We start from the raw sequence: 44,958 nt of genomic DNA on the forward strand, positions 1-44,958 counted from the left end.
GGGGCGGCGGCCGGAGCCGGGGCGGCGGCCGGGGGAGCGGGCTGGGCGTAGGGGTTCGGGGCGTCCGCGGGCGGGGCGCCGTACGGGCCGCCCTGGCCCGCGCCTGCGCCGCCGTACGGCCCCGGCGCCTGCTGTCCCGGCTGCCCGGGCGCGGCGAACGGCTGACCGCCCTGCTGGGGCGGCGGCGGTGCGTACCAGCCGGGCTGGCCCTGGCCCGGGACCGGCAGGGGCGGCTGCGCGCCGGGCGGCAGCGGCTGCATCAGCCCGGCCTTCTGGTCGATGGTGGAGCGGTAGTCGACGGCTCCCTGCGTCATCCGCATGTACGCCTCCTCCAGCGAGGCCTGGTGCGGCGACAGCTCCCACAGGCGTACGTCCGCCTGGTGCGCGAGGTCGCTGATGCGGGGCAGCGGCAGCCCCGTCACCCGCAGCGCCCCGTCCTGCTCGGGCAGCACGTGCCCGCCCGCCTCGGTCAGCGCGGCGGTGAGCTTCTCGCGCAGCTGCGGCTCGGTGTCGGGGGTGCGGACGCGGGCGAAGTCCGCGGAGTTCGCGGAGATGAAGTCCTTCACGCTCATGTCGGCGAGCAGCTGGCCCCGCCCGATGACGATGAGGTGGTCCGCGGTCAGCGCCATCTCGCTCATGAGGTGGCTGGAGACGAACACGGTCCGGCCCTCGGCGGCCAGTGACTTCATCAGATTGCGCACCCAGAGGATGCCCTCGGGGTCGAGACCGTTCACCGGCTCGTCGAACAGCAGCACCTGCGGGTCGCCCAGCAGTGCGGCGGCGATGCCGAGCCGCTGGCCCATGCCGAGCGAGAAGCCCTTGGAGCGCTTCTTCGCCACGTCCTGCAGACCGACGACCCCGAGCACCTCGTCCACCCGGCGGGCCGGGATGCCCGACAGCTGGGCCAGGCTCAGCAGGTGGCTGCGGGCGGACCGGCCGCCGTGCACGGCCTTGGCGTCCAGCAGGGCCCCCACCTGGCGGGGCGCGTTGGGCAGCCTGCGGTACGGATAGCCGCCGATGGTCACCGTCCCCGCGGTCGGGTTGTCCAGACCGAGGATCATCCGCATGGTCGTCGACTTGCCCGACCCGTTGGGCCCGAGGAAGCCGGTGACGGCGCCCGGCCGCACCTGGAAGGAGAGGTTGTACACGGCGGTCTTGTCGCCATAGCGCTTGGTCAGGCCGACTGCCTCGATCATGCTCCGCACCCATCGAAAGGTTCAGGTCAGCGGGGCACACGCCCCCGTAAGGGTTAGGAGGATATCCGGGCGCTGACGGTTCCGCCCAAGAGAGGGTAAAAACGCGAGGGGATCACGGGACGGCCGTTTCCGGTCGCGTCCGGTCGCTTCCGAGCCGGTTGCCAAGCCCGTCCGGCCGCGCCCGGACCTATGGGCCCGGACCTACGCGCCTGGACCTATGCGTCCCGCCGGCGCAGCAGCGCATAGCCGCCGGCCAGCGCCGCGATCACCCACAGCACCATGATGCCCAGGCCGCCCCACGGGCCGTACGGGGTGTCGTCGCCCACGCGGGGCACCACCTGCATGATCCGGCTGCCGGCCTGGTCGGGCAGGAACCGGCCGGCCTTCTTGGTCGCCGACACATTGCCGAGGATGTTGGAGACCAGGAAGAAGAACGGCATCAGGATCCCCAGCGACAGCATGGGCGAGCGCAGCATCACGGCGACGCCCATCGAGAACATCGCGATCAGCGTCATGTACAGGCCGCCGCCGAGCACCGCGCGCAGCACGCCCGGCGCGCCGATCGTCGTGCCGAGCGGGCCGAGCATCGCCTGGCCGAGGAAGAACGCGGCGAAGCTCGTCGCCACGCCGACCACCAGGGCGAGCCCGGTCGCCACGGCCACCTTGCCGGCCAGGAAGGCGCCGCGCCGCGGCACGGCCGCCAGCGAGGTGCGGATCATGCCGGTGCTGTACTCGTTGGACACCACCAGCACACCGAAGACGATCATCGCCAGCTGGCCGAGGGTCGTGCCCGCGAAGCTGACGAAGGTCGGGTCGAAGGAGATCCGCTCGCGCGCGGGCATGTCGCCGAACTCGCTCCGCGACAGCGCGGAGATCAGCATGCCGAGGGCGACGGTGACGACCACGGCCAGCGACAGCGTCCACACCGTGGACGCGACCGACCGGATCTTGGTCCACTCCGACCTGACGACCTGGGTCAACGTCATGCCTCAGCGCTCCTTCTTCCAGTCGGCGCCCCACGGCCGGACGGGTGCCTGCCCCGGCCGTGCGGGCCCGGGGCCGGCGGGTCCGGTGCGCCCGGGACCGGTGGGCGCGGGGCCGGCGTCCGCGGGACCGGTGGGCAAGGAACCGGGATCCGCGGTTCCGGCCTGCGGGGTATCGGCCGGCGGACCGGCCTGCGGGAAATCGCCCGGCGGACCGGCGTGCGCCGGGTCGGCGTGGGCGTGGTACTCCACCGACTCCGCCGTCAGCCGCATGAACGCCTCCTCCAGCGACGACTGCCGGGTGCTCAGTTCGTGCAGCACCACCCCGTGCTGCGCGGCCAGCTCCCCGATGCGCTCGGCCTTCCCGCCGTCCACCTCCAGCAGCCCGCCGCCGCGCTCGACGGCCGTGATCCCGGCCCGGTGCAGCGCGTCCAGCAGCCGCTCCCGGTCGGGGGTGCGGATACGGACCCAGGAGCGGGAGTTGCGCTCGATGAAGTCGCTCATGGACGTGTCGGCCAGCAGCCGGCCCTGGCCGATGACGACGAGGTGCTCGGCGGTCAGGGCCATCTCGCTCATCAGATGGGAGGAGACGAAGACCGTACGGCCCTCGGCGGCCAGCGAGCGCATCAGGCCGCGGATCCAGTGGATGCCCTCGGGGTCCAGGCCGTTGACCGGCTCGTCGAACATCAGGATCCGCGGGTCGCCCAGCAGCGCGCCGGCGATGCCGAGCCGCTGGCTCATACCGAGCGAGAAGCCCTTGGCCTTCTTGCGTGCCACCGCGGTCAGACCCACGATGTCCAGCACCTCGTCCACCCGCGCGGCCGGGATGCCGTTGCTGTGCGCCAGGCACAGCAGATGGTTGCGGGCGCTGCGCCCGCCGTGCACGGCCCCCGCGTCCAGCAGGGCGCCGATGTACGTCAGCGGGTCCTTCAGCTCGTGGTAGTGCCGGCCGTCGATCAGCACATCGCCCGCGGTCGGGTGATCGAGACCGAGGATCATCCGCATGGTGGTCGACTTCCCGGCGCCGTTGGGTCCGAGGAAGCCCGTGACGGTGCCCGGTCCGACGGTGAGGGTGAGGTCGTCCACCGCCAGTTTCCCGCCGTACCGCTTGGTCAGCCCCGCGAGCTCGATCATGCGGCCACGCTAGGACGGCACAGGGCCCCCCGCCACTTCAGTGGCGGGGGGCCCTGTGCGACGCTCAGCCGCGCACGGTCCCGCGGCAGGCGATCACCGGGTCCGGGTCACCGGGTCTGCTGGGCGGGGACCCCGCGGGAGATCGGCTCGTCCTCGGTGGCGGGCGCGCCGGTGGCGGCCACCGCGGCACCCGTGAGGGTCGCCAGCATCTCGCGCACGTTCGTCAGCTGGGCGTTGATCGAGTCGCGGCGGTTGGTCAGGGCCGCCAGCTCGCGCTCGGACTCCGAACGGATGCGGTCCGCCTTGGCGTTGGCGTCGGCCACGATGTCCTCGGCCTGGCGCTGGGCCGTCTCCACCGTCTGGCGGGCGCGGCGCTCGGCGTCGGTGCGCAGCTTCTCGGCCTCCAGGCGCAGCTGCTCGGCGCGGTGCTCGATCTCGGCGAGCCGCTTCTCGGCCTTGGCCTGACGCGAGGCCAGGTCGCGCTCGGACTGCTCGCGGCGCTTGGCGAGGTTCGTCTCGAAGTCGGCGGCGGCCTGGGCGGCCTTGGCGCGCGTCTCCTCGAAGAGGGCGTCCGCCTCCTCGCGCTTGGACTGCGCGTCCTTCTGCGCCTCGGCGCGCAGCTGCGAGGCGTCGCTCTTGGCCTTCTCGACGATCCGGATGCCCTCGTCCTCGGCCTTGGCCTTGCGCTCCGCGGCGAACGACTCCGCGTCGTTGCGGACCTGCTGGGCCGCCGACTCGGCGAGCTCGCGGTGCTGTTCGGCCGCGCGCCGGGCCTCCTCCCGCAGATCCTTGGCCTCTTCCTCGGCGAGGCGCAGGATCTTCTCGACGCGCGCGCCGAGACCCGCGTACGACGGCTCCGCGTCGTTCACCTGGGCCTGGGCGTTCTGCGTCTCGAGGTGGAGTTCCTCGATGCGCTTCTCCAGAGCGGTGATGCGGGCGAGAGCGCTGTCACGGTCGGAGACGAGCTTGGAGATCCGTTCGTCCACCTGAGCGCGGTCGTACCCACGCCGCACAAGCTCGAAGCCGTAGGGGGAAGTGTCGCTCATGGGGTTCCTGTCGAATGAGACCGGTGAGGTGATAGGTGGAATCCTAGGGGCCGAAGCGGTGTGTCATCGAGCGGATACGTGTTTGATCTGGAGAATGACACCTCTTTTGAGTGGCTGACCGCCGGAGAGCTTGCCAAGGACTGGGGCAAAGCCCCCACAAGACCCGGTAACGCCCCCTCACGCTACCCCTCCGACGCCTTTCCACCCGACCGGGGCGCCCCCACCGTCGCGCCGGCCTTGACGCCGCCGTCCTTCGCGGACGACGGGGCCTCGAAGGATTCCAACGCCTCGAGGACGTCCTGGACACGGGAGATCTCGGCATTGATGTCCTCGCGCCGGCGCACCAGGATCTCCAGCTCCCGCTTGCCCTCCTCGACCGTGGCCCGGGCCTCGCGCACCGCCTCGGCCCTGAGCTCCTCGGCCTCCTTCACCAGGGCGGCCTTCTTCTGCTCGGCCTCCTTCAGCAGCCCCTCGGCCTTCTTCACCGCGGCGATGCGCACCTTGCCCGCCTCGGAGTTGGCCTCGGAGACGATCTCCTTCGCCTTGGCCTGGGCCTTGGCCAGCTGCTCCTCGGCCGCCTTGATCAGCGCGTCGCAGCGGTCGCCCGTCGACTTCATGGTCTCGGCTGCCTCGCGGCGGGCCCGCTCGTGCAGCTCCTCGATCTCGGCCGTCAGCCGGTCGCGCAGCTCCTCGGCGCGCTCCCGGATCCGGGTGGCGTCCAGCCGGGCGCCCACCAGCAGCTCGTCGGCGTCCGTACGGGCCTTCTCCACCGCGGAGTTGCCCTCGACCCTGGCCTCGGACAGGATCCGGTCGGCCTCCTTGCGGGCCGCGCCGACCATGGTGTCGGCCTGCGACTCGGCGTCCGCCTTGGTCTTGACGGCGGTCTCCTGCGCCTCGGTGAGCAGCTTGTCGGCCTCCGCCGTGGTCTCGGTGATGAGCTTGTCGACCTGCTCGGCCGCCTCCGAGCGCCGCTTGTTGGCGTCCCGGCGGGCCTCGTCCAGCGTCCGCTCCGCCTCCTCGCGGGCGGCGGCCAGGGTGCGCTCGGCCTCGGCCTGCGCGTCCGCCCTGAGCCGCTCGGACTCGGCACGGACGCGCTCGGCGTGCTGCCGCGCGGAGCCGACCGCCTCGGCGGCCTCGGCGCGCAGCCGCTCCGCGTCGCCGGTGGCGTCGGAGATGAGCCTCTCCGCGGTGGCGACGGACTCGGCGCGCAGCCGGTCGGCCTCGTCGACGGTCTCCGTCTGCAGCCGCTCGGCCTCGGAGCGCGCCTCGCTGATGAGGGCGTCCGCCTGGGCCGCCGCGTCCGACCGGATCCGGTTGGCGTCCTCGCGGGCCTCCGCCCGGGTGCGGGCGGCGTCCTGGTCGGCCTGCGCGATCGTGTCGGAGGCCTCCGTGCGCACCCGCTGGGCGTGCTCGGCGGCGTCCGCGCGGACCCGCTCGGCCTCGCCGATCGCCTCGGAGACCGTGCGCTCGGCGAGCACCTTGGCCGCCTCGGCCTCGTCCTGGGCCTCGCGCCGCAGCCGGGAGGCGTCCTCGCTGGCCCGCTCCCGCTCGGCGTAGGCGTCGGCGCGGACCCGGTCCGCCTCCTCCTCGGCCTCCCGGCGGGTACGGTCCGCCGCGTGCTCGGCGGCCGAGCGCAGCCCGGTGATCTCCTCCTGGGCCTGCTCGTGCAGCCCGGCGACGGAGTCGCGCACCTGCTGGGCGTGCTGCTCGGCGGCGGACACCATCTCGGTGGCGCGCCGGTCGGCCTCCTCCACCAGCCGGGTGGCCTCGGCCTGCGCCTCCTCCACCCGGTTGCGCGCCGAGGCCAGCAGCTCCTCGCTCTGCTCGCGGGCCCGCTCGCGCTCCTGGTCGGCCTCGGTGCGCGCGGCGCCGAGGAGCTCCTCGGCCTCGCGGCGGCGCCGGGCGGCCTCCTCCTGGGCGGCGGCCAGCGTCTCGGTCGCCTCGGCGCCCAGCCGCTCGGCGGCGGCCTGCGCCTCCGCGCGGACCCGGTCGGCGGTGTCCTGCGCCTCCGCCTTCAGCCGCTCGGCCTCGGCGGCGGCCTCCGACCGCAGCCGTACGGCGACGGCCTCGCCCTCGGCCCGGGAGGCGGACGCGTCGGCGGCGGCCTCGTCGCGCAGCCGCTCCGCCTCGGCCTCCGCCTGCTGCTGGAGCGTGCGGATGCGCTCGGCGGCCTCGGCGCGCAGCCGCTCGGTCTCCTCGGCGGCCTCGCGGCGGATCCGCGCGGCCTCCTCGCGGGCGTCGGCCAGCGCCTGCTCGGCGGCGGCGAGCCGCTGCTCGGCCTCGGTGTGCAGCCGGGTGAGCTCCTCGGCGGCCTCGGCATGCCGGGCCTCGACGGCCCGCTCGGTCTCCTCGCGCAGCTCGCGCGCGGCCCGCTCGGCGTCCGCCCGGACCGACTCGGCCTGCTCCTCGGCCTCCGCGCGGTGCCGCTCGGCCTCCTTGCGGGTGCGCTCCAGGGTCTCCTCGGCCTGCCGGCGCAGGGTGGTGGCCCGCTCGATGGCCTCGGTGCGGACCTTCTCGCTGTCGGTCTGCGCGGTGGAGCGCAGCTCGTCGGCGTCGGCCTTGGCCTTGGACAGCAGCTCCTCGGCGGTCCTGGCCGCCTCCTCGATCTGCTGCACGGCCTCGCGCCGGGCCTCGGCGCGGATCTTCTCGCCCTCGGCGACCGCGTCGGCGCGCAGCTGCTCGGCCTCGCCGCGCAGCCGGCGGGCCTCCTCCTGCAGCTCGACGGTCTTGGCGCGGTACTCCTTGGTGTCGTCCTTCGCCGCGCCCTTGAGCTGGGCGGCGATGTCGTGCGCCTCGGCGCGCAGCCGGTCCGCCTCGGCCTCGGCCTCGCGGCGGATGCGCTCGGCCTCCTCGGCCGCGGCCTTGGTGGTGTTCCTGGCGTCCTCGGCCGCCTTGTTCAGCACGTCCTCGGCGGTCTTGGCCGCCTTGGAGAGCTGGGTCGCGCTCTCCTCGGCGGTGATCGTACGGGCCTTCTCGGCGGCCTCCGCGACGATCTTCTCCGCCTCGGCGCGGGCGTCCGCGACCAGCTGCTCGGCCTCGGACTTGGTGGTCTCGGCCTCCTTGGTGGCCTCCTCGACCAGCCGGGCGACCTGCTCCTTGGCCGTACGGGTGCGCTGCTCGTTGGCCGACTCCGCGCTCGCCAGCGCCTTGGCCGCGGCCTCCTTGGCCTCGGCGACCACCTTCTCGGCCTCGGACTGGGCCTTGCGCAGCGCCTCCTCGGCCTCGGCCATGCGCTGCTCGGCGGCGCGGCTCAGCTCGGCGGCCTGCCGGCGGGCGGCGTCCGACTCGGTGACGGTGGAGGTGCGCAGCTGCTCGGCGTGGTCGGTGGCCTCCTGCGCCTGGGTGGAGGCGGCGTTCAGCAGCCGTTCGGCGTCGGTGCGGGCGCGGCGCAGGATCTGCTCGGCCTCCGCGCGGGCGGACTCGGCCTCGCTCTGCAGCCGCTGCCGGGCCTCGGCGGTCAGCCGCTCGGCCTCGGCGCGGGCGGCGGCCATGGCCTGCTCGGCCTCGGCCCTGGACTCGTCGAGCAGCCGCCGGGCCTGCTGCTCGGTGCGGGCGCGCAGCTGCTCGGCCCACGCCACGTTCTCGTTGACGTGCGACTCGACGGTCTGCCGGCGCTCGGCGAGCTCCTGGTCGAGCTGCTGGCGGCGGGTGACCGCCTCCTGGTGCAGCTCGGCCTGGAGCCGCGCGGCCTGCTCGGCGTGCTCCTGGAGGATCCGCTGGGTCTGCGCCCGGGCCTGGCTCAGCTCGCGCTCGGCGTCGGCGCGGATCTGGTCGGCCTGCATCTGCGCGTTGCGCAGCAGCTGCTCGGCCTGGTAGCCGATGTCGGCGCTGTCGTAGGCGGGCCGGGACATGATGGTGCGCCGCGCCTCGTGCAGCTTGGCGCGCAGCACCTCGACCTGGTAGCCGAGGTCCTCGGCGTGCTGGATCGCCTTTTCCCGCTCGGTCTTCAGCCGATCCATCTCGGCCTCGAACCGAGAGAGGTGGTCGACGTCAGCCGCCGGCTCTCGCTCCTGGCGTTCGTAGCCCCGCACTGCGCGGTCCCATCCGTCCCCTGGTCGCAAGCCTGTCCAAACGAGCTCCGTCCATCCGCCGAACGGGGCCCCCGGGGAATGGTGTCAGATCAACGGCGGAGCATGGGCTGCTGCCCCGGCGCTCGTCCCCCGAAACCCGGACCCCGGACGGGTCCGGCCGAAGGACGGCAGGACCCGGCCGCCCCCGCTTCGGGGACGACCGCCCCCAACCCTACCGGCCCATATGTACGTGGGTCAGTGCTCGGACGACTCAACGGGCGCCGATGTGACCAGTTCTGTCAGGACGCCGTGACAATCCTTGGGGTGCAGGAAGGTGATCCGTGACCCCATGGAGCCGCGTCGCGGCTCCTCGTACAGAACGCGTACGCCCTTGCCGCGGATGTCCGCGGCGTCGGCGTCGACGTCCGCCGTACCGAAGGCGATGTGGTGGACGCCCTCGCCGTTCTTGGCGAGCCACTTGGCGACGGTGGAGTCCTCCCGGGTGGGCTCCAGAAGCTGCAGGTAGGAGGCGCCTCCGTCGGACGTCTCGTTGATCTTGAGCATGGCCTCGCGCACGCCCTGCTCCTCGTTGACCTCGGTGTGGAACACCTCGAAGCCGTAGGTGGCCCGGTAGAACTCGACGGTCGCGTCGAGGTCGTGGCAGGCGATCCCGATGTGGTCGATTCGCGTCAGCATGGATTCAGTGCAGCGCTACCTGAGTGGTTACGCAACGTGCGCGCGATCACACCGACGGCCCGATGACGGGGTGGTCCGCCCCTCAGTACATTCGAAGTAAACCCTCGTTCACTCCTCGGCCCGTGCAGGCCGGTAAGGGGATCGCAGCTGATGTCTTCGTCAACGAACAGCTCGGTGATCGTCGCGGGCGCCCGTACGCCCATGGGACGGCTGCTGGGCTCGCTGAAGTCCTTCTCCGGAGCCGACCTCGGCGGTTTCGCGATCAAGGCCGCCCTCGACCGTGCGGGGATCGGCGGCGACCAGGTGCAGTACGTGATCATGGGCCAGGTGCTGCAGGCCGGGGCGGGGCAGATCCCGGCGCGCCAGGCCGCGGTCAAGGCCGGTATCCCGATGAGCGTCCCGGCGCTCACGATCAACAAGGTGTGCCTGTCGGGCCTCGACGCGATCGCGCTGGCCGACCAGCTGATCCGCGCGGGTGAGTTCGACGTGGTCGTCGCGGGCGGCCAGGAGTCCATGACCAACGCCCCCCACCTGCTGCCCAAGTCCCGCGAGGGCTTCAAGTACGGCGCGGTGCAGATGCTCGACGCGATGGCCCACGACGGCCTGACCGACTCCTTCGAGAACATCGCCATGGGCGAGTCCACCGAGAAGCACAACACCCGCCTGGGCATCGGCCGCGCCGAGCAGGACGAGATCGCCGCCCTGTCCCACCAGCGGGCCGCCGCCGCGCAGAAGAACGGCGTCTTCGAGGCGGAGATCACCCCGGTGGAGATCCCGCAGCGCAAGGGCGACCCGGTCCTGTTCAGCAAGGACGAGGGCATCCGCGGGGACACCACGGCCGAGTCGCTGGGCAAGCTCCGGCCGGCCTTCGCCAAGGACGGCACCATCACCGCCGGCACCTCCTCGCAGATCTCCGACGGCGCCGCGGCCGTGGTCGTGATGAGCAAGGCCAAGGCCCAGGAGCTGGGCCTGGACTGGATCGCCGAGATCGGCGCCCACGGCAACGTGGCCGGGCCGGACAACTCGCTGCAGTCCCAGCCGTCCAACGCGATCCTGCACGCCCTGAAGAAGGAGGGCCTGGAGGTCTCCGACCTCGACCTCATCGAGATCAACGAGGCCTTCGCCGCGGTCGCCGTGCAGTCAATGAAGGACCTCGGGGTGTCCACGGAAAAGGTGAACGTGAACGGCGGCGCCATCGCCCTGGGTCACCCGATCGGGATGTCCGGCGCCCGTCTGGTGCTCCACCTGGCCCTGGAGCTCAAGCGCCGCGGCGGCGGCGTGGGCGCGGCGGCGCTGTGCGGTGGCGGCGGCCAGGGTGACGCCCTGATCGTCCGGGTACCGAAGGCGTAACCGGCCTCGCCGGCCCGGCTGTCCCAACGGCCCATCTGTCCCTACGACCCACCGCGCGGCGCGACCCGCCGGCGCGGACCTTGTGAACGGAGCTGTGATGCAGGACGTCTCCTCTCTGGTGGCCCAGGCCAGGGAAGGCCGGCCGCGGGCCGTGGCCCGGCTGATCTCCCTGGTGGAGGGGGCGTCCCCGCAGTTGCGGGAGGTCATGGAGGCGCTGGCCCCGCTGACGGGCAACGCGTACGTCGTCGGGCTGACCGGGTCCCCGGGCGTGGGCAAGTCGACGTCCACGTCGGCGCTGGTGACGGCGTACCGCAAGCAGGGCAGGCGGGTCGGTGTGCTGGCCGTGGACCCGTCCTCGCCGTTCTCCGGCGGGGCCCTGCTCGGCGACCGTGTCCGGATGTCGGAGCACGCCTCCGACCCGGGCGTCTACATCCGCTCCATGGCCACCCGCGGCCACCTCGGCGGGCTGGCCTGGGCCGCGCCGCAGGCGATCCGGGTGCTGGACGCGGCCGGCTGCGACGTGATCCTGGTGGAGACCGTCGGCGTGGGCCAGTCGGAGGTGGAGATCGCCTCCCAGGCGGACACCTCGGTCGTCCTGCTGGCCCCCGGCATGGGCGACGGCATCCAGGCGGCCAAGGCGGGCATCCTGGAGATCGGCGACGTCTACGTGGTCAACAAGGCCGACCGCGACGGCGCGGACGCCACCGCCCGGGAGCTGAACCACATGCTGGGCCTGGGCGAGTCCCGCGCCCCCGGCGACTGGCGCCCGCCCATCGTCAAGACGGTGGCGGCCCGGGCGGAGGGCGTGGACGAGGTCGTCGAGGCCCTGGAGAAGCACCGGGCCTGGATGGAGGAGCGGGGCGTGCTCGCCGAGCGCCGGCTGGCCCGGGCCTCGCGCGAGGTGGAGACGATCGCCGTCACGGCCCTGCGCGAGCGCATCGGCGACCTGCACGGCGACCGGCGCCTGAGCGCCCTCGCCGAGCGCATCGTGGCGGGTGAACTGGACCCCTACCGCGCGGCCGACGAACTGGTGGCGGGCCTCACCCAGTCCTGACCTGGGCCTGACCCGGACCCGACCTGGCCTGTCCCGGGCGGGACCTGGGCCTCACCCAAGCCTGAGCTGGGCCTGTCCCGGGCGGGACCTGGGCCCGACCCAAGCCTGAGCTGAACCCGTCCCGGGCCCGACCCGGGTCATGGCGACGGGCGGGGACCTCTCACGCGAGAGGTCCCCGCCCGTCGCCGTGCGTGCCGGTGTCAGCGCCCGGGAGCGGGCCCGGGCGGGCGGCGCCTCAGGGCCGGCCCCGCTGCCCCCGCAGATGCTCGGCGATCGGCTTCAGCGCCTTGTCCAGCTCGGCCAGGGCCTCGGGGTCCAGCAGGTCGATGAAGTGCCTGCGCACGGACGCCACGTGGTGCGGCGCCACCTTCTGCATGGTCTCCATGCCGTGCTCGGTGAGGACGGCGTACAGCCCTCTGCGGTCGGACTCGCAGTTCTCGCGGCGGACCAGGTTCGCGTTCTCCATCCTGGTGATCTGGTGCGAGAGGCGGCTCTTGGACTGGAGGGTGGCGGCCGCGAGGTCGCTCATCCGCATCCGCACGTCCTCCGACTCGGAGAGGTTCACCAGGATCTCGTAGTCGTTCATTGTCAGGCCGAACGGCTGCAGGTCCTTCTCGAGCTGGTACGTCAACAGCCTGTTGACCTCCAGGTGGGTGCGCCAGGCGCACTGCTCCGCATCGGTCAGCCAGCGCGTGGCCGTCTCGGTCTCCATGAATGAAGTCTACCTAAAATGTTGAAAGGCGAACTACTAACGGTGGTGTGACTGTGCGCACGCGTTCGATGTCACACTCCGCAGACTACCGCTCACAGCCCGAAGCGACGCTGGAGGTCCCCCAGCTGTCCGGGAAGGCGCGGTGCGCCGGCTTGCCCTCCGTGGCTTCCGGCCACCCCGCCGCCGCCCGGCACTCCGGGCTCGTGCGGCACCGCCCCCGTGGCCTGCTCCGCCATCAGTGTCTCGCTCGACTGGAGCAGGACGGTACCCGCCCCCACGAACTCGAACTGGTGCTCCTCGCCGGAGGCCCCGCCCAGCCCCGTCATCGCACGTAGACCGCCCATTACCCCGGTCATGTACCCGTGGTCGTAGTGGTGGCACGGGGAGGGGCAGTCGGCCCACCCCACGAGCGCCTGCGGGTCCACCCGGATCGGGGGTTCCATGAACACCACCGGTCCGTTGGACGCGGCCACGAACTTGCCGGTTCCGATCAGGGTCAGAAAGCCCGGCACGATCGACTGTTTGAGTGCCAGACTTGGCTGAAAAGCGAGCAGGTTGCCCGAGCGAATGGTCAGATTGCCGTCGTCCAGGTCATAGGAATTGACATCGAAGGCCCGGTCGGCGAGCAGCATCTTGCCCGAGCCCTCCGCCACGACCCAGTCGCTCGCGTGCAGAGGCGAATGGAACGAGGTGCGCACCAGCCGGTCCAGCCGGCCGTGCCCGACACCGTTGAACTCGATCGCCCCGTAGTAGGCGATCATCTTCCCCTTCTGCAGGAACCACTGGCTCCCCTTGAGCTCCACGCAGAAGGTGTAGCTGTTGACGTTGTCGTCGGCCGGCAGGGTCATCGGGTCGTGCACCACGGGCCCGGCACCGGGCGCTCCGTACGCGTTCACAGCTTCTCCTCCGAGGCCTGGACGTAGACCGCGCCGCTGCCGCTCAGCTCCAGCTGGAAGGCCTCACCGGAGCCGCGCCCCACCATGTCGCGCCAGCCCAGGGCGGCGGACAGCTTGTTGCGGACGTCGCCGTGGTGGGCGACGTAGGCCTGCGGGTCGACGTGGACGGGCCGCTGCGGGGTGATCGGGACCTCGAAGACACCGCCGTGCGCCATCACGGCCACGGATCCGTGGCCCTTGAGGGTGGTCGTGAACAGTCCCTGCCCGGTGACCTGCCCGCGCACCATGCCCATGACCCCGCCCTGCGAGCCCATGAACATCGTGCCCTGCTGGAGGGTGCCCTCGAAGGCCAGCAGCCGGTCGGCCTCGACGTAGAGGGTGTCGCCCGTCAGGTTGATCACCTGCACATGGTGGCCGCCGTGCCCGAAGAACACGGTGCCGCTGCCCTCCACCGACATCAGGGGCGTCGCCTCCCCGGCGACCCGCCGCCCGATCATGGACATCAGCCCGCCCTGGCCGCCCTGCGTGCTGGGGGTGAAGGAGACCTCGCCCTTGTAGGCGAGCATGGCGCCGCGCTGGCTGAACAGCCGCTGCCCCGGCACCACCGTCGCCTCGATCATCTTCGAGTTGATCTCACGAAACGCCATGTCACACATCCCCCGCGATGGTGTTCCGCTCGCTCGGCTGCACGTACACCAGCCCGTCCCCCTCGAACCGGATCTGGAAGGCCTCCCCGCCGCCCTCCCCGAGGAACGTGCGGAAGGTCACCCCGGACTGGAAGGACTGCCGCACATTGCCCTGGTGGGCGATGTACGCCCCCGGGTCGACGATCAGCGGGTACTGCGGGCTGACCCTGAGCACCACGGCCGGCCCGTCCGAGAGGAGGGCCGCCTGCCCGTGCCCCTCGACGGTGGTGGTGAACAGCCCGTTGCCCTGCGAGGCGCCGCGCAGCCCGGTGAACGTCGTCCCCGTCCGCAGCCCGGCGTCCGCCGCCAGCAGATTGCTCGACTCCACGAAGAGCTTCTCGCCCTGGAGCCGTACCAGGTTGATCTCACTGGCGCGGTCGGCGAACCAGCAGGTCCCCTGCCCGCGCACCTCCATCACGGTCATCTGCTCACCGGTGAGCCGCCGGGTCACCATCCCCCGGAGACCCTCACCGCCACCGGTCAGCTTCTTGAAGGCCATCTGCCCGTCGTACGCGACCATCGAGCCGTTCTTCGCCTTGACGGCGTCCCCGGTCATGTCGACGGCGAGCACCTTGCTTCCCTGAAGTCGGAACATCGCCACGCAGCGAAAGGTAGCGGGGTGGAGGCGGCGCCGACAGGTCCCACGGGTGGAGAAACACCCCGACCGCACCCCGAGAAGGGCGACCCGCGGTCCACCCCCCACCGGGTCACGGCCGCGGGTTTGCCACAATGGAGCCGACGTTTGTGCCCGCATTCACAAGCAGCCGGCGCCCGCCGGAACCTCCCCGACCCGAAGGTGACCCGTGGACATCAAGACCGCCACCGCACTCCGCCGCCTCCGCCTGGTCTCCGCCCCCGAGGCGGTGTCCTTCATCCTCCTGCTGGTCTGCTCGGTCCTGAAGCGGACCACGGACTTCAACGCGGTGCCGGTGATGGGCTCGATCCACGGCCTCCTGTTCGTCCTGTACGTCCTCTTCTGGGCCGACGCCTGGAACCGCACGAAGTGGCCGCTGAAGACCGCCGCGCTGTACTTCGTCCTCTCGGTCCTGCCCACCGGCGGCTTCTTCGCCGAGCGCAGGCTCAAGCGGGAGGCCGAGGACGCGGTGATCGCCTCCCGCGCCCGCCGCGAGGGGGTCGTGAACGCATGATCGTCGCCTTCTCCGTGACGCCGCTCGGCGTCGGCGAGGACGTGGGGGAGTACGTCGCCGACGCGGTCCGTGTCGTACGGGACTCCGGCCTGCCCCACCGCACCGACGCGATGTTCACCTCCGTCGAGGGGGAGTGGGACGAGGTCATGGACGTGGTCAGGCGCGCCGTGGCCGCGGTGGAGGCCCGTGCGCCGCGCGTCTCCCTGGTCCTCAAGGCGGACATCCGCCCCGGCGTGACGGACGGTCTCACCTCCAAGGTGGAGACGGTCGAGAGGTACCTGGCCCAGCGGGGGGAGTAGGCATGCGGGGGCGCCTCGCGCCCGCCCCCGCACCCGCCCTCGCGTCCACCCTCCGGACCGAAGGGCGAGACGGGGCTGACCACGATATGACCGACCGGTAGGGTCTGGTGCCGTGCCGAAGCCCCTCAGTCTCCCCTTCGACCCCATCGCCCGTGCCGACGAGCTCTGGAAGCAGCGCTGGGGCAGCGTGCCGTCCATGGCGGCCATCACCTCGATCATGCGCGCCCACCAGATCCTCCTGGCCGAGGTGGACGCGGTGGTCAAGCCGTACGGACTGACGTTCGCGCGCTACGAGGCGCTGGTGCTGCTGACCTTCTCCAAGGCCGGCGAGCTGCCGATGTCCAAGATCGGCGAGCGGCTGATGGTGCACCCCACCTCCGTGACCAACACGGTGGACCGCCTGGTCAAATCGGGCCTGGTGGCCAAGCGGCCCAACCCCAACGACGGGCGCGGAACACTCGCCGTCATCACCGACAAGGGCCGCGAGGTCGTCGACGCGGCCACCCGCGACCTGATGGCCATGGACTTCGGCCTGAGCGCCTACGACGCCGAGGAGTGCGGGGAGATCTTCGCCATGCTCCGCCCGCTGCGCATCGCCGCCCACGACTTCGAAGAGGACTGAGGACCCGCGGGCGACCCGGGACAAGATCTCCCGGAACGGGCGGTTACGCTCGACGGCATGAAGAAGAGCGTGCTGACCCGCTACCGCGTCATGGCCTACGTCACCGGTGTGCTGCTGGTCCTGCTGACCCTCGGCGTGATCGCCAAGTACGTGCTCGACATCGACGGCGCGGCGGACTTCACGCGCGTCGTGGGCATCGCGCACGGCTGGCTCTACGTGATCTACCTGGTCTTCGCCTTCGACCTGGGCTCCAAGGCCAAGTGGCCGGTCGGCAAGCAGCTGTGGGTGCTGCTGGCGGGAACCATTCCGACCGCCGCCTTCTTCGTGGAGCGCAAGGTCTCGCACGAGCTCGGGGCCAGGGTCCAGGACGCCTCGCCCGCGGTCGCCGAGGCCTGACGGCCGCGCGGCGGCCCCGCGCGGCGGCCCCGCGCGGCGGCCCCGCGCGGCGGCCCCGCGCGGCGGCCCCGCGCGGCGCGCGCGAGGGCTTGTGACCTTCACCGCCGCGGGAGGGCCCGCGGCGGTCAGCCGTCGACAATTACTTGGACGTCCTAGTAAATTCGAAGCATGGACGCTGACGCCATCGAGGAGGGCCGCCGTCGCTGGCAGGCCCGGTACGACGCCGCGCGCAAGCGCGACGCAGACTTCACCACGCTCTCCGGCGACCCCGTGGAGCCGGTGTACGGCCCCCGGCCGGGCGACGCCTACGAGGGGTTCGAACGGATCGGCTGGCCGGGGGAGTACCCCTTCACCCGCGGCCTGTACCCGACCGGCTACCGAGGGCGCACCTGGACCATCCGGCAGTTCGCCGGGTTCGGCAACGCCGAGCAGACCAACGAGCGCTACAAGATGATCCTCCGCAACGGCGGAGGCGGGCTCTCGGTCGCCTTCGACATGCCCACACTGATGGGCCGGGACTCCGACGACCCGCGGTCGCTGGGCGAGGTCGGGCACTGCGGGGTGGCGATCGACTCGGCGGCGGACATGGAGGTCCTGTTCAAGGACATCCCGCTCGGTGACGTCACCACGTCCATGACCATCAGCGGGCCGGCCGTCCCGGCGTTCTGCATGTACCTGGTGGCCGCGGAGCGGCAGGGCGTGGACCCCGCCGTGCTGAACGGCACGCTCCAGACGGACATCTTCAAGGAGTACATCGCCCAGAAGGAGTGGCTCTTCCAGCCCGAGCCGCACCTGCGCCTGATCGGCGACCTGATGGAGCACTGCGCGGCGCGCATCCCCGCGTACAAGCCGCTGTCGGTGTCCGGCTACCACATCCGCGAGGCCGGGGCCACGGCCGCGCAGGAGCTGGCGTACACGCTCGCCGACGGCTTCGGCTACGTGGAGCTCGGGCTCAGCCGCGGACTGGACGTGGACGTGTTCGCGCCCGGCCTGTCCTTCTTCTTCGACGCGCACGTCGACTTCTTCGAGGAGATCGCCAAGTTCCGCGCGGCACGCCGGATCTGGGCCCGCTGGATGCGCGACGTCTACGGCGCGACGTCGGACAAGGCGCAGTGGCTGCGCTTCCACACCCAGACGGCCGGCGTCTCGCTCACCGCGCAGCAGCCGTACAACAACGTCGTGCGCACGGCCGTCGAGGCGCTCGCGGCGGTGCTCGGCGGCACCAACTCGCTGCACACCAACGCCCTCGACGAGACCCTGGCGCTCCCCAGCGAGCAGGCCGCGGAGATCGCGCTGCGCACGCAGCAGGTGCTGATGGAGGAGACCGGGGTCGCCAACGTCGCCGACCCGCTGGGCGGTTCGTGGTACGTCGAGCAGCTGACGGACCGGATCGAGGCGGACGCGGAGAAGATCTTCGAGCAGATCAAGGAGCGGGGGCTGCGGGCCCACCCGGACGGACGTCACCCGATCGGGCCGATCACCTCCGGGATCCTGCGCGGGATCGAGGACGGCTGGTTCACCGGCGAGATCGCGGAGTCGGCGTTCCGCTACCAGCAGGCGCTGGAGAAGGGCGACAAGAAGGTCGTCGGCGTCAACGTCCACACCGGGTCGGTGACCGGCGACCTGGAGATCCTGCGGGTCAGCCACGAGGTGGAGCGGGAGCAGGTGCGGGAGCTCTCCCGGCGCCGGGCCGGACGCGACGAGCGCCTGGTACGGACCGCCCTGGACGCCATGCTGGCGGCCGCGCGGGACGGCTCCAACATGATCGAGCCGATGCTCGATGCCGTCCGGGCGGAAGCCACGCTGGGCGAGATCTGCGGGGCGCTGCGGGACGAGTGGGGTGTGTACACCGAACCCGCGGGATTCTGAACCCCGAAAGCGGGCCCCGGCCCGATCGGCCCCGGCCCGCCCCACCCACAGACTGCCGCCGTCCGCCGTCCGCCGTCCGCCGTCCGGCTGCCGCCACCGGCCGTCGCCGGTGGCTTCCCGGCCGTCCGCCGGTAGCGGGTCGCTGTCTGGCTGTTGCCGTCCGCCGGCGGCTGTCGGCTGTTGCCGGTGGCTTCCCGGCCGTCCGGCTGTCGCCTCGCGGCTCTCGCCCGGGCCGGCCCTCCGCCGGTTGCCTGCGGCTGTTCGCCGGTGGCCCCGGCCGCCCCGGGCCGCTGGCCGCGCTCCTGCCGCCCCCGGGCCGGGCGTCCCTCCCGGCGGATGTCCTCCCGTGCGGCCGACCTGCCCGGCCAGACGGCCCTCCCGGCCAGACGGCCTTCCTGTGCGGCCGACCTCCCGGGCCGGGCGGCCCTCCCGGGCGGATGTCCTCCTGTCGGGGTCCCGTCCGGGGCTGGGTGGGCCGGGTCTCAGGGGTTGGCCGAGTCGCTCGCGGACAGGCCGTTCAGCAGGACGCGGGTGAAGGCGCGTACCCAGTCCTCGTCCGCCGGTTCCGCGCTGACCAGCGTGCGGTGCACCACCGCGCCCGCCACCACGTCGAAGATCAGGTCGACCGTGCGGGCGGCCTCCCCGGGGTCCGGCAGCGGGGGGAGCTCGCCGCGGGCCTCGGCGCGGGCGCGGCCCTGGAGGACCAGCCGCTTCTGGCGGTCCACGATCGAGGTGCGGATACGTTCCCGCAGCGCCTCGTCGCGGGTCGACTCCGCGACCACCGCCATCAGCCCGCTCCTGGCCTCGGGGCGGGCGAGGATCGCCGCGAACTGCAGCACCACGCCCTCGATGTCCGCGGCCAGGCTGCCGCGGTCGGGAAGCGTGAGCTCGTCGAAGAGCTCGGCCACCGCGTCCACCACCAGCTCGTTCTTGCCCGCCCAGCGGCGGTACAGCGTGGTCTTCGCGACCCCGGCCCGGGTGGCCACGTCCCCGAGGGTGAGCTTGGACCAGCCCAGCTCCACCAGCGCCGCCCGGGTGGCGGCCAGGATCGCCGCGTCCGCGGCGGCGCTGCGCGGCCGGCCGGCGCGCGCGGGTGCGGTGCGGCTCTGCATTCCCCGACCATAACCGGCCGTTCTGTGAAGTCGTGAGGGAGATCACCGGGTTGTGGTTTCGCCGGGGCACCCGGTGCCATTACGCTACGGGTCGTAGCGAAAGCGCGGGCGATCCGGCCCGCGCCCGAGCGATGACCACACAGCAACACGCGAACGGCATGACGGGGCGCCCGGTGGGGACCCGGCGCCCACTGCCGGCGGCCCGGCCCACGACACGGCCCGGACGTCCGGCTTTCAAGCGGTTTTCACATGCGCGCGCAGAACGGGGGAGGATAGACGCATGCAGCCACGGAACATGTCCATGAGCGGTGTCGTCGACCTCGCCGCGGTGAAGGCGGCCCAGGAGGCCAAGGCCAAGGCGGAACAGGCGCGCGCCCAAGCGGCCCGGGAGGGCGGAGCGGGGGCGATCTCCCCGGCGGATCTCGTCATCGACGTCGACGAGGCCGGATTCGAGCGGGACGTCCTGCAGCGGTCCGCCGAAGTCCCCGTCGTCATCGACTTCTGGGCCGAGTGGTGTCAGCCCTGCAAACAGCTGAGCCCGGTCCTGGAGCGGCTGGCCGTCGAGTACAACGGGCGCTTCCTCCTCGCCAAGATCGACGTGGACGCCAACCAGCTGCTGATGCAGCAGTTCGGGATCCAGGGGATCCCGGCCGTCTTCGCGGTCGTCGCGGGCCAGGCGCTGCCCCTGTTCCAGGGCGCGGCCGGCGAGACGCAGATCCGCCAGACGCTGGATCAGCTCGTGCAGGTGGCCGAGCAGCGCTTCGGCCTGACCGGTCTGACCGTCGACCCGGAGGCGGAGCCGGGCGGCCGCCCGGCCGCCGGCCCGCAGGCCCCCGAGGGCCCCTACGACGCGCTGCTGAACGCCGCCGCGCAGGCGCTGGACGCCGGCGACCTGCCCGGCGCGGTCCAGGCGTACAAGAACGTCCTCGCCGAGGACCCGGCCCACCCCGAGGCCAAGCTGGGCCTCGCCCAGGCCGAACTGCTCCAGCGGGTACGGGAGATGGACCCCCAGCAGGTGCGCGAGCGGGCGGCCGCGGACCCGGCCGACGTGACGGCGCAGATCGCGGCCGCCGACCTGGACCTGGTGGGCGGGCACGTGGAGGACGCCTTCGGCCGGCTGATCGACACGGTGCGGCGCACCGCCGGCGACGACCGCGAGGCGGCGCGCCTGCGGCTGCTGGAGCTGTTCGAGGTCGTCGGGGCGGAGGACCCCAGGGTGGCCACGGCGCGCAGAGCGCTGGCGCGCGCGCTGTTCTGAGCCGGGCGCGAGCCCGTCTGCTGACCAGTCGCTAAACGTCGGGCGGTGTGATGCCCGAGTGAAACATTGGCCGACGAGACGTCGAGGCGGCCGCGCTTTGCCAAATCTTGGTAATCGCGGCCGCTGTTACTGGGAGTAAGTCGGGGCCCTTCTTCTGCCCGTTTCCGTCCAAGGATCAACGGGTTTGTCCTCCCCCCGGCTGCCACCGAGCGTCGCCGTTCGAGACCGGCGAGTCGTATCACGGTTATCCGGCCGTTACTAGCGAGTAACGAACCCCCTTGTGCGGGCGGCGAGAATGCACCACGATCGGCCACGCTCGGTCCATTCCCGTAGCTCGACAGCCGGTTGGGCCGCGGGGTGTCTGGGTCCCCACCGAGCAGGGCCGGCGGCAGTGGCGCCGGCTCTTGGGCAGGGGGGTCTTCGCCGCACGGCGAAGCCTGTCCAGCAGGGTTGTGCGTGATGCGTGTCAGGCGCGACCAGTGGTTGTCGCTCGGGGGTGATCGCCGGTGATTCGGGCGCGTTACGCGCCGCCGAGCGCGGGCGCTCTCCTTCCCGAGGACGTAGCACTTCTCCCATCCCTGCCCGGCTGAGCCGCCGACACGGGGGCGAGCCGAGGCCAGGAGATGTACGTCCGAGAAGGAGGAAATATGGAGTCCCAGGTGCGTGGCGGGACCAGATGGAAGCGGTTCGCTGTGGTCATGGTGCCCAGCGTCGCCGCGACGGCAGCGATAGGTGTCGCGCTGGCGCAGGGCGCTCTCGCCGCGTCCTTCAGCGTGTCCGGCCAGTCGTTCAAGGTGTCGGCCGACAAGCTCGTCGGCAGTGGCTTCGCCCAGTACGGCGCGATCGACTCGGGGTACACCCTCGACGGCAAGAAGACGGCCCACCCGGTCGCGGTCTCGGCGTTCAAGAGCGCCAAGATCAACAACCTGTGCCAGTCCGTCGTCACCCCGAACGTCCCGTTCTTCGGATCGGTCAGCCTGATCCTGAAGGCCGGCGGCGGTGACAAGGCGGTCGAGGCCGACAACCTCTACATCGACGTCGCCGACCTCAACGCCGACGCCACCTTCAACAACATCGACATCGGTGTTGCGGCCAAGGACGCCAGCAAGGGTCCGGGCATGAAGGGCGGCGGCGAGCAGGCCAACCCCTACGGGTTCGCCCAGCAGGCCGACTCGGCCACGCTGACCGGCGTGAAGCAGACGGCGTGGGCGACCACCGCCGGAACCTTCAAGCTCAGCGGCCTGAAGATGTCGCTGTCGACGGAGGCCAAGGAGTGCTACTGAGCACTCGGTGACGGGCGGGGGAGCCGGACGGCGCCCCCGCCCGTTCCACTCCGCCCACGGCTTCACACACCCCCCACACCATCCAAGTACCACCCTCACCACAGCAACGCCGTACCAGGGAGCTGTTTTCCATGAGCGCCGAGACTCCTGCCGTACCCGGCCAGTTCACCCGCCGGAGGCTGCAGTTCCGCGCCTGGCGGGGCACGCGTCCGTTCTGGGCCGGTCTGTTCGTCCTGCTCGCCGGCTTTCCGATCATGTACTTCCCGTACGCGCACCTCCAGGTCGGCCATCTGACCCTGGCGATGGCGACCACGGCGGGAGCCGGGTCCCTGATCATCGGCGTGCTGCTCGTCGTCCTCGGCATCAGCCTCTGGTTCCAGAAGCACGTCCGCGTCTTCGCGGGCGTCGCGGCGATCCTGCTGGGCCTGGTGTCCATCCCCGTGTCCAACTTCGGCGGCTTCGTCGTCGGCTTCCTGTTCGCCCTCATCGGCGGCGCGATGGCCGTGGCCTGGGCGCCGGGCGCGGCCCCCGCGCCGGAGGGCGCCGAGGAGGCCCGCCCGGCACCGGCCGGCGCTCCCGCGGGGACCGCACCGGACACCGGGACGTCGCTGAGCAAGGCGGCCGACGCGGACGGGGTGGGCGAGCCGAACGATCTGTCAGGAACGAGCCCGGCCAACGGGGCGAACGGGAGGCACAGTGCCGGCTGACGAGGTGACCCACGGGACTGATGTGGACGAGTCCCGTGCGAGAACCGGGCCGCGCCACGCGGCACCCAAGAAGCCGCTGTTCACCAGGTTCCACATGCCGGCCGGCAAGGCGATAGCCATGGCGGCGATGCCGACGGCGGTCCTCATGGGGATGGGGTTCACGTCGACGCTCGCCCAGGCCGACAACAACTCCACCACGCCGACCGCCAAGAGCCTGACGGCCGACGAGTACAAGGACTGCGTGGCGGCCCTGGACGCCGACAAGGACGGTTCCTCGGCCTCGCCCACGCCGTCCGCCTCGGCGAGCGACGACACCAAGGGCGACACCAAGGACGGCACGAAGGAAGGCACGAAGGACGACGACAAGGGCGGCAAGGACGGCTCGCCGGAGCCGGCCCCCTCGGCGTCCTCCTCCGCCGACTCCTCCGGTTCGTCCGGCTCGGACGGCTCCTCGGGGACCTCGGGCTCCTCGGGCTCCTCGGGCAAGACCTCTTCGTCGGATTCAGGTGCCGACGACAAGGCGTCCGAGCCGTCCGGCGGCGACACGGCCGCGCCGCAGCCGTCGGCGACCTCGGGCGGCGGCCTGCTGGACAACGTCGGCAAGGCGATCGACGGCATCGGCGACACCGTCGGCTCCGTCCTGACCGGCGGCAAACCGGCCTCGGGCGGCGACTCCGCGTCCGGGACCGACGCCACGCCCTCGCCCTCCGCCTCCCCCACGGCGAGTGCGGCGAAGGACGGCTCCGGCGGCGGCTCCTCCGGCACGGGCGCGTCCGGCACCGTCAAGGACACCACCGGCAAGGTCACCGACACGGTCAAAAACACCGTCAAGGACGTGACGGGCACGGCGTCCAAGGCGGCGGAGGACACCAAGAAGACGGTCAAGGACACGGTGGACGCGGCCACGGCCACCGCCTCGCCGAGCCCGTCCGCGAGCTCCACCACGGACCCGGAGAACTGCCCGGCGGCCACCGACGCCGAGGGCGGCGTCGACAACAAGGTGCCGCTGGCCGACGACCCCTGGTACCTGGACGCCAGCTCGCTGACGCTCAAGGGCGCCGACTACAAGGGCATCGTCAAGGTCCGCACCGCCAACGGCACCGTCAAGAAGGTGCTGAAGTACGTCATCTCGGGCGGCACCGAGATCGGCGACCTGCACCAGACGGTGAAGGACAAGCAGGCCGGCAAGACCTATCACGTGCAGGCGGCCAAGGGCTCGAAGTCCACCATCACCGGCGGCGACACGGTGATGTACACCGAGAGCATCTCGGGCAACCTGCTCGGGCTGATCCCGATCACCTTCGACCCGGACAACCCGCCGCCGCTGAACATCCCGCTGATCTACTTCACCAAGGTGCACGTGGTCCAGGCGGCCCAGTTCGGCGGCAATCTGCACGTGCCCGGCATGCACGTGTTCACGACCGACTGAGGTCGCGCACAGGCCCGTCCGGGAGCCGCACACAGCCGAGGGGCGCCCCCTGCGCGCAGGGGGCGCCCCTCGGTGCCGTACGACGGCCCGCCGCCGGGCGGGGAGCCCGGGTGCCGGCCGTCAGTCGCGGGAGCCGCCGCCCAGGTGGTGGACGCGGACCATGTTGGTGGTGCCGGGGACGCCGGGGGGCGAACCGGCCGTGATGACCACGGTGTCGCCGGGCACGAAACGGTTGAGCTTGATCAGCTCCTGGTCGACCAGCTCGACCATCTCGTCGGTGCTGGCGACGAACGGCACGACGTGCGACTCCACGCCCCAGCTCAGCGCGAGCTGGTTGCGGGTGGACTCGTCCGTGGTGAACGCCAGGATCGGCTGGCAGGCGCGGTAGCGGGAGAGCCGGCGGGCGGTGTCCCCGGACTGGGTGAACGCCACCAGGCCCTTGCCGCCCAGGAAGTCGGCGATCTCGGCGGCGGCACGGGCCACCGAACCGCCCTGCGTGCGCGGCTTCTTGCCCGGGACGAGCGGCTGCAGGCCCTTGGACAGCAGCTCCTCCTCGGCCGCCTGGACGATCTTCGACATCGTCTTGACGGTCTCGATCGGATAGGCGCCCACGCTCGACTCGGCCGACAGCATGACCGCGTCGGCGCCGTCCAGGATCGCGTTGGCCACGTCGGAGGCCTCGGCGCGGGTCGGACGGGAGTTGGTGATCATCGACTCCATCATCTGGGTCGCCACGATCACCGGCTTGGCGTTGCGGCGGCACAGCTCGATGAGCCGCTTCTGCACCATCGGGACCCGCTCGAGCGGGTACTCCACGGCGAGGTCGCCGCGGGCCACCATCACGCCGTCGAACGCCATCACGACGTCCCGCATGTTCTCCACCGCCTGCGGCTTCTCCACCTTGGCGATGACCGGGACCCGGCGGCCCTCCTCGTCCATGACCCGGTGGACGTCGGCGACGTCCTTGGCGTCCCGGACGAAGGACAGGGCGACCATGTCGCAGCCCATGCGCAGCGCGAAGCGCAGGTCCTCGACGTCCTTCTCGGACAGCGCGGGCACGTTGACGGCCGCGCCGGGCAGGTTGATGCCCTTGTGGTCGGAGACCACGCCGCCCTCGATGACGATCGTCCGCACCCGCGGGCCCTCGACGTCCAGGACCTTCAGCTCGACGTTGCCGTCGTTGATCAGCACCTGGTCGCCGCGCGAGACGTCGCCCGGCAGGCCCTTGTACGTCGTGCCGCAGATGTGCTTGTCGCCCGGGACGTCCTCGGTGGTGATGGTGAACTCGTCACCGCGCTCCAGCTCGACCGGGCCCTCGGCGAAGGTCTCCAGCCGGATCTTGGGGCCCTGCAGGTCGGCGAGGACGCCGATGGCGCGGCCGGTCTCCTTGGCGGCGGCACGGACGCGGTCGTACCGCCCCTGGTGCTCGGAGTGGGTGCCGTGGCTGAAGTTGAACCGAGCCACATTCATGCCGGCCTCGATCAGCGAGACGAGCATCTCGTGGGAGTCGACCGCGGGGCCGAGAGTACAGACGATTTTCGAACGGCGCATGGGGCGATCCTATCGGTTTGTTTCGCTGCGGAATATTCCGTCTGGCGGAAAATACACATGGGCGGCTTGCCGCTCAGGCGAGTGCCGGCCGGAATTCCTCAGACGTCGTCGCCGTCGTCCTTTCCGACCAGTGCGTAGGTCTGGCTGGCGATCTCCATTTCCTCGTCGGTGGGCACCACGGCCACGGCCACCCGCGCGCCCTCGGGCGAGATCAGCCGGGCTCCGCCGCCGCGCACCGCGTTCCGCGCCGTGTCCACCGCCAGGCCCAGCCCCTCCAGGCCGGCCAGGGCGGCCTCGCGCACGAAGTCCGCGTTCTCGCCGACGCCGGCCGTGAAGGCGACCGCGTCCACCCTGCCGAGTACCGCGTAATACGCGCCGATGTACTTCTTCAGCCGGTGCACATAGATCTCGAAGGCGAGCCGCGCCTGCTCGTCGCCCTCGTCCATCCGGCGCCGGATCTCCCGCATGTCGTTGTCGCCGCACAGACCGTACAGACCGCTCCTCTTGTTCAGCAGAGTGTCGATCTCGTCCATGGACATTCCGGCAACCCGCTGCAAATGGAAGACGACGGCCGGGTCGAGGTCGCCGGAACGCGTCCCCATCACCAGCCCCTCCAGCGGGGTGAGCCCCATGGAGGTGTCCACGCATCTGCCGCCCCGCACGGCCGAGGCCGACGCCCCGTTGCCCAGGTGCAGCACGATGACGTTGACGTCCTCCGGGCGCCTGCCCAGCAGCTTCGCGGTCGCCCGCGAGACGTAGGCGTGCGAGGTGCCGTGGAAGCCGTAGCGCCGCACCCGGAACCGGTCGGCCAGCTTCGTCTCGATCGCGTACCGGGCCGCGGACTCCGGCATCGTCGTGTGGAACGCCGTGTCGAAGACGGCGACCTGGGGCAGGTCGGGGCGCAGCGCCGTCGCCGTGCGGATGCCGGTGAGGTTGGCCGGGTTGTGCAGCGGCGCCACCGGGATCAGCCGCTCGATCTCGGTGAGCACGCTCTCGTCGATGACGGTCGGCTCGGTGAAGAACATCCCGCCGTGCACCACCCGGTGCCCGATCGCGGCCAGTTCGGGGGAGTCCAGGCCCAGCCCGTCCTTGGCCAGCTCCTCGGCGACGGCCTTCAGCGCGGCGTCGTGGTCGGCGACGGGGCCGTGCTGCTCGCGGGTCTTCCCGGAGGCGACGCAGGTGTGCCCGAGCCGGGAGGTCTGCTCGCCGATGCGCTCGACCAGTCCCACGGCGAGCCGGCTCGCGTCGCGCATGTCGATCAGCTGGTACTTCACCGACGAGGAGCCGGAGTTGAGAACGAGGACGCGGGTCGCGTTCACGGTGGTCGGCAGCTTCCTGTGGGAGGTCAGTGGGAGGTCACTGGGCGGGCGTGTCGGGCGTCTGGGCCTGGATCGCCGTGATGGCGACGGTGTTGACGATGTCCTGCACCAGGGCCCCGCGGGACAGGTCGTTGACCGGCTTGCGCAGACCCTGCAGCACCGGGCCGACCGCGATCGCGCCGGCCGAGCGCTGCACGGCCTTGTAGGTGTTGTTGCCGGTGTTCAGGTCGGGGAAGATCAGCACGGTGGCCTGTCCGGCGACCTCGGAGTCCGGCAGCTTGGTCGCGGCGACCGACGGCTCCACGGCGGCGTCGTACTGGATCGGGCCCTCGATCATCAGGTCCGGCCGGCGCAGCCGCACCAGCTCGGTGGCCTCGCGCACCTTGTCCACGTCGGCGCCCGCGCCGGAGGTGCCCGTCGAGTACGACAGCATCGCGATCCGCGGCTCGACGCCGAACCGGGCGGCGGTGGCCGCCGACTGCACGGCGATGTCGGCGAGCTGCTCGGCGTCCGGGTCCGGGTTGACCGCGCAGTCGCCGTAGACGAGCACCTTGTCGGCCAGGCACATGAAGAAGACGGACGAGACGATGGAGGAGTCCGGCCGGGTCTTGATGACCTCGAACGCGGGCCGGATGGTCGCGGCCGTGGAGTGCACCGACCCCGACACCATGCCGTCCGCCAGACCCTCCTGGACCATCAGGGTGCCGAAGTAGTTGACGTCGGAGACCACGTCGTAGGCCAGCTCGGCGGTGACGCCGCGGTGGGCGCGCAGCCGGGCGTACCGCTCGGCGAAGGAGTCGCGCAGTTCGGAGACGGCCGGGTCGATCAGCTGGGTGCCGGCGAGGTCGATGCCGAGGTCGGCGGCCTTCCGGCGAATGGCCTCCACCGGCCCGAGCAGGGTCAGGTCGCACACGCCGCGGCGCAGCAGCACCTCGGCCGCGTGCAGCACGCGCTCCTCGGTGCCCTCGGGCAGGACCACCCGCCGCCGGTCGGAGCGGGCCTGCTCCAGCAGTTGGTGCTCGAACATCATCGGCGTGACGCGGTCGCTGCTGGGCGCGGAGACGCGCTTGCTGAGGTCGGCGGTGTCGACGTGACGCTCGAACAGGCCGAGGGCGGTCTCCGCCTTGCGCGGGGTGGCCGCGTTCAGCTTGCCCTCCAGGGAGAACAGCCGCTCGGCGGTGGGGAAGCTGTTGCCGGCCACCGACACGACCGGGGTCCCGGGGGCGAGCCGGGCGGCGAGGGCGAGGATCTCCTTGCCGGGCGCCTCGTCCAGGGTGAGCAGCACCCCGGCGATCGGCGGCTCGCCGGCGCTGTGCGCGGCGAGCGAGCCGACGACCAGGTCGGCGCGGTCGCCGGGGGTGACGACCAGGCAGCCCGGGGTCAGCGCCTTGAGGAGGTTCGGCAGCATCGCGCCGCCGAACACGAAGTCCAGGACGTCGCGGGCCAGCCCGGAGTCGTCGCCGAGGAGGACCTTGCCGTCCAGCGCCTGGGCGATCTGCGCGACCGTCGGCGCGGACAGGGCGGGCTCGTCGGGCAGTACGTAGCAGGGCACCGGCAGCCGGCCCGCCAGCCGCCCGGCGATCGCGTCCCGGTCGTCCCGGGCCACCCGGTTGGTGATCATGGCCAGTACGTCGCAGCCGAGCCCGTCGTAGGCGCGGTAGGCGTTGCGGGTCTCGGCGAGCACGGACTCCGCGGACTGCTTGCGGCCGCCGACGACCGGCAGCACCGAGGCGCCGAACTCGTTGGCCAGGCGCGCGTTGAGGGACAGCTCGTCGGGCAGCTGGGTGGCGGCGAAGTCGGTGCCGAGGACCAGGACCACGTCGTAGTCCCGGGCGACCAGGTGGAAACGGTCGACGAGGGCCGAGACCAGTTCGTCCGTGCCCTGCTCGGCCTGGAGGGCGGACGCCTCGCGGTAGTCCATGCCGTAGACGGTGGCCGGGTCCTGGGACAGCCGGTAGCGGGCGCGCAGCAGCTCGAAGAGGCGGTCCGGCCCCTCGTGCACGAGGGGCCGGAAGACGCCCACCCGGTCGACCTGCCGGGTCAGGAGCTCCATGACTCCCAGCTCGACGACCTGCCGGCCGTCGCCGCGGTCGATGCCGGTCACGTACACACTGCGGGTCACGCGGACTCTCCGTTCCGTCGGGCGGTCCCACGGGGACACTGACCTCTGCCGTCTGCAAAAAAATCGCCCGCTGGGGTGAGCGAACCTACTTGACAATACCCCCGCCGGTAGCTAAGACGCCCGCGCAGCCCCGGCCTTGCCCCGGACGTGAAACAATCGGACAGGATCACCGGTCAACAGTGGGCAGGAGACACAGGGACGATGCGTATCGGAGTTCTCACGGCAGGCGGCGACTGTCCGGGACTGAACGCGGTGATCCGGTCGGTGGTGCACCGGGCGGTGACGACGTACGGCGACGAGGTCATCGGCTTCGAGGACGGTTACGCGGGCCTGCTCGACGGGCGCTACCGGACCCTGGACCTCAACGCTGTCAGCGGCATCCTCGCGCGCGGCGGCACCATCCTCGGCTCCTCGCGCCTGGAGCGCGACCGGCTGAGGGAGGCCTGCGAGAACGCCTCCGACATGATCCACGAGTTCGGCATCGACGCCCTCATCCCGATCGGCGGCGAGGGCACCCTGACGGCGGCCCGCATGCTGTCGGACGCGGGTCTGCCGGTGGTGGGCGTGCCGAAGACCATCGACAACGACATCTCCTCCACCGACCGCACCTTCGGCTTCGACACGGCCGTCGGCGTGGCGACCGAGGCCATGGACCGCCTGAAGACCACGGCCGAGTCCCACCAGCGCGTGATGGTCGTCGAGGTGATGGGCCGTCACGCGGGCTGGATCGCCCTGGAGTCCGGCATGGCGGCCGGCGCCCACGGCATCTGCCTGCCCGAGCGGGCCTTCGACCCCGCCGACCTGGTCAAGATGGTCGAGGAGCGGTTCGCCCGCGGCAAGAAGTTCGCCGTCATCTGCGTCGCCGAGGGTGCCCATCCGGCCGACGGCACCATGGACTACGGCAAGGGCGAGATCGACAAGTTCGGCCACGAGCGCTTCCAGGGCATCGGCACGGCGCTGGCGTACGAGCTGGAGCGCCGGCTCGGCAAGGAGGCCAAGCCGGTCATCCTGGGCCACGTCCAGCGCGGCGGCGTCCCCACCGCCTACGACCGCGTCCTCGCCACCCGCTTCGGCTGGCACGCGGTGGAGGGCGCGCACCGGGGCGCGTTCGGCCAGATGACGGCGCTGCGCGGCACGGACATCGTGATGGTGCCGCTGGCGGAGGCGGTCACCGAACTGAAGACGGTCCCGACGGACCGGATGGACGAGGCGGAGTCGGTCTTCTAGGCCACGGCGCCTGCGCGGCGCCGAGCGCGACCGCCCGCGGGTGGCGTCCGCGCGGCGCGGGGCACGCGCCCGCCCCGCGGAATCGGCTGGGCGTGCCCCGCGCGCTTGGGCCCCTGACGGGCGTCCTGCGCTCTGGCCCTGCGCTCAGGCCCTGGCGGGGCAGGCCCTGCGCGTCGGGATCGGCCGGGTGGGCCCTGCGCCGCTCCGGGATCGGCTGGTGGAGCCCTGTGCGCTCGGCCCCTGACGGGCGTCCTGCGCTCAGGCCTGGCCGGGCGATCCTCCCGGGACCCGCGTCGGCGCGCCCCGTGCGGGACCCGCGTCGGCGTGCCCCGCGTCGCGCCGGGTGCGGCCGCCTGCGCGGCGCGGGGCGCGCGCCCGCGCCACCCAAATCGGCTGGGCGTGCCCCGCCCGGGACTCGGACGGACGTCCCGCGTCCCGGCTCCGGACGGGGTGGCCTGTGCTCGGGCCCCTGACGGGCGTCCCGCGCTCTGGCCCCGGCCGGGGCGGGCCTGCCGGCATCCGGGACGGCGCGCCCCGCGCGGGCCTTGCGCCGGCGCGTCGCGCGCCGGTTCCGCCCGCCGGCCGGGCCGGGTCCGCCGTCCTTTGCCGGGCCGGACCGGGTCCCGCCGCCCCGCGCTCGCCGTGCGGTGTGTCAGCGGGGGTGCCGGGTGGCCGGTCCCGGGTCCGCCGGTCCCGTTCTTCTGCCCGGGACCCAGCGGTACACCAGTTCCGGGCGGCCCACCTGGCCGTACTGCGGGCTGCGGGCGGCCCGGCCCGTCTGGACCAGGTGTTCCAGGTAGCGGCGGGCCGTGATGCGGGAGATGCCCACGGCCTCGGCGACGCCGGCCGCCGTCAGCCCCTCGCCGGCCTCGCGCAGCGCGCCCGTCACCCGCTCCAGGGTCGGCGCGCTCAGGCCCTTGGGCAGCGCGGCCGGGCCCGGGGCGCGCAGGGTGGCCAGCGCCCGGTCCACCTCCTCCTGCCCGCTGGCCTCGCCCACCGCCGCGTGGAACTCCGCGTACCGGACCAGACGGTCCCGCAGGGTCGCGAAGGTGAACGGCTTCAGCACGTACTGCACCACCCCCAGCGAGACCCCCTCCCGCACCACCGCGAGGTCCCGCGCCGACGTCACCGCGATGACGTCCGCGTGGTGACCGGCGGCCCGCAGGGACCGGGCCAGCTTCAGTCCGTGCACGTCCGGCAGGTGCAGGTCGAGCAGCAGCAGGTCCACCTCGGTGCGCTCCAGCACGCGGCGCGCCTCCGCCCCCGTACGCGCCTTGCCGACCGCGACGAACCCGGGCACCCGGCCCACGTACATGACGTGCGCGTCCGCCGCGACCGGGTCGTCCTCGACCACCAGCACGCGAATGGGCGGTCTGTCCGCCGTACCGTCCGTCACAGCCCGCCTCCGCGCACCGCGTCACTCTCCGGGGCTTCCACCGCGTCGCTCGCCGGGCCCTTCCGCCCGGCTCCGGGCGTCGTGGGGACGGGCGCCCCGGCGGACGCGTCCGCCGGGGTCCGCTCCCGCGCGCCGTCCCCGAGCGGCAGCCGCGCCTCGAAGAGGGCGCCGCCCTCGGCGGACTCCGCCACCGTGAGCGTGCCCTCGTGGCGGTGGACCGCCTGGCGGGCGAGGGCCAGGCCCAGCCCGCGGCCCGCGGGGCCGGTGGGCTTGGTGGAGAAGCCGCGCTGGAAGACGAGGTCCGCGTGCGCCGGGTCCACGCCGGGGCCCGTGTCGGCGACCCGCAGGACCAGTTCCGCGGCCTGCGCGCGGGCCGTGACCGTGACCCGGGCCGGCACCCGCCCCTGGGCCGCGTCGACCGCGTTGTCGACGAGGTTGCCGAGGATGGTCACCAGGTCGCGGGCCGGGAGCGTCGGCGGGAGCACGCCGTCGTCCAGGGCGCTGTCCTCGGAGACCACGAGTTCCACGCCCCGCTCGTTGGCCTGGGCCGTCTTGCCCAGCAGCAGCGCGGCCAGCACCGGTTCGCCCACCGCGGCGACCACCTGGTCGGTCAGCGCCTGGGCCAGCTCCAGCTCCGCGGTGGCGAAGTCGACCGCCTCCTGCGCGCGGCCCAGCTCGATCAGGGACACCACCGTGTGCAGCCGGTTCGCCGCCTCGTGCGCCTGCGAGCGCAGCGCCTGGGTGAAACCGCGCTCGGAGTCCAGCTCGCCCGTCAGGAACTGCAGCTCGGTCACGTCGCGCAGGGTCACCACCGTGCCCCGGCGCTCACCGCCGGAGACGGGGGAGGTGTTCACCACCAGGACGCGCGTGTCGGTCAGGTGCACCTCGTCCACCCTCGGCTCCGACGCCAGCAGCGCGCCGGTGAGCGGCGCGGGCAGCCCCAGCTCGGCCACCGACGTTCCCACGACCTCCTCCTCGCTCCCCACACCCAGCAGCTCCCGGCCGCCGTCGTTGATCAACGCCACCCGGTACCGGGCGTCCAGCATGAGCAGCCCCTCGCGCACGGCGTGCAGGGCGGCCTGATGGTAGTCGTGCATACGGCTGAGCTCGGCCGCGTTCATCCCGTGGGTGTGCCGGCGCAGCCGGGCGTTGATGACGTACGTCCCGACCGCGCCCAGCGCGAGGATGCCGGCCGCCACCCCGAACAGCGCCGTGACCTGGTCCTGCACCCGATGGGTTATCGCCTCCACCTTGATGCCGGCGCTGACCAGGCCGACGATGCGGCCGTCGTCCACCACCGGCGTGACCGCGCGGACGGACGGGCCGAGCGTACCGGTGTACGTCTCGGTGAAGGTCTCCCCGCGCTGGGCACGGGCGATGTTGCCGAGGAAGCGCCGGCCGATCTGGCCGGGGTCCGGGTGGGTCCAGCGGATGCCCCGCGGGGTCATGATCGTGACGAAGTCGACCCCGGTGTCCCGCTGCACCCGCGTCGCGTACGGCTGGAGCTCGGCCGAGGGGTCGGCCGTGCGGATCGCCGCGCGCACCGAGGGGGCGTCGGCGATCGAACGCGCCACCGCCGTGGCCTGCCGGCCGGCCGCCTCCTCGGCCTGGCCGCGGTCGCTGACGTAGGTGAACAGCGCGTACCCGGCCACCACGAGCGCGAGCAGCACGGCCTGCATGGCGAACAGCTGCCCGGCCAGGCTGCGGGGTCTGGGCAGGGCGGGGAGACGCATGCCGCCAGTCTGCCCCCCGGTTCTGGCGTGAACTAAATGAACGGAAGGGTGACCGCCCTCACACGGCGGGAGATAGTCACGGCATTCCCCGAAACCCCCGGACGTGAGCCGCACGCCGGTGATGCCGACGCCGTCGTCAAGGAGGGCCGCAGTGACCAGCGCAGCCGATACGGCACCTGCCGCACCCCCCGCCAAGCGGGACCGCACCCACTACCTCTACCTGGCCGTGATCGCCGCGGTCGCCCTCGGCATCGCCGTCGGGTTCGCCGCACCGGATTTCGCCAAGGAGCTGAAGCCGCTGGGCACCGGCTTCGTGAGCCTGATCAAGATGATGATCTCGCCGATCATCTTCTGCACGATCGTGCTCGGCGTGGGGTCGGTGCGCAAGGCCGCCAAGGTCGGCAGGGTCGGCGGGCTCGCCCTCGGCTACTTCATCGTGATGTCGTGCGTCGCCCTGGCCATCGGCCTGGTCGTGGGCAACATCATCCACCCGGGCAGCGGCATGCACCTCACCGACGCGGTCAAGAGCGTCGGCCACGACCAGGCGAAGGCCGCGGCGGAAGGCCCGGTCGACTTCGTGCTCGGCATCGTCCCCACCACCTTCGTCTCCGCCTTCACCGAGGGCGAGGTGCTGCAGACCCTGCTGGTGGCGCTGCTCGTGGGCTTCGCGCTGCAGGCCATGGGCCGCACCGGTGAGCCCGTCCTGCGCGGTGTCGAGCACATCCAGCGGCTCGTCTTCCGCGTGCTGGCCATGATCATGTGGGCCGCGCCGGTCGGCGCGTTCGGCGCGATGGCCGCGGTGGTGGGCGAGACCGGCACGGACGCGCTGAAGGCGCTCGGCACGATCATGCTCGGCTTCTACGTCACCTGCGTGCTGTTCGTGGTGATCGTGCTGGGGGCGCTGACCCGGCTGGTCGCCAAGGTCAACGTGTTCCAGCTGCTGAGGTACCTGGGCCGGGAGTTCCTGCTGATCCTGTCCACCTCCTCGTCGGAGTCCGCGCTGCCGCGGCTGATCGCGAAGATGGAGCACCTGGGCGTGAGCCGGCCGGTCGTCGGCATCACCGTGCCGACCGGCTACTCCTTCAACCTCGACGGCACGATGATCTACCTGACCATGGCGTCGCTGTTCATCGCGGACGCCCTGGACCAGCCGATGGGCATCGGCCAGCAGATCGGCCTGCTGCTGTTCATGATGGTCGCCTCCAAGGGCGCGGCCGGTGTCTCCGGCTCGGGCATCGCGGTGCTGGCCAGCGGACTGCAGTCGCACAAGCCGGCGCTGGTGGACGGCGTCGGCCTGATCATCGGCATCGACCGCTTCATGAGCGAGGCCCGCGCCCTGACCAACTTCGCCGGCAACGCCGTCGCCACCCTGCTGATCGGCACCTGGACCGGCGAGGTCGACAAGGAGCGCGTGGGCCGGGTGCTCGCCGGGGAGCTGCCCTTCGACGAGCGGACCCTGCTCGACGACACGGACGGCACCGCCGCCCCGGGCGCCCTGCCCGAGCAGCGGGGGGACGACGAGAAGGAGCTGGCCAAGGCGTAGGCCGGCCAGGGCGTAGGCCGACGGGGCCGGGCGGGGCCACCGGGTCCCGCCCGGCCCGTGCCGGCCGCCGGGTGTGTGCCGGCCGTTCCGCTCCGGGCGTCCCGCCCCGCCTGAACCCGGGCCGGGCGCCCGGTCACTCACCCGCGCCGGGCGGCCGGGCCGAGCGGTCCCGCCGAGCGGTCGGAGGCCCGCCTGAGGCCAGGCCGCTCTCCCGCTCGGTCTCAGTCGTCCAGCCGCGACACCAGGGCGCCGCCCAGGGAGGCGGGCACCCCCGCCGCCGTCAGCGCGGTGACCGCCGCCGCGCGGGCCGCCTCGGCGGGTGCGAGCAGGCCGTCCGCCACGGCGTCCAGCAGGGCGGACACGATCTGCTCGTGGACGCGGACCAGGGCCCGCGCGGGCAGCGGGGAGCTGAAGACGTGCTGGTCCAGCCCCTGCTGGAGCAGCTCGGCGGCGCTCTCGCGGACCGGGGCCAGACGCTCGCGCACGCCCTGCGCGGTGACCGCGCGCCGGGCCAGCGCCACCAGCAGCCGGTACCGGTCGCCGCTGGGCCAGAGCGCCAGCACCGAGCGCGCCACCGCCTCCGCCGGGTCCTCCGCCCGCGCGCGGCCCGCCGCGTGCGCGGCGGTCAGCGCCCGCACCGCCTCGTCGACGAGTGCGCCGACCAGCGCCTCGCGGCTGGGGAAGTGCCCGTACACCGTGCGCCGTACGACACCCGCGGCGCGCGCGATCCGGTCCATGGAGGCGTCGGGGTCGCGCAGCAGCTCGGCGAGGGCGACGTCGAGGATGCGGCGCCGGTTCGCGTCGGCGCGACTGGTGTGACCCGTGGGCATGGGTGCCATTCTGCACGCCCGGACGGTTGCGCACCGGTGTGCAGCGAAGTACGTGAACTGAAAGCGCCCGGTCGTCGTCTCCTCCCCCGATGCACTACGGTGCCGTGCCGTCCGGGCCACCGGCCCGGCACAGGCACAGGCACAGGCACGTACGGAGGTACGGGGGATGGCGATCGACTGGGACCGGCGCACCTGCGCGCGCAAGGGGCATGTGACCTACGCCCCCGACGACCCCCGGCTGCGGATCCGGCTGCGCGCCGACACCGCCCTGGGCCCGGTGTGGCGGTGCCTGCGCTGCGGGGACTTCACGCTGGGCGAGCCGCACGGCTCGGGGCCGGCCGGCGACGCCCCGCTGGTGCCGCGCGGCAAGGTGCTGCGGGATCTGTTCGTCCTGCGCTTCCTCGCGGCCGAGCGCGCCCTGCGCGGGGTGTTCATCGTGCTGGTCGCGGTGGCGGTGTGGCGGTTCAGCAACAGCCAGGACGCGGTGCGCCGGCTGTTCAACGAGTACCTGGACGTCTTCCGCCCGGTCTTCCGGCACTTCCACTACGACCTCGACCACTCGCCGGTCGTCGGTACCATCCAGAAGACGTTCGGCTACCGGCACTCCACGCTGCTCCTGGTGGCGGGCCTGCTGCTGGTCTACGCCCTGGTCGAACTGATCGAGGCGGTCGGCCTGTGGTACGCCAGGCGCTGGGCGGAGTACCTCACCGTCGTGGCCACCGCGGCCTTCCTGCCACTGGAGATCTACGAGCTCACCGAGCACGTCAGCCCCGTGAAGATCACCACGCTGGTGCTCAACGTCGTCGCCGTCCTCTACATCGCCGTCACCAAGCGGCTGTTCGGCCTGCGCGGCGGGCGCAGGGCCTTCGACGAGGAACGCCGCAGCGCCTCCCTGCTGGAGGTGGAGGAGTCGGCGGGCGTGCTGGTCTGAGCGGGCGTTGCCTTGACGTCGGCGTCAGGCCTTACGTTCGTACGCATGCGAATCGGCGAGCTGGCCGAGCGGGCCGGGACCACGACGCGGACGCTGCGGTACTACGAGGCGCGGGGCCTGCTGCCCGCGCGGCGGGACGCCCACGGGCACCGCACGTACGACGAGCGCGACCTGCTGCTGCTCCGGCAGATCAGGACGCTGCGGGACTTCGGGTTCGAGCTGGAGGAGACCCGGCCCTTCGTGGAGTGCCTGCGGGCCGGGCACCCCGAGGGGGACTCCTGCCCGGCCTCGCTCGCGGTCTACCGGCGCAAGCTGGACGAGCTCGACGCGCTGATCGGCGAACTGCGGGCGGTGCGCGCCAAGGTCGGCGCACAGCTGGCGAGGGCCGAGCGGACACGCGACGAGCTGGCCGCCGATGCGCGGGTCCCGGGAGGTCCGGAACCCCTGTGCGAACTGGGAGGGCGGCAGCGATGATCGGGGCAGCGGGTGTGGCAGAGGTGACGGACGCGGACTTCGCGGCGGAGGTGCTCGGCTCGGACCTGCCGGTCCTCGTGGAGTTCACGGCCGACTGGTGCCCGCCGTGCCGGCAGATGGGCCCCGTGCTCGCCGCGCTCGCCGGGGAGGAGGGCGACCGCCTGAAGGTCGTGCAGCTCGACGTGGACACCAATCCGGAGACCACGAACGCGTACAAGGTGCTGTCGATGCCGACCTTCATGGTGTTCCGCGCCGGCGAACCCGTGCGGTCGATGGTGGGGGCCCGGCCCAGGCGGCGGCTGCTCCAGGAACTGGCGGACGTGCTCCCCGAGCGGCGTTGAGCGGACCGGCCGCACAGAAAAGAAATCCCCCGGGCAATTGCGCCCGGGGGATTTCTCTGCGTATATTCGGTGGTTCGCGACTTCACTGGGAATGAGTCGCGGAGAAGTTCACTGACGACAGTATATGCGGCCGGGAGTGGAATTGTCAAACACCGATTTTTCTGACGGTGAATTGCGACAGGAACAGGAATTCGTCGACGACCTGTACGCACGGGTGGACGCGCTGCGCGGCCGGACCGAGTCGTCCGTCGCGGACGCGCTCGCCCAGGGGGACAAGCCCATGCAGGCCCGGCTCGAGCGCGACATCCTGGTCGCCGAGCGCTCGGGGCTGCTCGCCGCGCTGAACGCCGTGGACGGCTCCCTCTGCTTCGGCCGGATCGACCTCGCCTCGGGCACCGCCCACCACATCGGCCGCATCGGCCTGCGCGCCGACGACGCCGAGCGCACGCCCGTGCTCATCGACTGGCGGGCCGAGGTGGCCCGTCCCTTCTACCTGGCCACCGGCCACACCCCGATGGGGCTGCGCCGGCGCCGCCACATCGCCACCGAGGGCCGCCGCGTCACCGCCCTGCACGACGAGATCCTCGACCTGGGCGACACCACCCGCACCGGCCACGAGGACCCCACCGGCGACGCGGTGCTGCTCGCCGCGCTCGACTCGGCCCGCACCGGCCGGATGAGCGACATCGTGCGGACCATCCAGGCCGACCAGGACCGCATCATCCGCGCCCCGCACCGCGGCGTGCTGGTGGTCGAGGGCGGCCCGGGCACCGGCAAGACCGCGGTCGCCCTGCACCGGGCGGCGTACCTGCTCTACGAGCACCGGGAGCTGCTCGCCCGGCGCGCCGTGCTGATCGTCGGGCCCAACCCGGCCTTCCTCGGCTACATCGGCGAGGTGCTCCCTTCGCTCGGCGAGACCGGCGTCCTGCTGGCCACCGTCGGCGAACTGTTCCCCGGGGTACGGGCGACGGCCGCCGACACCCCGCGGGCGGCCGCCGTGAAGGGCCGCGCCGCCATGGCCGACGTGCTCGCCGCCGTCGTACGGGACCGGCAGGCGCTGCCCGACCCGGTGATCACCATCGAGCACGACCGCGAGGTCCTGATGCTCGACGACGGCCTGGTGAACGTCGCCCGCGAGCGCACCCGCGCCACCGGGCTGCCGCACAACGTGGCCCGCGAGCACTTCGAGGGACACATCCTGAACGCGCTCACCGACATGGTCGCCGAGCGCATCGGCACCGACCCCTACGACGGATCCAACCTGCTCGACCCGAGCGACCTCACCCAGATCCGCGACGAACTCGCCGAGAACCCCGAGGTGTGGTCCGCCATCGACCGGCTGTGGCCGCGGCTGACCCCGCAGCGGCTGGTCGCGGACTTCCTGGCGGAACCCGAGGCCCACCTGAGCGAGGAGGACGCGGACGCCGTGCGCCGCCCGGTGACCCGGGCGTGGACCGTCGCCGACGTCCCGCTGCTGGACGAGGCGGCGGAACTGCTCGGCGAGGACGACCGCCTGGCCCGGGCCCGCGCCGAGCGCGAGCGCGAGGCGCAGGTGGCGTACGCGCAGGGCGTGCTCGACGTGTCCTACGCGTCGCGGACCTACGAGTTCGAGGACAAGGAGGACAGCGACCCGGACGCCTCCGAGGTGCTGTCCGCGCACGACATCATCGACGCGGAGCGGTTCGCCGAACGGCAGGAGGAGGACGACCACCGCAGCGCCGCCGAGCGCGCGGCGGCCGACCGGACCTGGGCCTTCGGGCACATCGTCGTCGACGAGGCGCAGGAGCTGTCCCCGATGGCCTGGCGGCTGCTGATGCGGCGCAGCCCGACCCGCTCGATGACCCTGGTCGGCGACCCGGCGCAGACCGCGGAGGCGGCCGGCGTCGGCTCCTGGGCGGACATCCTCGAGCCGTACGTCGAGGACCGCTGGGAGCACACCCGGCTGGGCGTCAACTACCGTACGCCCGCCGAGATCATGGACGTCGCGGCCGCGGTGGTGCGCGCCGGGAACCCCGGCTTCCGGCCGCCTAGCTCGGTCCGCTCCACCGGCGTACGGCCCTGGGCGCGGGCCGCCCGCGACCTGCCCGCGGAGGTGGCCGAGGCCGTCGCCGACCTCACCCCGGCGGAGGGCCGGCTCGCCGTGATCGCCCCGCGCGAGCTGCACCGCGCGCTGGCCGCCAGGCTGGACGGCGTGACGGCGGGCGCCGAGCCGGACCTCACCCGGCGGGTGGTCCTCCTCGACCCGCGCCAGGCCAAGGGCCTGGAGTTCGACTCCGTCCTCGTGGTGGAGCCCGGCCGCTACGGCACCAGCGACCTGTACGTCGCCCTGACCCGGGCCACCCAGCGCCTGGGCGTGGTGCACACCGGCGAACTGCCCGCCGCCCTGGCGCAGGCGCTGGCACGGGAACCGGCGGCGCCCTGAGACAGGGCCGGCCGCCGGTCCCGCCCGCCGGGCCGCGACGTCCACGCGGCGGCCGGCGGACGGCGGACGGGTTCCCGGCCCGGGCGGCCGCCGGCGCGGCCGGCCCGGCCGGGTGGCGTCTCAGGCCGGGCGGAGCCAGACCGTGGCCAGCGGGGGCAGGGTCAGGCGGATGCTGGCCGGGCGGCCGTGCCGGTGCTGCGGCTCCGGCTTGAGCGGGTCGGGGTGGACGACGTCGCTGCCGCCGTACCGGCCCGCGTCGGTGTTGAGCACCTCCACCCAGGCGGGCACGTCGTCGGGGACGCCCAGGCGGTAGTCGGGGCGCACGACCGGGGCGAAGTGGGACACCGCGAGCAGCGGCGTCCCCCCGGCGTCGTACCGCAGGAACGCGAACAGGTTGTCCTCCGCCGCGTCCCCGGTGATCCACTGGAACCCGTCCGGGTGCACGTCCCGGGCCCACAGCGCGGGCGTGACGCGGTAGACGGCGTTGAGGTCGCGGACCAGGTCGAGGACGCCCCGGTGGTCGGCCGCCGCGCCATAGGACGGGTCGAGCAGCCACCAGTCCGGGCCGCGCGTCTCGGACCACTCGGCGCCCTGGGCGAACTCCTGTCCCATGAACAGCAGTTGCTTGCCCGGGTGGGACCACATGAAGCCGAGGTAGGCGCGCAGGTTGGCGCGCTGCTGCCACCAGTCCCCGGGCATCTTCGACACCAGCGAGCCCTTGCCGTGCACCACCTCGTCGTGGGAGATCGGCAGCACGTAGTTCTCGCTGTAGGCGTACACCATCGAGAACGTCATCTCGCCGTGGTGGTATTTGCGGTGGACGGGATCGTGGCTCATGTACTGGAGCGAGTCGTGCATCCAGCCCATGTTCCACTTCAGCCCGAAGCCGAGGCCGCCGAAGCCGCTCGGCCCCCGGTGGTGGGTCGCCCGGGTCACGCCGTCCCAGGCCGTCGACTCCTCCGCCACGGTCACCACGCCCGGCACCCGCCGGTACAGGGTGGCGTTCATCTCCTGGAGGAACGCCACCGCGTCCAGGTTCTCCCGGCCGCCGTGCTCGTTCGGCGTCCACTGCCCCGGCTCGCGCGAGTAGTCGAGGTACAGCATCGACGCCACCGCGTCCACGCGCAGTCCGTCGATGTGGAACTCCTCGCACCAGTACAGGGCGTTGGCGACCAGGAAGTTGCGGACCTCGCGGCGGCCGAAGTCGAACTCCAGGGTGCCCCAGTCGGGGTGGGCGGCCCGCAGTGGATCGGAGTGCTCGTACAGCGGGCGCCCGTCGAACTCCGCCAGCGCCCACGCGTCGCGCGGGAAGTGGGCCGGCACCCAGTCCATCAGCACGCCGATGCCCGCCCGGTGCAGGGCGTCGATCAGGTACTTGAAGTCGTCGGGGGTGCCCAGCCGCGCGGTCGGCGCGTAGAACCCGGTGACCTGGTAGCCCCAGGAGCCGCCGAAGGGATGCTCCGCGACCGGCATCAGCTCCACATGGGTGAACCCCAGGTCCTTGACGTACGCCGGGAGCTGTTCGGCCAGCTCACGGTACGTCAGCCCGGGCCGCCAGGACGGCAGGTGCACCTCGTACACCGAGAACGGCGCCTCGTGGGCCGGCCGCAGCGCACGGCGTTCCAGCCACTCCTGGTCGCCCCACTCGTGGTGCGAGGCGGTGACGACGGACGACGTGGCCGGCGGGACCTCGGTACGGCGGGCCAGCGGATCGGCGCGCAGCGTCCGGGAGCCGTCCGGGCGGGTGATCTCGAACTTGTAGAGCTCGCCCTCGCCGATGCCCGGCACGAACAGCTCCCACACGCCTGTGGAGCCCAGGGAGCGCATCGGGTACCCGGTGCCGTCCCAGAAGTTGAAGGTGCCGGCCACCCGCACGCCCCGCGCGTTGGGCGCCCAGACCGCGAACCGGGTCCCCGCCACGCCCTGCACGGTCATCGGATGCGCCCCGAGCGCCTGCCACAGCTGCTCGTGCCGCCCCTCGCCGATCAGGTGCAGATCGAGGTCGCCGAGCGTGGGCAGGAAGGAGTACGCGTCCGCGGTGTCCTGCACGGTCCCCTCGTAGGCCACCTCCAGCCGGTAGGCCGGCACCTCCGGCAGCGGCAGCCAGCCCGAGAAGAAGCCGTGCCCGTCGTGGTGCAGATCGACCCGGTGCTCCCCGGCGACCACGGTGACGCCCAGCGCGTACGGCCGGAACGCGCGGAAGACCACACCGCCGGGCACCTGGTGGGCGCCCAGCACCGCGTGCGGATCGTGGTGCGTCCCGTCGAGCAGCCGGTCGCGGTCCACGGCGTCGGCCACGACCACCGAGAGCGGGGGCGGCGTGGGCGGTGCGGCCGTCCCGGACGCCTCCGCCCCCGCTCCCGCCTCCGGTGCGGCCGTCGCGGACCCGGCCGTTTCCGGCCGCGGGGCCGGGGGAGCGGTCGCCTCCGGCACGCCGGCCGCCGGTACGGCCTTCTCCGGCACGGTGGCCGCGGCCGCGGCCGTCTCCGGCACGGCGGCGTCCGGCGCGGACGCCCGCGGCGCCGCGGGCGTCGCGTCCGCGAGTGCGGGAGCCTTCTTCGCGGGTGCCGTCCTGGCCGCGGTCTTCCTGCCCGCGGTCTTCCTGGCGGGCGCCTGCGCCGCCGTGGTCCCGGCGGCGGCAGCCTTCGTCGCCACGGACTTGGCCGCGGCCGCCTTCGTGGTCGCCGCCTTCGTCGCTGCCGCCTTGGTGGTGGCGGCCTTGCTCGCGGGCGTCTTCCCGGCGGCGGCCTTGGTGGCGGTGGCCGTCCCCGCGGTCGTCCTCTTCGCCGCTGCCTTGCTCGCGGCAGCCTTGCTCGCCGTGGCCTTGGCCGTCGTGGTCCTGCTCGCCGCGGCCTTCGTGGCCGGGGCCTTCGTCGCGTCCGCCGTCTTCGTGGCCGCCTTCTTCGCCACGGTCTTCTTCGCCGCCGCCTTCCGGGCCGTGGTCTTCTTCGCGGGGGCGGGGCCGGCGGCGGACTTCTTCGCGGCGGTGCTCTTCGTGGCCGCCTTCTGCGGCGGCACCTGCTTCTCCGCCGCCTTCTTCACGCTCTTCGCGGCTTGCACGGCCTTCGCCGCGGCCTTCGTCGCGGTCTTCTTCGCCGCCGTCTTGGCCGTCTCGGCCGTCTTCGCCGTCTTCGCCGCGGCGGACTTCTTCGCGGCCGGTGGCTGCTCGCCACCGGCCGCCTCGGCCGTCTTCCTCGGGTTCGAACCGCTGGACGGGGGGCGCGGGGTCACGGGCGGAGCCTCCTCGGCGCAGGTCAGGGCAGGTGTCGGTGGGGTCGTCCGGTCGGTCGGGTGCGGTCAGGTGGTGACGTCCTCGGTGGCCAGACGGCGTATCGCGGACAGCGGCACCGCCAGCCAGTCGGGTCGGTGCCGGGCCTCGTAGAGGACCTCGTAGATCGCCTTGTCGGTCTCGTACGCCCGCAGCAGCACGGGCTCGGTGCGCGGGTCACGCCCGCTGACCTCGGCGTACCCGGTGCAGTAGGCGGCCCGGCAGGCGGCGGCCCAGTCCTCGGCGGGCGGGCCCCCGGCCGAGTGGGCGGCGTAGTCGAAGGAGCGCAGCATCCCCGCGACGTCCCGCACCGCGGGCTGGGCCATCCGCCGCTCGGCCAGTGGTTTCGTGGGCTCTCCCTCGAAGTCGATCAGCCACCACTCCCCGGCGGGGGAGCGCAGGCACTGCCCGAGGTGCAGGTCGCCGTGGATGCGCTGGGCGGTCCAGGTGTGGCCCTCGCGGGCCAGGCCGGCGAGCGCGTCGAACGCGGAGCGCAGCCCCGGGGCGTACGGCTGCAGCGAGGGCACCGCCTGCGCCGCCGCCTCCAGGCGCTCCCTCATGGCGGCCACCAGGGACTCGAGCTGGAGGTGACCGAGGGTGACGGTGGGCAGCGCCCGGGCCAGCGCGGTGTGCACCTCGGCCGTGGCACGGCCCAGCGCCCGGGCCTCGGCGCTGAAGTCCTCGCCCTTGGCCAGCTCGCGCAGGGCCAGCTCCCAGCCGTCCGAGGCGCCCTGCACATAGGGCTGGAGCACGCCCAGGACGTAGCTCTCCTCGGCGCCCGAGTCGGGGTCCGCGGTGATCCACGCGGTCGGCGGGGGCACCCGCGGGCAGCCCTCACGGGCCAGCGCCAGCGGCAGCTCCAGGTCGGGGTTGATGCCGGGCAGCACCCGGCGCAGCAGCTTGAGGATGAACGTATCGCCGTACACCACGGAGGAGTTGGACTGCTCCGCGGTCACCACGCGCGGCACCAGGTCCGGGCGTATCTCCTCCCGCCGCTCGAACCGCAGCACCCCGATGCGGGCCCGGGTGCGCAGCGCCTCCAGGATCACCTCGGCGGGCCGGGGGTCGTACAGGGCCTCGTAGACCGTGCGCCCGGCGAGCGGGCCCTCCTGCACATGGCCGATCAGCGCCGGCGCCAGCCGCGGGGGCAGCGCCTGGCGCACGCCTATGAGCAGCTGGTAGCAGTCGCCGGGGTGCGAGACGGCGCCGTGGCCGGCCTCGCGCGGCTGGTGGGCGCGCACCAGCAGGTGGTACAGACCCAGTTTGCCCGAGGACGCGCCGCCCGGCTCGGCGGACCCGGACATCCCGGGGGAGGGCAGCAGCTCCGTGGCCGCGACCAGCGAGAACCCCGTGACCGGCCGTCCCTTCCCCGCGAACCAGCGCTGCCTGGGCAGCCACTCGCGCAGCAGCGGGTCCAGGGACGCAAGCAGGCCGGGGTTGCCGGCGGTGACGGGGCGTATGACGGCTTCCGACATGGCGTCGCGTCCAATCGCTGGTCGGGTGTGACTGACGCGTGCCCACGGGTGGGGCGGGAGAAACCGCCCCACCCGCGGCACTAGACAGCCGCTTCCTTGCGCAGACGGAACCAGTAGAAGCCGTGACCCGCCAGGGTCAGCAGGTACGGCAGGTCCCCGATGGCCGGAAAACGCACCCCGCCGAACAGCTCGACCGGATGCCGCCCGTGGAAGGCGCGCAGGTCGAGTTCGGTGGGCTGGGCGAACCGCGAGAAGTTGTTGACGCACAGCACGAGGTCGTCCTCGTACTCCCGCAGGAACGCGATGACCGCCGGGTTCGACGACGGCAGCTCGGTGTAGGACCCCAGTCCGAAGGCGGGGTTCTGCTTGCGGATCTCGATCATGCGGCGGGTCCAGTGCAGCAGCGAGGAGGGCGAGGACATGGAGGCCTCGACGTTGGT

At 72.7% G+C, this 44,958-nt stretch carries 37 protein-coding genes (1 of these 37 running past the window's edge); 17 read left to right on the top strand and 20 right to left on the bottom strand.

The window, feature by feature from the left end; genetic code table 11:
- The 6 genes from ACI2LW_RS20110 to mce all read right to left on the bottom strand — a co-directional run.
- Positions 1 to 1,196, bottom strand: partial view of an ABC transporter ATP-binding protein gene (locus ACI2LW_RS20110; protein ID WP_404732553.1) — the 5' portion only. It extends 127 nt beyond the left edge of the window; 1,196 of the gene's 1,323 nt are visible here — the first part of the coding sequence; the start codon lies at positions 1,194 to 1,196; its stop codon lies beyond the left edge, outside the window.
- A gap of 215 nt (positions 1,197 to 1,411) precedes the next feature.
- Complete coding sequence (locus ACI2LW_RS20115) at positions 1,412 to 2,182, bottom strand: ABC transporter permease subunit (protein WP_404732554.1); 771 nt, start codon at positions 2,180 to 2,182, stop codon at positions 1,412 to 1,414.
- 3 nt (positions 2,183 to 2,185) lie between these two features.
- Entirely contained in the window at positions 2,186 to 3,313 is a 1,128-nt protein-coding gene (locus ACI2LW_RS20120; protein ID WP_404732555.1) for an ATP-binding cassette domain-containing protein, read from the bottom strand.
- A 107-nt stretch (positions 3,314 to 3,420) separates the two neighbouring features.
- Positions 3,421 to 4,359: a cellulose-binding protein gene (locus ACI2LW_RS20125; RefSeq protein WP_404732556.1), complete on the bottom strand. Its 939-nt coding sequence runs from the start codon at positions 4,357 to 4,359 to the stop codon at positions 3,421 to 3,423.
- A gap of 182 nt (positions 4,360 to 4,541) precedes the next feature.
- The gene (scy, locus tag ACI2LW_RS20130) at positions 4,542 to 8,390 is read right to left on the bottom strand and encodes a polarized growth protein Scy (protein ID WP_404732557.1); all 3,849 of its coding nucleotides are present in this window, start codon (positions 8,388 to 8,390) and stop codon (positions 4,542 to 4,544) included.
- Between the two features lie 234 nt (positions 8,391 to 8,624).
- On the bottom strand, positions 8,625 to 9,065 hold the full coding sequence (gene mce / locus ACI2LW_RS20135; protein WP_404732558.1) for a methylmalonyl-CoA epimerase: 441 nt from the start codon (positions 9,063 to 9,065) through the stop codon (positions 8,625 to 8,627).
- Positions 9,066 to 9,215: 150 nt separating this feature from the next.
- On the opposite strand from mce, the gene ACI2LW_RS20140 reads away from it, so the two are divergent.
- A complete protein-coding gene (locus ACI2LW_RS20140) occupies positions 9,216 to 10,415 on the top strand; it encodes an acetyl-CoA C-acetyltransferase (protein WP_404732559.1) in 1,200 nt (399 codons plus the stop codon).
- Between the two features lie 97 nt (positions 10,416 to 10,512).
- Entirely contained in the window at positions 10,513 to 11,469 is a 957-nt protein-coding gene (meaB, locus tag ACI2LW_RS20145; RefSeq protein WP_404732560.1) for a methylmalonyl Co-A mutase-associated GTPase MeaB, read from the top strand.
- Between the two features lie 235 nt (positions 11,470 to 11,704).
- Here the strand turns inward: meaB and ACI2LW_RS20150 are convergent, their stop codons facing one another.
- The 4 genes from ACI2LW_RS20150 to ACI2LW_RS20165 all read right to left on the bottom strand — a co-directional run bounded on the left by ACI2LW_RS20150 (position 11,705) and on the right by ACI2LW_RS20165 (position 14,358).
- Positions 11,705 to 12,181 (bottom strand): MarR family winged helix-turn-helix transcriptional regulator, encoded by a 477-nt coding sequence (locus ACI2LW_RS20150; protein WP_404732561.1) that lies wholly within the window; start codon positions 12,179 to 12,181, stop codon positions 11,705 to 11,707.
- 92 nt (positions 12,182 to 12,273) lie between these two features.
- Entirely contained in the window at positions 12,274 to 13,077 is an 804-nt protein-coding gene (locus tag ACI2LW_RS20155; RefSeq protein ID WP_404732562.1) for an AIM24 family protein, read from the bottom strand.
- Positions 13,074 to 13,724: an AIM24 family protein gene (locus ACI2LW_RS20160; RefSeq protein ID WP_404732563.1), complete on the bottom strand. Its 651-nt coding sequence runs from the start codon at positions 13,722 to 13,724 to the stop codon at positions 13,074 to 13,076. The genes ACI2LW_RS20155 and ACI2LW_RS20160 overlap by 4 nt, the downstream gene beginning before the upstream one ends.
- A gap of 1 nt (position 13,725) precedes the next feature.
- A complete protein-coding gene (locus ACI2LW_RS20165) occupies positions 13,726 to 14,358 on the bottom strand; it encodes an AIM24 family protein (protein WP_404732592.1) in 633 nt (210 codons plus the stop codon).
- A gap of 208 nt (positions 14,359 to 14,566) precedes the next feature.
- On the opposite strand from ACI2LW_RS20165, the gene ACI2LW_RS20170 reads away from it, so the two are divergent.
- From ACI2LW_RS20170 to ACI2LW_RS20190, 5 genes are all read left to right on the top strand, one after another.
- Entirely contained in the window at positions 14,567 to 14,911 is a 345-nt protein-coding gene (locus tag ACI2LW_RS20170; protein WP_404732564.1) for a DUF3817 domain-containing protein, read from the top strand.
- Positions 14,908 to 15,210 carry an MTH1187 family thiamine-binding protein gene (locus ACI2LW_RS20175; RefSeq protein WP_404732565.1) on the top strand — a complete coding sequence of 101 codons (303 nt, stop codon included), beginning with the start codon at positions 14,908 to 14,910 and terminating at the stop codon, positions 15,208 to 15,210. The genes ACI2LW_RS20170 and ACI2LW_RS20175 overlap by 4 nt, the downstream gene beginning before the upstream one ends.
- 112 nt (positions 15,211 to 15,322) lie before the next feature.
- The gene (locus ACI2LW_RS20180) at positions 15,323 to 15,832 is read left to right on the top strand and encodes a MarR family winged helix-turn-helix transcriptional regulator (protein ID WP_404732566.1); all 510 of its coding nucleotides are present in this window, start codon (positions 15,323 to 15,325) and stop codon (positions 15,830 to 15,832) included.
- A gap of 57 nt (positions 15,833 to 15,889) precedes the next feature.
- A complete protein-coding gene (locus tag ACI2LW_RS20185) occupies positions 15,890 to 16,228 on the top strand; it encodes a DUF3817 domain-containing protein (RefSeq protein ID WP_404732567.1) in 339 nt (112 codons plus the stop codon).
- A 168-nt stretch (positions 16,229 to 16,396) separates the two neighbouring features.
- Positions 16,397 to 18,097, top strand: a complete 1,701-nt coding sequence (locus ACI2LW_RS20190; RefSeq protein ID WP_404732568.1) for a methylmalonyl-CoA mutase — start codon at positions 16,397 to 16,399, stop codon at positions 18,095 to 18,097.
- 482 nt (positions 18,098 to 18,579) lie between these two features.
- Here the strand turns inward: ACI2LW_RS20190 and ACI2LW_RS20195 are convergent, their stop codons facing one another.
- A complete protein-coding gene (locus tag ACI2LW_RS20195) occupies positions 18,580 to 19,209 on the bottom strand; it encodes a TetR/AcrR family transcriptional regulator (protein ID WP_404732569.1) in 630 nt (209 codons plus the stop codon).
- 280 nt (positions 19,210 to 19,489) lie between these two features.
- Between ACI2LW_RS20195 and ACI2LW_RS20200 the strand changes: the two genes are divergently transcribed.
- The 4 genes from ACI2LW_RS20200 to ACI2LW_RS20215 all read left to right on the top strand — a co-directional run bounded on the left by ACI2LW_RS20200 (position 19,490) and on the right by ACI2LW_RS20215 (position 23,886).
- Entirely contained in the window at positions 19,490 to 20,467 is a 978-nt protein-coding gene (locus ACI2LW_RS20200; protein ID WP_404732570.1) for a tetratricopeptide repeat protein, read from the top strand.
- A 647-nt stretch (positions 20,468 to 21,114) separates the two neighbouring features.
- Complete coding sequence (locus tag ACI2LW_RS20205) at positions 21,115 to 21,750, top strand: DUF6230 family protein (RefSeq protein ID WP_404732571.1); 636 nt, start codon at positions 21,115 to 21,117, stop codon at positions 21,748 to 21,750.
- Between the two features lie 131 nt (positions 21,751 to 21,881).
- Positions 21,882 to 22,457: a DUF6114 domain-containing protein gene (locus ACI2LW_RS20210; protein WP_404732572.1), complete on the top strand. Its 576-nt coding sequence runs from the start codon at positions 21,882 to 21,884 to the stop codon at positions 22,455 to 22,457.
- Positions 22,447 to 23,886 carry a hypothetical protein gene (locus ACI2LW_RS20215; RefSeq protein WP_404732573.1) on the top strand — a complete coding sequence of 480 codons (1,440 nt, stop codon included), beginning with the start codon at positions 22,447 to 22,449 and terminating at the stop codon, positions 23,884 to 23,886. Before ACI2LW_RS20210 ends, ACI2LW_RS20215 begins: the two co-directional genes overlap by 11 nt.
- A gap of 120 nt (positions 23,887 to 24,006) precedes the next feature.
- Here the strand turns inward: ACI2LW_RS20215 and pyk are convergent, their stop codons facing one another.
- The 3 genes from pyk to pta all read right to left on the bottom strand — a co-directional run bounded on the left by pyk (position 24,007) and on the right by pta (position 28,878).
- Positions 24,007 to 25,437: a pyruvate kinase gene (gene pyk / locus ACI2LW_RS20220; protein ID WP_404732574.1), complete on the bottom strand. Its 1,431-nt coding sequence runs from the start codon at positions 25,435 to 25,437 to the stop codon at positions 24,007 to 24,009.
- 98 nt (positions 25,438 to 25,535) lie between these two features.
- Positions 25,536 to 26,756 (bottom strand): acetate kinase, encoded by a 1,221-nt coding sequence (locus ACI2LW_RS20225; protein ID WP_404732575.1) that lies wholly within the window; start codon positions 26,754 to 26,756, stop codon positions 25,536 to 25,538.
- Positions 26,757 to 26,793: 37 nt separating this feature from the next.
- Positions 26,794 to 28,878 carry a phosphate acetyltransferase gene (gene pta / locus ACI2LW_RS20230; RefSeq protein WP_404732576.1) on the bottom strand — a complete coding sequence of 695 codons (2,085 nt, stop codon included), beginning with the start codon at positions 28,876 to 28,878 and terminating at the stop codon, positions 26,794 to 26,796.
- Positions 28,879 to 29,079: 201 nt separating this feature from the next.
- On the opposite strand from pta, the gene ACI2LW_RS20235 reads away from it, so the two are divergent.
- Positions 29,080 to 30,105, top strand: coding sequence for an ATP-dependent 6-phosphofructokinase (locus tag ACI2LW_RS20235; RefSeq protein WP_404732577.1), 1,026 nt, complete (start codon positions 29,080 to 29,082; stop codon positions 30,103 to 30,105).
- Positions 30,106 to 30,757: 652 nt separating this feature from the next.
- Here ACI2LW_RS20235 and ACI2LW_RS20240 read toward each other — a convergent pair.
- Positions 30,758 to 31,501 carry a response regulator gene (locus tag ACI2LW_RS20240; RefSeq protein WP_404732578.1) on the bottom strand — a complete coding sequence of 248 codons (744 nt, stop codon included), beginning with the start codon at positions 31,499 to 31,501 and terminating at the stop codon, positions 30,758 to 30,760.
- The gene (locus ACI2LW_RS20245; protein ID WP_404732579.1) at positions 31,498 to 33,234 is read right to left on the bottom strand and encodes an ATP-binding protein; all 1,737 of its coding nucleotides are present in this window, start codon (positions 33,232 to 33,234) and stop codon (positions 31,498 to 31,500) included. Before ACI2LW_RS20245 ends, ACI2LW_RS20240 begins: the two co-directional genes overlap by 4 nt.
- Before the next feature lie 151 nt (positions 33,235 to 33,385).
- Here ACI2LW_RS20245 and ACI2LW_RS20250 point away from each other — a divergent pair, with 151 nt between their 5' ends.
- Positions 33,386 to 34,777, top strand: a complete 1,392-nt coding sequence (locus ACI2LW_RS20250) for a cation:dicarboxylate symporter family transporter (protein WP_404732580.1) — start codon at positions 33,386 to 33,388, stop codon at positions 34,775 to 34,777.
- 221 nt (positions 34,778 to 34,998) lie between these two features.
- Here the strand turns inward: ACI2LW_RS20250 and ACI2LW_RS20255 are convergent, their stop codons facing one another.
- Positions 34,999 to 35,607 (bottom strand): TetR/AcrR family transcriptional regulator, encoded by a 609-nt coding sequence (locus ACI2LW_RS20255; RefSeq protein WP_404732581.1) that lies wholly within the window; start codon positions 35,605 to 35,607, stop codon positions 34,999 to 35,001.
- A gap of 166 nt (positions 35,608 to 35,773) precedes the next feature.
- Between ACI2LW_RS20255 and ACI2LW_RS20260 the strand changes: the two genes are divergently transcribed.
- From ACI2LW_RS20260 to ACI2LW_RS20275, 4 genes are all read left to right on the top strand, one after another.
- Positions 35,774 to 36,538 carry a DUF2127 domain-containing protein gene (locus ACI2LW_RS20260; RefSeq protein ID WP_404732582.1) on the top strand — a complete coding sequence of 255 codons (765 nt, stop codon included), beginning with the start codon at positions 35,774 to 35,776 and terminating at the stop codon, positions 36,536 to 36,538.
- A 45-nt stretch (positions 36,539 to 36,583) separates the two neighbouring features.
- Positions 36,584 to 37,012: a MerR family transcriptional regulator gene (locus tag ACI2LW_RS20265; RefSeq protein ID WP_404732583.1), complete on the top strand. Its 429-nt coding sequence runs from the start codon at positions 36,584 to 36,586 to the stop codon at positions 37,010 to 37,012.
- Complete coding sequence (locus tag ACI2LW_RS20270) at positions 37,009 to 37,353, top strand: thioredoxin family protein (RefSeq protein ID WP_404732584.1); 345 nt, start codon at positions 37,009 to 37,011, stop codon at positions 37,351 to 37,353. The genes ACI2LW_RS20265 and ACI2LW_RS20270 overlap by 4 nt, the downstream gene beginning before the upstream one ends.
- A gap of 172 nt (positions 37,354 to 37,525) precedes the next feature.
- Entirely contained in the window at positions 37,526 to 39,775 is a 2,250-nt protein-coding gene (locus tag ACI2LW_RS20275; protein ID WP_404732585.1) for a HelD family protein, read from the top strand.
- 120 nt (positions 39,776 to 39,895) lie between these two features.
- On the opposite strand, the gene glgB is transcribed toward ACI2LW_RS20275, so the two are convergent.
- The 3 genes from glgB to ACI2LW_RS20290 form a co-directional block, all read right to left on the bottom strand.
- Positions 39,896 to 43,006: a 1,4-alpha-glucan branching enzyme gene (gene glgB / locus ACI2LW_RS20280; RefSeq protein ID WP_404732586.1), complete on the bottom strand. Its 3,111-nt coding sequence runs from the start codon at positions 43,004 to 43,006 to the stop codon at positions 39,896 to 39,898.
- Positions 43,007 to 43,072: 66 nt separating this feature from the next.
- A complete protein-coding gene (locus ACI2LW_RS20285) occupies positions 43,073 to 44,518 on the bottom strand; it encodes a maltokinase (protein WP_404732587.1) in 1,446 nt (481 codons plus the stop codon).
- A gap of 80 nt (positions 44,519 to 44,598) precedes the next feature.
- Positions 44,599 to 44,958 (bottom strand): alpha-glucosidase C-terminal domain-containing protein (locus ACI2LW_RS20290; RefSeq protein WP_404732588.1); only part of this gene is annotated, 360 nt, incomplete at its 5' end.

The sequence above is a fragment of the Streptomyces sp. NPDC004065 genome (assembly GCF_044903565.1).
In the GTDB taxonomy this organism is placed as follows: domain Bacteria; phylum Actinomycetota; class Actinomycetes; order Streptomycetales; family Streptomycetaceae; genus Streptomyces.

What these genes read in the sequence shown, in the direction of transcription:
- ACI2LW_RS20285 (WP_404732587.1), bottom strand. Translation starts at nt 44,518, where the DNA reads ATGTCGGAAGCCGTCATACGCCCCGTCACCGCCGGCAACCCCGGCCTG.
- ACI2LW_RS20200 (WP_404732570.1), top strand. Translation starts at nt 19,490, where the DNA reads ATGCAGCCACGGAACATGTCCATGAGCGGTGTCGTCGACCTCGCCGCG.
- ACI2LW_RS20140 (WP_404732559.1), top strand. Translation starts at nt 9,216, where the DNA reads ATGTCTTCGTCAACGAACAGCTCGGTGATCGTCGCGGGCGCCCGTACG.
- ACI2LW_RS20205 (WP_404732571.1), top strand. Translation starts at nt 21,115, where the DNA reads ATGGAGTCCCAGGTGCGTGGCGGGACCAGATGGAAGCGGTTCGCTGTG.
- ACI2LW_RS20260 (WP_404732582.1), top strand. Translation starts at nt 35,774, where the DNA reads ATGGCGATCGACTGGGACCGGCGCACCTGCGCGCGCAAGGGGCATGTG.
- ACI2LW_RS20165 (WP_404732592.1), bottom strand. Translation starts at nt 14,358, where the DNA reads ATGTTCCGACTTCAGGGAAGCAAGGTGCTCGCCGTCGACATGACCGGG.
- ACI2LW_RS20160 (WP_404732563.1), bottom strand. Translation starts at nt 13,724, where the DNA reads ATGGCGTTTCGTGAGATCAACTCGAAGATGATCGAGGCGACGGTGGTG.
- ACI2LW_RS20185 (WP_404732567.1), top strand. Translation starts at nt 15,890, where the DNA reads ATGAAGAAGAGCGTGCTGACCCGCTACCGCGTCATGGCCTACGTCACC.
- ACI2LW_RS20255 (WP_404732581.1), bottom strand. Translation starts at nt 35,607, where the DNA reads ATGCCCACGGGTCACACCAGTCGCGCCGACGCGAACCGGCGCCGCATC.
- ACI2LW_RS20115 (WP_404732554.1), bottom strand. Translation starts at nt 2,182, where the DNA reads ATGACGTTGACCCAGGTCGTCAGGTCGGAGTGGACCAAGATCCGGTCG.
- ACI2LW_RS20175 (WP_404732565.1), top strand. Translation starts at nt 14,908, where the DNA reads ATGATCGTCGCCTTCTCCGTGACGCCGCTCGGCGTCGGCGAGGACGTG.
- meaB (WP_404732560.1), top strand. Translation starts at nt 10,513, where the DNA reads ATGCAGGACGTCTCCTCTCTGGTGGCCCAGGCCAGGGAAGGCCGGCCG.
- ACI2LW_RS20245 (WP_404732579.1), bottom strand. Translation starts at nt 33,234, where the DNA reads ATGCGTCTCCCCGCCCTGCCCAGACCCCGCAGCCTGGCCGGGCAGCTG.
- ACI2LW_RS20210 (WP_404732572.1), top strand. Translation starts at nt 21,882, where the DNA reads ATGAGCGCCGAGACTCCTGCCGTACCCGGCCAGTTCACCCGCCGGAGG.
- mce (WP_404732558.1), bottom strand. Translation starts at nt 9,065, where the DNA reads ATGCTGACGCGAATCGACCACATCGGGATCGCCTGCCACGACCTCGAC.
- ACI2LW_RS20270 (WP_404732584.1), top strand. Translation starts at nt 37,009, where the DNA reads ATGATCGGGGCAGCGGGTGTGGCAGAGGTGACGGACGCGGACTTCGCG.
- ACI2LW_RS20150 (WP_404732561.1), bottom strand. Translation starts at nt 12,181, where the DNA reads ATGGAGACCGAGACGGCCACGCGCTGGCTGACCGATGCGGAGCAGTGC.
- ACI2LW_RS20125 (WP_404732556.1), bottom strand. Translation starts at nt 4,359, where the DNA reads ATGAGCGACACTTCCCCCTACGGCTTCGAGCTTGTGCGGCGTGGGTAC.
- ACI2LW_RS20120 (WP_404732555.1), bottom strand. Translation starts at nt 3,313, where the DNA reads ATGATCGAGCTCGCGGGGCTGACCAAGCGGTACGGCGGGAAACTGGCG.
- ACI2LW_RS20265 (WP_404732583.1), top strand. Translation starts at nt 36,584, where the DNA reads ATGCGAATCGGCGAGCTGGCCGAGCGGGCCGGGACCACGACGCGGACG.
- ACI2LW_RS20190 (WP_404732568.1), top strand. Translation starts at nt 16,397, where the DNA reads ATGGACGCTGACGCCATCGAGGAGGGCCGCCGTCGCTGGCAGGCCCGG.
- pyk (WP_404732574.1), bottom strand. Translation starts at nt 25,437, where the DNA reads ATGCGCCGTTCGAAAATCGTCTGTACTCTCGGCCCCGCGGTCGACTCC.
- ACI2LW_RS20235 (WP_404732577.1), top strand. Translation starts at nt 29,080, where the DNA reads ATGCGTATCGGAGTTCTCACGGCAGGCGGCGACTGTCCGGGACTGAAC.
- ACI2LW_RS20195 (WP_404732569.1), bottom strand. Translation starts at nt 19,209, where the DNA reads ATGCAGAGCCGCACCGCACCCGCGCGCGCCGGCCGGCCGCGCAGCGCC.